A 56,747-nucleotide genomic window follows, 5' to 3' on the forward strand; every position below is an offset into this window, starting at 1 on the left:
GTCGTTGAAAATGCGTTCACCCAGAGAGTTCCGGCGGCATCAGGCCGCCCAGGCACGCCGCTCACCCGTCAAGGACGCGGCGTTACGTTGCGAATAGGACGGGTCCGGGAATACGGGGGCAAGATCACAGCCCTTGTGAAGTTCACTAGAAGTCGTGCTGAAGCCAAACCAGAACGTACCGGCGAACGGAGCGAAGGTCGGGAGGGGGTCCCCGGCAAACACAAAGGAGATAGGGAGGCTCCGCACTGTAGCTCGGTCTGAGACACCTCTCCGTTCTTAGAGCCCGCTCAACCCGTCAAGTCATCCACTGGGCTGCTGCCGGTTCCGTTGACACCGACCTAAGCTTCTTGAGCTCGCTCGAACTGTACGGGACTGAGATAGCCGAGCGTCGAATGCCGACGCGTCGGGTTGTAGAAGCACTCGATCAACCCCCAACACCATCGATTAACCTTCGCCCCGGACTTCCACTTCTGATTGGTACGTCTACAGGGGGCAGGTCAACTGACCTGGCGGCGCGAATTGCTCTCGCTGCATGGCCTCTGCCGATTGGTAGCAATCTCGGCATTGCGCCCGCTTCAGACTGATGGCGGAAGTTCGCCCTTCATGGCCCCGCCGGCAGCTTTCGACCCATTGCTGCTGGTCGGGTCAACATATTGACAGCTGCAAAGCTGACATCGCGCCACTCCACCCACCGCAACGGCCGTCGGCTTGCCCAGCCTCAGAGCTATTGGGGCTGGCGTGACCTGGACAGCCTGCTGCGCAGCAAGCCGCCGGTGGCGATGGTTTGAATAGCAGGTCTTCGATACGCGCCGGCGACACCTCGTCGGCCCACCACAGCTCGAGCACAAACTCCTAGGTGATCTTGCGCGTGGCCGGCGAGATGCGGACGCAGGATTGCGGAAAAAAGCCTGGGTGCCCCGAGAGCGCCAGCGAACGCTGCAGATCGGCCAGCCAGCCGGGCTCGATGTAGAGCGCCAGAACCAGCGTGCGCTGGCCCTGCGGGGCCGGGTACTCGTAGGCATGGTGTTCCCAGGCGTTGACGAGCACGGCCGAGTCGTCGGCCAATGGCGCTCGCTCGCCGCGCACGCTGACCGCACCGTCGGCCCCACCCGCCTAGATCAGGATGTGGCAGTGGTGATGGGCATGGCCGACCGGAGTGCGTCCATGTCCAGCAGCGCCACACGGCCGAAGCGCCCCTGGAATATCTTTACGGCGCAAGACACCGCGACGAAGCGTCGGGCTCTAGGTGAATGGTGTCTTGCGGCATAGCGTTCAAGCGGATTCGGCCAATAGGGTCAATACGTGCCGGCGATTCGACTGGCGCTGGCGGCAGTGGCCCGATGCGCGCGTGCGTTCAACTCGCCGCTGGCGCGTCCTGCAGTGTGTAGATGCCGGAGTACCCGGCCGAGAAGTCGGGCGGCAATTCGATGGAACCAGCTTCGACGCGGGCGAAGCGCGATGGCTCACCATGCACCATGCGGTTGCGATGGATGCTGTCGATCACCGGCGCGGTGTAGGCGAAGGCGTCGGCCGCGGCGTACTGGATGATCCACGTCGTTCGCATCGTCTCCGACCGGTTGGGCGCGGAGCCGTGCACCACGAGTCCGTGATGGGCCACGATGTCACCCGGATCGAGCTCGCTGTCGACGGCGCGGGAGACCTCCTCCGGAGTCGTCTGCGCGTTGCAGTTCAGCAGGTAGCGACCGCCGTCCCAGTGGCTGCGCGGGCCTTGCCGGTGCGTGCCGGGAATCGTGCGCAAGCAGCCGTTCAAGCGCCGCGACGGGTTCAACGGCAGGCTGATGGCCACCAGGTTGGTGTTGGTGTGCGGGAACACCGACCAGTCCTGATGCCAGCCGATCTCGGCCCCGCCGTGCGGAAGCTTGAAGTTGATCTTCGAGTGATAGAACTTCACCGGACCGCCGATCAAGGCAGCGGCAATGCCGCCAAGCACCTCGCCGAAGGCAAGCTCGACGTAGACCTCGTCGAGCTCGGTCGGGCTGGCGATGCGGCGGATGCGCGGCGCATCCGGGCTGTGCCCCGGCTCCAGGTCGTAGTGCCGGGTCCCGGCCACGAGCCCGCGCCCGGCCTCTCGCAGCCGATCGGTCGTCGCGATCAGGCGCTGCAGCGCCGTTGACTCGACGACGTTGCGCAGTTCGAGGTAGCCGGTCTCGCGATAGTGCGCGATGGCGTCGGACGACGGGATCGTCATGCCGTCTCCCGTGCAGGTTGAGTGGTGATCTTGTCGCTGCCCATCTGCAGGGGCGCTACGTTCGTCGAGCGCACGTAGTCGGGCCGCGGTGCAGGCACGGCCTCGGGCTTGTTCGCGACAGTGTTGTAGACGATATAGACCTGCCAACGGTCGTGCCGGCTGAGATTGTGGCCCGAGGCATGGAGGAGATTGGGATGGAAGAAGACCACCGTACCCGGCTTGCCGACGATCGGGACCGGCTCGGCGCTGCGCTGCATGATCTCGAGCAGCGTCGGCTTGGGCACGACGAAGAACTTGTAGCCGGTGCTTTCGTCGAACTCGGGTTCGAGGTTGCCGACCCGGTGCGAGCCCGGAATGAAATAGAGGCAGCCGCCGATCTCGGTAGGCTCGTCGAGCATGAGGAGCGCGGTCGTCAGGTTCGCCTCGGGCACGCCGTCGCGCCGCCACGTCCCGTAGTCCTGGTGCCAAGCCCACACCGAGCCATCGATGGCGGTCTTCAGGTTGCATTTGGTGTGGTAGACGTAGAGCGACTCGTCGCCGAGCAGTTGCCGGGCCGGGGCGAGCAGCCGAGGGGCGCGCGCGGCGGCGTGGAACGGCGGTGAGGCGGTTGGCCCGTCCGCCTCGTGGACGCGGTAGATCGTCTTGGCCACGCCGCCGACACGTTCGCGCACGAGGTGGTCGGTGTCGATGCCTTGCAGCCGCTGGAGTTCGGCCTTCATGGCCGCGACTTCCGCCGGCGCCAGCAGTTCGGGCAGGACGATGAAGCCGTCGCGGCGGTAGCGCGCGAGTTGGTCGGTTGAGAGTTGCATGGATGGTTGCCTTGAATGACGCCGGAACTATGGCACAGCACTGGCATGCCAGTCAAGTTCCAGAACAATCCTCCCCGCTCGTTACAGGGTCGATCGGCGTCACGGCGCGACCGTGCTGCGCGAGAAGCTGTCCAGGTCGTCGATCAGGGCGTCGCTGGCCGCTACCGCCGCAGCTTCGACGCCGGAGGCGAGCGCCTCGGCCAGGCTCACATGGAGCTGCATCGTGCGTTCCGTGCCGGGCCACACCGCCTGGTGGAAGAACCAGAAGCGCCGCGAGACCGCGTGCAGCGCGGCGACAGACTGGGCGGCGATCTCGTTGCGGGCCGCGTGCGCCGCCATCGCATTCATTTCGGCATCGCACTGCAGGAAATCGGCCACCGCGCCGGCCTTCACGGCCCTGGCCATTTGCCGGGCAATCGTCGCCATGCGCTGGCGCTCGGCGACCGTGGCCCGGCGCGCGGCAAGGCGGGCGATCAGTCGGTCCAGCTCGCGACGCGTCTCCAGCACCAGCAGCTGCCGGCGAAGATCGATCTGGGTGACCACGACCCCGCGACGCGGCAGAATCTGCACGAGGTGCTCGCGCGACAGGCGCTGTAACGCTTCCCGAATCGGTGTCGTGCCGATTCCGATGAGTGCGCTGAGGCTTGCCTCCGAGACCACGCTGCCCGGCGCCAGCTGCAGCGTGACGATGAGTTCCTCGAGGCGCTGGTAGGCCTTCTCGTTAAGCGTCAAGCCCCAATCGCCGGGCGCCGCCGCGCCTTCGTCGCTGAGCGATGCTGGCGCTGTATTCCTGGTGGGAGCGCCGGGGGTACGGCCACGATGGCTCGCTGGCAAGTTGGTTTTTCGCATGAGCAGGCGAAGTGTACGAGCCGCCGCCGGACCGTCGAAGATCTCACCTGCTTTTCTGCGCCGCGAGGGGCGCACATCTCCGTGTGTTCGCCTCGCGACGCTCCCGGCGTACGGTGCCTGTTTTGCCGCGAAACTGCGCGCCCACGTTCTTCAAAGTTCTCCGTTCGCGAACCTTGGCTGGTAGGCGTCTCGGTCGTGTGAATCGCAGCAATCATTACGGAAAGTGCGCGAAGATCTTTAGCCGTGATTCGTCGCTTGGCCACAGCGAGCCCTCGCCTAGCGCTGCTGGTGATCGTTCTGGGTGAGCGTGTTCTTGCCGGCCAGCCTGTGGGCGCCGAGCCTTGCGCCCGTTGAAGGGCACAAGTTGTTAATCGCACATTCCTGGGTGTGCTCGAAGTCAGGAGCTCACCTGACGGTATGACATCGGCTGCCCGAAAGCGGTCGTCGACGGGTGGCCGCATCTGGCCAAGTGCAGCCGCTCAGTTTTGGCGGCTGAGAGGCCGCTACCGCTGCAAAGCCGAATTCAGCTCTTCAAGGTCAGCTCACGACGGAACCGGGTCGATGGGGCTCATGGCCACGAAAGGCGGCTTCGCCAGCCCGACATGTGCTCGGCGAGCCACTGCCAACGACGCTCAACGGGTGCAGCCCATGGCCGAACGGGCCAACGCCCTCATCGCGTCGCCAGCTGCATCACCGGATGAGCAGCATCGACACCGAAGGCAGGTAGGTAACCAGCATCAGCACCACGAGCATCATCAGCACGAAAGGGAGGATGGCGCGCGCGAGGGGCCACAGCTTCACGCCGCCGATGGCCATGCCGACGAACAGGCAGTAGCCGATGGGCGGGGTCGCCATGCCGATGGCGACGTTGGTGACGATCATGGAGCCGAAGTGGATCGGGTCGACGCCGAACCGGTTGGCGATGCCGATGAGCATGGGCCCCAGGATCACCATGATCGCGATCTCGTCCATCACGGCCGCCATGGCAAAGAAACCGAGGTTCAACGCCAGCAGCATGCTCCAGCGGCTTTCGAACTGCGTGCCCAGCCACATGGCCAGCTTGGTGGCCAGCTGCTCCTGCGCCACCAGGAAGCCGAAGCCGCTTGAGACGGCCACCACGGCCATCACCACCGCGCTGATCGACATGGCGCGGGCGAAGATGCCGGGCAATTCGCGCCAGCGCAGGCGCCGCTCGATGAAGAGGCCGACCACCAGCGCATAGACGCACGCGGCCACCGCGGCCTCGGTGGGCGTGAAGGCGCCGCCATAGATGCCGCCCAGCACCACCACCGGCGCCAGCAGCGCCCAGATGCCTTCTCGCAGGGCCAGCAGGCGTTCGCGCCAAGTGGCCGGGCTTTCGCGGACGCGCCGATCGCGCAGCCCTTTCCAGACGATCAGGACCACCATGCCGCTGGCCATCAGGAGGCCGGGCACCACGCCTGAGAGGAACAGCTTGCTGATCGACTGTTCGGCAATCACGCCCCAGATGACGAAGGCGATCGATGGCGGCACCAGTGGCGCCAGCACGCCGGCACTCACCACCAGTGCGGTGGCATATGCACGGTCGTAACCACGCTCGACCATGGCGGGGATCATCACGGCGCCGATGGCTGCCGTAGTGGCGGGCGCCGATCCGCTGACCGCGGCAAACACCAGCGCTGCGAGCACCACCACCAGGCCCAACCCACCCGGCAGGTGCCGCACGAACACCTGGGCCACCTTCACGAGGCGTTGCGACAAACCGCCTGCAAGCATGATCTCGCCGGCCAGCATGAAGAAGGGAATGGCCAGCAGGCTGAAGCTCTGTGTACCGGCTATCAGCGTCTGGGGCAGCAGCATGGGCTCGATGCCGACCACCAGCAGCACCGCGATGACGCTCAGCGCGATGGCGAAGGCGAACGGCACCCCCAGCAGCACCAGGCTGGCAAAGCCGACAGTGAGTATCCAGGCGGTGGTTGACATCAGCGACCCGGGGCACCACCCGGGAGTGCCACGGAAGGCGGCGCCGGGGGGCCCATGAACAGGTGTTCCAGCGCAAACACCGCGATGAGCACACCGCCCACCGGCGCGCAGGCGTAGAGCCAGGCCGTGGGGTACCCAATGGCGGCCGACGTGGCACCGAAAGAATCGACCACGTAGGCCTTGCCGGCCCATGCAATGAAGCCGCCCGCGGCCGCGACCGCCAGCGCGACGAACTTGTCGAGGGCGTGCGCCAGCGGGCGCGGCAGGGCCGTGACCAGCAGGTCCAGCCGCACATGAACCGCTTCGCGCACGCCAAGCGCAATGGCCAGCAGTGTGGCCCAGCTGAAGCACAGCAAGGCCAGCTCTTCACTCCAGCCAAGGGCAATGCCGAAGGCGTACCGCAGGGCGACTTGCAAGGCCAGCACAGCCAGCATGACGCCGACCAGCAGCACGACCAGGCCACGCACGGCACCCGCCAGCAGGCCGAGCGCCCCGCGCAGCCCGCTCATGTGTTCGCGGCGCTCGCTCACTTCACCGCGGCGAGAGCCTTGTCCAGCAGCGGGCCTTGCCCGCTCTGGCGGAACTTGTCGTACACCGGCTTCACGCTGGCGCGAAAGGCGGCCACATCGGCAACGGGATTGATCTTCATCCCGTTGGCTTCAAGCGTGGTCAGCGTCTTGCGTGCGTCGGCGGCTGCCGCCTGGCGCTGCACGGCGATCGCCGAGGTGGCTGCGCTCTGCACGGTCTTGCGCAGATCGGCGGGCAGCTTCTCAAGGGTGCGTTTGCTGATGACCAGGCCGATGGCCGAGTAGGTGTGATTGGTCAAAGAGAGGAACTTCGTCACCTCGAAGTACTTGTTTGCCTCGATCACGGCCAGCGGGATTTCAAGGCCGTCGATGGTGCCTTGCTGCACGGCGGTGAAGGTCTCGCCCCAGGCCATGGGAATGGCCGAGCCGCCGAGGCTGGTGAACATGTCGATGAACACCGGGTTCTGCATGACGCGGTACTTGACGCCTTGCACATCGGCCGGGGTGCTCACCGGGCGCTTGTTGTTGATCATGTTGCGGAACCCGCCTTCCATGAAGCCGAGCAGCACGATGCCTTTGCCGGCCAGCCGCGTACCGAGCTCCTGGCCGATGTCGCCGTCGAGCGTCTTGTGAGCCTGTGCCTCGCTGGCGTACAGGAACGGCAGGTCGTTCACGCTGAAACCGGGCTCGAACTGGGCGATCACGGCATTGGTGATGATGCCGGCGTCCACGGTGCCGAAGCGCATGCCTTCCAGCATCTGGCGTTCGTCGCCGAGGGCGCGGTTCGGGAACAGCTGCACCTCGATGCGGCCACCGCTGTCACGCTCCACCGCGGCCTTGAAGGCGCGCGCTCCCACGGCATAAGGGTCTTGCGGGCCGTCCGATGTGGTCCAGCCGAGCTTGATGACGTTGGCGGGCTGCGCGTTGGCGCCAGTCGCGAACGTGAGGCACGCTCCTGCGACGAGCGCCATCAGGGCACGTAGTTTGTTGCGGTGGTTCATGCTTGTCTCCTGTCGTGGTGGGAACCTGGGAACGAAATCGAGTGACGGCGTGCGGCGGCGGCGGCCGCGTCAGTGCGACCAATAAAGGCGGGTGGGGTTGTCAACCAGAACCTGCTGCAGTTCGGTGGCACTGCACGCGTCGAGCAGTGCCTCGATCAGATCGCCGTCATCGACCATGGGCGGCGCAATGGCGGGGTGAGGCCAGTCGGTACCCCAGACCAGCCTGGATGGATTGGCGCGCAACAACGCTTCGACCACGGGCGCGGCATCGCCGAAGCCGGTGCGCTGGGGTGTGATGCGGTACAGCCCCGACAACTTGACCCAGGCGCGCTCTTCGCGCACGAGGGCCAGCAGGTTGCGAAACCCTTCGCTGGCCAGGGCGTCCCTGGCGGGCACATGGCCGCAGTGGTCCACCACCAGGGGTACGCCCAAGTCGGCGAAGGCGAGCACCCGCCGGGGGTCCTGGCTCACGTCCATGAGCACTTGCAGGTGCCAGCCGAAATCACGCACCCGATCCACGATTCGAGGCACGGCGTCCATTGGCACCCCACCATCGAACAGGGCGTTGCAGCGTGTGCCGCGTGCGCCGAGCGCATGCCAGCGCTCGATGTCGGCATGGGGTGTGTCGGGCTGGACCACGGCCACGCCGCGCATCCAGTCGCCACACAACGCGAGCCAGTGCTCGAAGCTGGTGTGGTCGGCCCCATACACGCTGGGATGGACCAGCACCGCGCGCTCCAGGCCCAGGGCGCTGGCCATGGCGCGGTAAGCGTCGATGCCCGCGGGGCTGGGGGTGTAACTGCGTGGCTCTGCGAAGGCAAAGGCCGCCACGCCGGCGGGAGTGGCTTCGAAGATGTGGAAGTGGCAGTCGCAGGCGCCTCGCGGCAGCGCCCGGCTGGGTGTTCGCACCTGGGGGTTGAAGGGCAGGTAGCCCGCCGACGCCGCGTTGGCGGCAACGACCTCAGACCGGACCGCCGCTTGGGCCGACGCTGGTGACGTGCCGGCAGCGGGGGTGGAAAGACGGTCATTCAACATGGTCGGGTCACTTCATGCGCCTGGAGGAGTCCCCATCTTGGGGCGATTGTGGATTGGCGGAAATGGCCAGAATGAAATATCGTCAGTGGCCAGAAAGCCCGACACCTTGATTCACCGAAGGAGCCGCCTTGGCCCGACAAACTTCAGGCGCCTTGCTGCCGGGACTCAATCTGCTGCGCGACAGCCGTGCCCCGATCAGCAAGCAGCTCTTCCAGGAATTGCGCGAGGTCGTGCTCTCGGGTCGGCTCAAGCCCGGCACGCGCATGCCAGCCACGCGCAATCTCGCCCACGAGCTGGGCGTGTCCCGCACAACCGTGGCGCAGGCCTACGAGCAGCTCAAGTCGGAGGGTTATCTCATCGGGCGCGAAAAGTCCGGCACTTTCATTCCGGAGGTATTGCCGAGCGAGCTGAGCCGGATCACGAAACCGGCCTCGCCGGATGACGGTGGAGCGCCGGCCGCAGCGCCCAGGCTATCGAGGCAGGTGGCCAGAACAGCACCGGCCAAGCCTGAGCGCGGCGTCGTGGCCCAACCGTTCCACCCGGGCATCCCGTCGATCGCCGAGTTTCCCGCGCAGCTGTATGTGCGCATCCAGCGGCGCGTGTCTCTGGGCCTGATCCGTGCGGGGGCTGCGCGCTGTCCGGCCGAGGGCGCTACCGAGTTGCGCGAGCAGGTGGCGGCGTACCTCGGTGCGAGCCGAGGCGTGGTCTGCGACGCTTCGCAGGTGTTCATCATCTCGGGTACCCACCAGGCGCTGCATCTCATCCTGCTGGGGCTGTCCAACCCGGGCGACGGGGCCTGGACCGAGAACCCCGGCTATCCGGGTGCTCGCAAGTCGTTCGGGCTGTTTCGCCTTCGCACCAGTGCTGTGCCGGTGGACGCCGAAGGGCTGGTGGTGGCCGAAGGTCGGCGCATGGACGACTCCGCACGCTTTGCCTACGTCACGCCGGCGAGACAGGCGCCGCTGGGGCACACGATGAGCCTGAGCCGGCGCCTTGAATTGCTCGGCTGGGCCCACGCGCGCGATGCGCTGGTGCTCGAGGACGACTACGACGGGGAATACCGCTTCGGCGGAACACCGGCACCCTCACTGCAAAGCCTCGATCCAGATGGCCGGGTCATCTACTTCGGCACTTTCAGCAAGACGCTGCTGCCCTCGCTGGGCGTCGGCTACCTGGTGGTGCCTCGACGCTATGTGGAGATCGTCTCGCGACTGATCGATCTGGTGGGGCGACCGCCCAACCTGTCCACGCAGCTGACGATCGCGCGCTTGATCGAGAGTGGCGCGTTCGAGTCGCATGTGCGCGCCATGCGCACCTACTACCGACGACGTCAGGACGCGCTGCAACGCCATCTGCGGGAGGCGTTGGGCGCAACCATGGATATCGAGGTGCTCAACGCGGGTCTGCACCTCATCGGCTGGCTGCCCCCGGAACTCGATGACCGCCGCGTAGCTGAGAGCGCCTGGCGGTTGGGGCTGCTGCCGCGTCCGCTGTCGGACTTCACGATGGAGGGTCGTTTCCGCCCTGCGTTGATGTTGGGGTTCTCGAACCTGCCGGATGAGCGGATGACCAGCGCAGTGGCTTCGCTGGGTGAGGCACTGCGCTCGCACTGAACCCACGCGCAAGCATGGATCTCCCAAGGAGTGACGAGCCGGTCGTTCGTCTTCACGCGACGAAGATCCGTCTGACCAACCTCATGCCGTAACGGCTACTTCCCACAATGCCTTGGTCCGCAGGTACTTGCGGGTCGTGCGGTGTTCGAGGGCGATCACCGTCCAGGGCTCAACGAACAACTCGCGCACCGCGGCCTCGGTAAAGAATCGCTTGGGCGAGCCATTCACCAGGTGGTAGTGCGGCTCGATCACAGGGTGGCCGCGCGCGCCGAAGTGGTGGTCTTCGGTTGAGTTCAAGCGGCACAACAAGAGGCCACCCGGCGCCAACACCCGGTGGATGCGGGCTGCGATGTCCAGCGTCTCGCTCCAGGGGAAGTAGTGCAGCGACAGGCTTGCAATGACCACCCCGAACCCGTTGCCGGTTTGCGGCAAGGGGTCGCGGATGTCTCGCTGCTCGATGCGCGCGGCCGGCGCCGCCTGCCTTGCGCGGCGGACGGCGGCATCGGACAGGTCGAACGCCATCACGTCGAACCCTGCGTTCACCAGGGTCCGTGTGTCGTCGCCATCGCCACAGCCGATTTCGAGCACGGGCCGACCGCTCGCGCGCGCGCCGATCGCGGGCAGCCAGCGGTCAAGCCAGGGGTCGTGAAGCATGTGGCCAGGCGAAGCGGGTGACTTCAAGACGCGACAGCGTGTCTGACCACGCCATCGCCGGCGCGGTCGCCTGCCTCCTGCAGCATCAGCGGTCTGGCCACCTCGATGCGAAAGCGGCCTCGACCGGTGCGCTGGATCTGCAGAGCAGTCTGGCGCTCCACCAGGCGGCGCTGCAACAGGAGCAAACGAACGCCGAGGTTGTCCTGCACCTCAGGAAGGCGCAGCTCATGTCCCGCCAGCCGAAGCTCGCGTGTGCTGAACTCGGACCGGCGCTCACGGACGTGTTCGCACGCGAGCTTCCAGAACAGTGCGCCGGCCACGCCCTTGATGAGGTATTGCGCGTCCAGGAAAACGCTGCCGTCGCTGGGGTAGTAGCGCACCTTCACGGGCTCGGCATCGGCATGGGTCAAGGTCGACATGGCAACACGCCTCTCAGGCTGCAGCGCCGGGCTTGCGGGCCGCATCGATGAGCGCACGGATCGCCCAGCGCCGCACGCGTCGCGCTTCGGTCTCGTCCAGCTGCAGAACGTCCTTGAGCGCCAGCATGGCTTCGGTGCCGACCACCATGGCCAGCGCACGCGAGAGCGTCTTCAAGGCGGCGGGCCGGAACTGGCGACGCGTGGGCGCCAAGGCCGCTTCGATCAGTGGCGAGCGCCGGTTCTGGCGTATCGGCACGGCCGCGTCTGCGGGGGGCTTCACGCTGCGCTCGAGCGCGTGCTTCATCATCAGGCGCAGCGCCACCTCGTTGTCCCGGATCATGGTCTCCAGCGCGGCGTCCACCCGCTCCATGCGTGTCAACGGGTCTTCGGCGCCGTCCGCGAACAGCTGCTCGGCCTGTGGGGTGTCGATGTCCAGCGACGCCTCGACGATCAAGGCGTTGACATCGGGGAAGTGACGGTAGGCGGTGGCGCGCGAAACCATCGCCTCCTCGGCCACCTCTTCCAGGCTCGGGTTGCGCCCCTGGCGGGTCAGGCGCGCGGCTGCCTGCAGCAGGTCCTTTCGGGTGCGGCGCAGCTGATTGGAACGTCCGCCGGTTTCGCTCATGGGGCCTTCAACATGGGTTATGAATGAGACGATTGTCTCGTAAAGATCGTTCTTCTTCAACACGGCATACCGTTAGCAAACATTTAACGTTCGCTTAGGCAGCTCTTCAGATCGCTCGCACTGGCGCGCGCCGAGACTTTCCGGACCTTCACAAACCCCGGAAAGGACGCACCCCATGCCTCTGAATATGCCTTTGGCCGCCCTCGCCTGCGCGCTGGCCGCACTCGCGCCAGCCGGCCCCGCCTCCGCCCTGAATGTGGACCGCGTGCTCGTGGAGCGCGGCCGCTACCTCACGCACGTGGCGGGCTGCAACGACTGCCACACGCCCGGCTACGCCGCGGCCGACGGTCGGGTCCCCGAGTCGCTCTGGCTCACCGGCGATTCGCTCGGCTGGAACGGGCCGTGGGGCACCACCTACGCCACCAACCTGCGGCTGTACATGCGCGGGCACACCGAAGAGTCCTGGCTGCGCACCGCGCGCCAGTTCAAGCCACGCCCGCCCATGCCCTGGTTCAACGTGCACGCGATGAGCGAGCGCGACCTGCGCGCGCTCTACCGCTACATCCGCCACCTCGGCCCGGCGGGCGCGCCGGCACCGGCCTATGTGCCGCCAGGCCAGGTGCCTGCGGGCCCTGTCGTTCGATTTCCGGGCTGACGCTCTTCCTGCAACCCCCGTCCCACCCACACCGAAAGGACCCTTCACCATGAACCCACCCACCCTGCTGCCGGTGCGCAGCGTCGGCCCCGACACCGACCTCTTCAGCACCCACGCGACCCTGCCCGGCCTGGGCGTGCTGCCCATCAACGCCTACCTGATCCACGCCCGTGAGCCGGTGCTGGTGGACACGGGCATCGGCGCGTTGCAGGACGACTTCGTGGCGGCTCTGGCCGAGCGCATCGACCCGGCCGACCTGCGCTGGATATGGCTCACCCACGCCGACCCGGACCACCTGGGCGCGCTGCGCGCGGTGCTGGAGATGGCGCCCAAGGCGCGCATCGTCACCAACTACCTGGGGGTGGGCAAGCTGGGTCTGCTGCAGGTGCCACCGGAACGCACCTGGATGATCAACCCCGGCCAGACACTGAACGTGGGTGACCGTGGCCTGCAGGCATTGCGCCCACCGGTCTACGACGCGCCCGAGACCATGGCCCTGTTCGATACCCGCACGCGCCACCTGTTCAGCTCGGACTGCTTCGGCGCGGTGCTGGCCGAACCGGCGCTCGAGGCGGCCGACGTCGCATCGGCCGACTTGCGCGAGGGCATGGGGTTGTGGGCGAGCATCGATTCGCCGTGGCTCGCACAAATCGAACGCGAGAAGCTGGCGGCGGCGTGCCGGCCCTTGCAGGACCTGCGTCCGTCGCGCGTGCTCGGCAGCCATCTGCCACCGGCCATGAACCTGGACCCTTTCCTCTACGCGGCCATCGATTCGGCGCGCCTGAGGTCACCCTTCATGGGCCCGGACCAACAGGCGTTCGAGCAGGCGATGGGGTTGGGCCAGCCGGCAACGGTCTGAGCCGAGCGGCGCTTCGCCCGACAGCCGAACGCGCCGTCAATGCGCCGTCAACGCGCCGTCAACGCGCCGTCAGACCGGATAGATCAGCGAGTTGAGCACCATCTCGCTGTCGTACACACACCGCCGCTCCAGCAGCTTCCACCCGCCTTCGGTGATCACGAAGGCGTCGATGTAGCGGCCCACCTGGTAGACCTCGCTGGTGGTGCCGGGCTTGGTGCGAAAGACGGCGTAGTTGGCTTCGGCGCGCACCGGGTCGTCGGGCGTGCCTTCGCCGTCGTGCGTGATGCGCGCGGGAGCGATCACGTGGCGGGTGTAGTACGGCGCGTGGTAGATGGTCTGGGTGGCGCCGACGATGCGGTCGCGCATCATGCCCTGGCTCTCGAAGTTGAGCAGGCACAGCGGCAGGCCGCGTTCGGCGTTCTCGCGCGCCTGCACGCGGTAGCGCGCTTCGGGCACGAAGCACTCGGGCCATTCGGCAAAGCGGCGCTGGTCGAGCACGTCGGCGTAATCCGCGTTGAAGCGGTCGATGGCGTGGTGGCGCAGTGCGCTGCGCAGGGTGGTGTCGATCACGTCGCTCATCACAACCCCATGGTCTTTCGCCAGTAGGCGTACATCGATCGGATCAAGGTCTCGGTGACCATGTGCTCGGTGGGCGGCTGGCCCACGTCGTCGGTCTTGCCGCCGAGTTCCACCAGGGTGCGGCCGCCCTCGCCCCATTGGCGAAAGCCGTCCTGGCTGAACTCGATCACCTCGCCGTCGTCGGCGCTCACGAAGCCAGCGGGCCCGAACAGGTTGGCCTGGCGCAGGCGGCGCGTGGTCATCTCCTCGGTGTCGTCGGCAAAGCCGAAGTGCGTCCAGACGAAGTCGAATTCGTTGGGCCCGCGCGGCACGATGTGGCGCGTGGACAGCGAATTCACCTGCTGCTGGATGATCACGCTCGGGAACAGCGTGATCATGGTCACCGTGGGGGTGATGGTGGCGCCCGGGTTCTGTGGGTCGGCGATGGTCCACCACGGCTCGGGCACCACGTCGAGCAGGCGCGGGTCGTTGAGCTTCATGTCGGCCTTGAAGCTGGTCACGCCCTGCGTCACGGTCTTGTTCTCGCCGCCGTCGTTGCGGCGGCTGATCATCACGGCGTGGCGGCCATGCGCGTCCATCACCATGCGGCTTTTCTGGTCGGCGCGCCACAGGCCGAAGGTGACGAACCAGGTGTGCAGCAGCCCCGGGTGGTACGGGTCCTTGATGTTTTCCATCATGAGCTTCCAGTTGCCTGGAATGCGCTGGCGGTTGTAGCCCAGCAGCTTGAGCTCACGGCCCTGGAAGATGCGGTCAAGCCAGGGCTTGAGGTCGGCGCCGAGGTAGTCCTCCAGCGGCTCGGTCTCGTCGCTGAAGGTGGCGAACACCAGGCCGTGCAGCACGGCCACGCGCAGTTTGGTGAGGCCGTTCTTGCTCAGGTCGAAGTCCGCGGGCATGCCGCCGTTGACGCACTCACCGTCCTTCACACCGTCCTTGAACGGCAGACCAGCCAGGTCGCCGTTGAGCTTGTAGGTCCACTGGTGGTAAGGGCAGACGAAGCTGCGCGCGTTGCCCACCTGCCCGTCCATGGGCGGCTGGCAAAAGCGCACGCCGCGGTGGGCACAGCGGTTCTCCACCACACGGATGCCATGATCCACGCTGCGGTCTTTCGGCGCCACGCGGTCCCTGACCATGATCACCTGCCGCTCCCCCACCCAGCTGAGCTTGTAGTCGCCGGTGTTGGGGATCTCCACCGCGAGGCCCACGTAGCACCAATGCGGTCCGTAGAACAAGCGGTCGAGCTCGCGTTGGTAGAGGTCCGGGTCGGTGTAGGCCCAGAAGGGAATGCGGCTGGTGCCGCGGTCGTGCCATCGCACGAGGGCTTGCGGTGCGTTCATGTCTCCTCACGCGTGGGTGCGGTGAGGAAATGATAAGCCTACTGACTATCTTCGGCCAGCGCCGGCCGTCTGCAGCCGGCGGCGGGCCGCTTCAGCGCACGTCTGCCGCCGCGTTGCGCCGCGCCTTCCACGCACCAAAAATCGCGATCAGCCCCGGGATGATGATCAGCGCCCAGATGATCTTGCTCAGGTTGGCCTGCACCCAGGGCAGGTTGCCGAACAGGTAGCCCGCGCCCACCAGGCCCACCACCCAGATCAGCGCGCCGATCACGTTGTAGGCGGTGAACTTGCTGCGCGTCATCTCGGCCACACCGGCCACAAAGGGCGCGAAGGTGCGGATGAAGGGCATGAAGCGCGCCAGGATGATGGTGATGCCGCCGTAACGCTCGTAGAAGGCGTGCGCCTGATTGAAGGCGTTCTTGTTGAACAGGCGCGAGTTCTCCCACTGGAACACCTTGGGGCCAAAGTAGCGCCCGACGCTGTAGTTCACCTGGTCGCCCAGAATGGCCGCGATGGTGAGCAGCACCATCGCCAGCGGCAGGCTCATCAGCCCCGCGCCGCACAGCGTGCCCACCACGAACAACAGCGAATCGCCGGGCAGGAAGGGCATCACCACCACACCGGTCTCGGTGAAGATGATCAGGAACAGCAGCGCGTACACCCAGGGGCCGTAGGCCTGCACGAAGGCCTGCAGGTGCTGGTCCACGTTGAGGATGAAGTCGATGAGGAAGGCGATGATTTCCATGGCGGCGGATTATCCCTGCCGGTTCCTACAATCCCGCGCATGACCGACCTGCCCACGCGCCGCCCGATCCGCGAACTGCCCGACGAGCTGATCAGCCAGATCGCGGCCGGCGAAGTCGTGGAACGCCCCGCCTCGGTGGTGCGCGAGCTGGTGGACAACGCGCTGGACGCCGGCGCCACCCAGGTCACTGTGCGTCTGTCGGGCGGCGGCGTGCGCCTGATCGCGGTGGAAGACGACGGCATCGGCATTCCGCAAGGTGAACTCGCGCAAGCGCTCAAGCGCCACGCCACCAGCAAGATCGGCAACCTGGCCGAGCTGGAGGCGGTGAGCACCATGGGTTTTCGCGGCGAAGCGCTCGCGGCCATCGCCTCGGTGGCCGAGGTATCGCTGCTCTCGCGCACCGACGACGCGCCCCACGCCTGGCTGCTGGAAGCACGCAGTGGTGAACTCTCGCCCGGCGCGCGCCAGCGCGGCACCACGGTGGAGGTGCGCGAGCTGTTCTACGCCACGCCCGCGCGGCGCAAGTTCCTAAAGACTGACAGCACCGAGCTGGCGCACTGCATCGAGGCCGTGCGCCGCCACGCGCTGGCACGGCCCGGCGTGGGCTTTGCCATCTGGCACGAGGGCAAGCTGGTGGCCCAGTGGCGCGCCGCGCTGTTCGACGGCATCGAGGCCACGCGCACGCGCCTGGCCGATGTGCTGGGCGAGGACTTCATCACCGAGGCCCTGCCGCTGCAGTGGCCGGCCGACGGTTCGATGGCGCGCGGCCTGCGCGTGTGGGGCTTTGCCGGCGTGCCCGACGCCGCGCGCTCGCGCGCCGACCAGCAGTTCGCCTACGTGAACGGCCGCTTCGTGCGCGACAAGGTCATCGGCCACGCCGCGCGCGCCGCCTATGAAGACGTGCTGCACGGCCAGCGCCAGCCGGTGTACGCGCTGTTCATCGACATCGACCCGGCGCGGGTGGACGTGAACGTGCACCCGACCAAGATCGAGGTGCGGTTTCGCGACAGCCGCGAGGTACACCACGCGGTGCAGCAGGCGGTGCAGGGCGCGCTGGCGGTGCCGCGCGCGGGGCAGTTGGCCGCGCCGGCTGCCGTTGCGCCCGAGCCCGCCTGGGCGCCGCCCGCGCGGCAGGTGGGGTTCGGCTTCGTGCCACGAGAGCCCGAGATCGGCCAGCGCGTGAGCGATGAGTCGGCGCTGTGGGACCCGGCGCCCGGGGTGGCGGCCGATGCGGTGGCTGCCGAACGGCCCGCCGTGGCCGCCCCTGCCCCGCTGCCCGAAGGCGACTGGCCGCTCGGCCGCGCCATCGCGCAGCTCCAGGGCATCTACGTGCTGGCCGAAAACGCGCACGGCCTGGTGGTGGTGGACATGCACGCTGCGCACGAGCGCATCGTCTACGAACGCCTGAAGCGCCAGCTCGACGCGCGCGCGGTGCAAAGCCAGCCGCTGCTCATTCCCGCCACCTTCAGCGCCACGCCCGAAGAAGTGGCCACCGCCGAGACCGCCGCCGCCACGCTGGCCGCGCTGGGGCTGGAAGTGACACCCTTGTCGCCGCGCACCCTGGCGGTGCGCGCCGTGCCCACCACCCTGGCGCAGGGCGACCCGGTGGCCCTGGCGCGCAGCGTGCTGGGCGAACTGGCCCAGCACGAGGCCACGCAGGTGCTGCAGCGCGCCGAGCACGAGCTGCTGGCCACCATGGCCTGCCACGGCGCGGTGCGCGCCAACCGCCGCCTCACCATCGACGAGATGAACGCCCTGCTGCGCCAGATGGAAGTGACCGAACGCAGCGACCAGTGCAACCACGGCCGCCCCACGTGGCGCCAGCTGGGCCTGCGCGAGCTGGACGCGCTCTTCCTGCGGGGTAGGTAACACCCCCGCCGCGCTCCGCGCGACTCCCTCAAGGGGGGCGACACCGATGGCCCGGCAAAGCCGGTTCCATGGTGTCCCCGGGCAACGCACGCCGGCGTTGGGGGGCTTTCGTGGGTTGCCGTGAACTTCTGGCGCGTTGCTTGCATCATTTTCGGGACATGACGCGCCTGATCGTTGCCCTCTTCGCCGCCCTGGCCCTGCTGGCCGGCTGCGCCACGCTGGACGAGAAGCAGCGGGTGTGGATCTTCCAGCCGTCCGACCGCAGCTGGAGCGGCGGCACCTACGCCGCCGAATCCATGGACGACGTGTGGATCGATTTCACATCCCGGGAGACCGGCGAGCCCGTGCGGCTGCACGGCCTGTGGGCGCCGCACGAGAACTTCACCCAGCGCGCCGACGCCCCGGTGCTGCTCTACCTGCATGGCGCGCGCTGGAACGTCACCGGCTCGGCGTTTCGCATGCGGCGCATGCAGGAGCTGGGTTTCTCGGTGCTGGGCATCGACTACCGCGGCTTCGGCAAGAGCACCAACGATCTGCCCTCCGAAACACTGGCCACCGAGGACGCGCGCGCGGCCTGGGAATGGCTGGCGCAGAAGTACCCCGACAGGCCACGCTACATCTTCGGCCACTCGCTGGGCGGCGCCATCGCCATCAACCTCGCGGCCGACGTCGCCGACGAGCGCGGCACGCTGGTCGAAGGCACGTTCACCTCCATTCCCGACGTGGTGCGCACGTTCAAGTGGGGCTGGCTGCCCATCTCGCCGTTGATCACGCAACGCTTCGAAGCGCGCAAGCGCGTGGCCGACATCGGCTCGCCGCTGCTGGTGGTGCATGGCAGTGAGGACCGGCTGATCCGCCCCGACCTCGGGCGCCGCCTGTACGAAGCCGCCAAGGGGCCCAAGCAGTTCGTGCTGGTGGAAGGCGGCTCGCACCACAACACCAACTCGATCGGCCAGAGTCAGTACCGTGAGGCGCTGGATGCGCTGTTCGGGCTGGACGACTCCATCCGCGTCGTCGCGCGCTGAGGCGCGACGGCGTTGACGTCGCGCTGGCTCATGCAGAGTCTTTCTTCTGGGGTTGCACACGCACCACTTGCCCAGCCCGCACCACGATCAGGTCGGTACCCGTCTGTTGCGCCACCAGGCGCGCCCGCTGCGCAGCCCGACGCATGGCAAGCAAGGAGCCTTTGATATCGGCGTTGGCGCTTGCAGGCAGCACGCGGTAGTCAGCCGCCGGTTCGTTCACTTTTTTGGGCGTGGTCATGGTTTTTCACTCCAGTCCATCAAGACGGGCTCGTCGCCCGCGTTGTCGTACAGAACCCATTGATCCACCAGCGGTTGATAGACCTCGGTCAACAGACGTTGCCCGGCTTCATAGCGGCGGCGGATGGTGTTCTCCGGAATGTTGTGTCCGCCCTGTCGCACCCGCTCGGCCACACGTTGTACGGCCATGTCCGCCGAAGGCAGGCTCAAAAAGAACAGCTCCACCCGGTAGCCGAGCGCTCGCCAGTGCGGAATCTGCCGCGCGTACGCTCGACCTGACAAGGTTGTTTCGAACGCGAAGCTCTCCCGGCGTTCGACATGTTGAGCGATGGCCTCCAGCGTCAGGCGTCCGGCTGAATGGCCGCACGCTCGGGTTCAAAAGGCGATAGTCCTGCCGCGATCAGGTCAGCATTCACGAACACCGGACACCCAGCCTCTTGCGGCAGGAACTCCCGGGCAAAGGTGGTCTTGCCCGCCCCATTGGGGCCGGCAATGATGATGATCCTGGGTTTGGTCACGTCAGGCTCCGTCCCCGCCAAACAGGCCGTCTTGCGCTGCCGCGTCAACCTGAGGTGGGTTCAGGTTGACGTGTGCATCCACAAGCGCGCGAGCCAGCAAATCGGCAGGGTCGGCGCCCATGGGGCGCGACAGCGGTCCAGCGACGCATTGGGATTGGTAAGCAGTCAGGCGTGACAAGGTTCGTATGACTCCAAGGCCCTTGTTTGGGCTGCGGATTGATTATGCGATCGCTTCTGATCGCTTCTGCTACCCTCGAACGGATGTCCGCTTCTCCCCCCGCCATGTCGTCGGCCCTGGTGGTGCTGGTGCTCACGCTGCTGCTGGGCATGCAACCCGTCACCACCGACCTGTACCTGCCCGCACTGCCCGCCATCACCCAGGGTTTCGGCGCCTCGATGGCGCAGGCGCAACTCACCCTTACCTCGCTGCTGCTGGCCTTTGGCGTCTCACAACTGGCCTGGGGCCCGTTGTCCGACCGCTTTGGCCGCCGGCCGATCCTGATCTGGGGCATGGCGCTGTTCGTGGTGGCCGCCATCGGTGGAGCCTTCGCGGGGTCGATGGAATCGCTCATCGTGTGGCGCACGCTGCAGGGCGTGGCCATGGGCTCGGCCGTGATGTGTGCGCGCGCCGTGGTGCGCGACCTGTACGCACCCACCGAGGGCGCCAGCATGATGAGCAAGGGCCTCACCGGCCTGGGGATCATCGCGTGCCTGTCGGCACCGGTCGGTGGCTTGTTGTCGGACCTGTTCGGCTGGCGCATCGCGCTGCTCTCGCTCGCCGTGTTCGCCGCCGTCACGCTGGTGGTGCTGGTGTGGCGCTTCGACGAAACCCTGCCGGAACGCAACCCGCGCGCGCTGCAACCGGCCGCGCTGCTGCACAACTGGGTGGCCATTGCACGGCATCCCACATTCTGGGCCTGGGCCCTGCTGGCCACCGCCACCTACGCGGGCCTGTTCACCTACCTGGCCTCGTCGTCGTTCGTGCTGATCGGCGTGCTCGGCTTGAGCAAGACGCAGTACGGCCTGGTGATGTTCACCATGTCGCTGAGCTACATCGTGGGCACCTTCATCTGCCGCCGCCTGCTGCTGCACCTGGGCGTGCGCCGCACCGTGGGCATGGCGGCCGGGGTGACGCTGGTGGGTGGCACGCTCATGGGTGTGCTGCCGCTGCTGGGCGTGCAGAACCTGTGGTCGGTGATGCTGCCGTTCTACCTTTACATGATGGGTCACGGCGTGCACCAGCCCTGCGGCCAGAGCGGCGCGGTCAGCCCCTTCCCGCAGGCCGCGGGCGCGGCCTCGGCGCTGGCCGGTTTCGTGATGATGGTGGTGGCCTTCGGCATCGGCGGCTGGCTCGGCCTGGCGCTGGCCGAACCGGCGCTGGGTGCCGGCACCGTGCGCCCGCTCACCGACGGCATCTGGCTCTGGAGCACGGTGATTGCCGTGATCGCCTGGACGCTGGTGCGCCGTCACGGCGATGTGCAAGCGCCGCCGCAACGCCTGGGCTCCACATGACACCCCATGCTTCAGCGCAGCGCTGCATTGCGCTGGCCGGCCCCACCGCCAGCGGAAAGACCACCGCAGCGCTGGCGATTGCCGCGCGCTGGCCGGTGGAGATCATCAGCGTCGACTCTGCGCTGGTGTACCGCGGCATGGACATCGGTACCGCCAAGCCCAGCGCCGCCGAGCGCGCGGCGGTGCCGCACCACCTGATCGATATCCGCGACCCGGCGCAGGCCTACAGCGCCGCCGACTTCGTGCGCGACGCCACACGCCTGGTGAGCGAGATCGCGGCGCGCGGGCGCACCGCGCTGCTGGTGGGCGGCACCATGCTGTACTTCAAGGCCCTGCTCGGCGGCCTGGACGACTTGCCCGCGGCCGACCCCGCGGTGCGTGCACAGCTTGATGCGCGCGCGCGCACCGAGGGCTGGCCTGCGCTGCACGCCGAGCTGCAGCGCGTGGACCCGGTCACCGCCGCGCGCCTGTTTCCCAACGACGCGCAGCGCATCCAGCGCGCACTCGAGGTACACGCCATCTCGGGCCGACCGCTTTCCAGCTTTCACTCGGGCCGCGAACACAACCCCGACAGCCCGTTGCGCGAGGAACACCTGCTCTCGCTCGAACCCGCGGATCGCGGTTGGCTGCACGCGCGCATCGCCGCCCGTTTCGACGCCATGCTCGGTGAGGGTCTGCTGGACGAGGTGCGCAAGCTGCGCGCGCGTGGCGATCTGCATGCCGACCTGCCGTCGATGCGCTGCGTGGGCTACCGCCAGGCCTGGGCCACGCTGGACGAACACCCGGTGCCCGATACCGCCGCGCTGGCAGAACTGCGCGAGCGCGGCATCTTCGCCACGCGCCAGCTCGCCAAGCGCCAGCTCACCTGGCTGCGCTCGCTGCCCGCGCGCCGCGTGGTGGCGGCCGACGCGCCCGATGCGCTGGCCCAGGTGATGGCCGTGGTCGAGAACTGGCTTGGGAGGCCCGCATGACACTCGTCGTCGAAGGCCTGGCCAAACGCTACGGCGACACGCCCGTGTTCAGCGGCGTCGACCTGCAACTCGCCCCCGGTGAGTTCGTGGCCATCGTGGGCGAATCCGGCGTGGGCAAATCGAGCCTGCTCAACTGCCTGGCCGCACTCGACCGCTGGAGCGAAGGCCGCATCACGCACGACGGCACCGATCTCGGCGCACTCGACGAGGCACAACGCGCGCATTGGCGGCGCGCCCACCTGGGCTTCGTGTTCCAGGCCTTTCACGTGCTGCCCCACCTGGACGTGGCGCAGAACGTGGGCTTGCCCTTGCTGCTGCTCAACCGCCCCGACGACGCGCGCGTGAAGGCCATGATCGACGCCGTGGGCCTGCAAGGCCTGGGGCAGCGTCTGCCGGCCGAACTCTCGGGCGGGCAGTTGCAACGCGTGGCCATTGCACGCGCGCTGGTGCACCGCCCCGCCATCGTGCTGGCCGACGAGCCCACCGGCAATCTCGACCCCGCCACCGCCGCGCGCGTGATGGACCTGTTGCAGGCGCAGACGCGCGAGCACGGCAGCGCGCTGCTGCTGGTCACCCATTCGGACGCTGCAGCCGCGCGCGCTGACCGCGTGCTGCGCCTCACCGCCAACGGCCTGCAGGCCGCCACGGCCAGCCACTGAGGGAACCCGCGCGGCCTCAGGTGGTCGCATGGGTACGCAAGAGGTAACCCGCTGGTAACTTAATTACATTACCATCGAACGGTCATGTAACGCCGGACGCCATGGAGACAAACCCCGAACCCCAAGCCACGCTCGACCTCGTCATCTTCGGCGGCGCGGGCGATCTCTCGGTGCGCAAGCTGCTGCCGGCCCTCTACATGGCGCACCTGCACAAGACACTGCCCGAGGACACGCGCATCGTGGCCCTGGGGCGCCACGCCTGGGACCGCGCCGCCTTCACTGCCTTCGTCGACGACAAGGTGCGCGCCTTCATCGCCCCGGCCGAGCTGGACGCCGGCGCCTGGGGCCGCTTCATCGAACGCCTGGTGTACGTGAGCCTGGACGCCACGCGCGCCGAGGACTACGCCGGCCTGGCCGCCGCGCTGCGTGCGGGCGCCGACCGCGTGTACTACCTGGCCACCGCGCCCACCCTGTTCACCGCCATCTGCGCCCACCTGCACGGCGCGGGCCTGGTGGATGCGAAGTCGCGCGTGGTGCTGGAAAAGCCACTCGGGCACGACCTCGCCTCAGCCCGCGCCATCAACGATGAGGTGGCCAGGTACTTCAGCGAATCGCAGACCTTCCGCATCGACCACTACCTGGGCAAGGAGACGGTGCAGAACCTGATGGTGCTGCGCTTCGGCAACGCCATCTTCGAGCCGCTGTGGCGCAGCCCGAGCATCAAGAGCGTGCAGATCACGGTGGCCGAATCGGTGGGCGTGGGCAGCCGCGCCGGCTTCTACGACGGCACCGGCGCACTGCGCGACATGGTGCAGAACCACCTGCTGCAGCTGCTGTGCATCGTGGCCATGGAGCCCCCGGTCTCGCTCGACCCCGACGCCGTGCGTGACGAGAAGCTCAAGGTGCTGCGCTCGCTGCGGCCCATGACGGTGGCCGACGTGGCGCGCGACACGGTGCGCGGCCAGTACACCGCCGGCAACGTGGACGGCGAGCGCGCCGCGGGCTACCTGCAGGAAGCGAACGTGCCCGCGAACAGCGAGACCGAAACCTTCGTCGCGCTGCGCGCGCACATCAACAACTGGCGCTGGGCCAACGTGCCGTTCTTCCTGCGCACCGGCAAGCGCATGGCCGAGCGCCGCAGCGAGATCGTCATCGAGTTCGCGCCGCTGCCCTACTCGCTGTTCCCCGACACGCCTCGCCAGTCTGTCAATCGTCTGCTGATCCGCCTGCAGCCCGAAGAACACGTGCAACTGCAGATGATGGCCAAGCAACCCGGCAGCGGCATGAAGCTGCGCCCGGTCTCGCTCGACCTCGACCTGCAATCGGCCATGACCGGCCGTCGCGCCGAGGCCTACGAGCGCTTGCTGATCGACGTCATCAAGGGCAGGCTGACCCACTTCATGCGCCGGGATGAACTGGAAGCCGCGTGGGCATGGGCCGAGCCCGTGCTCGACGGCTGGAAGTCACTCGGCGACAAACCCCGGCCCTACGCGGCCGGCAGCTGGGGCCCGGCAGCCTCCTCGGCGCTGATGGCGCGCGAGGACAGCACCTGGTCCGAGGAAACCTGACACCACCCGTTCGGGCTGAGCTTGTCGAAGCCCCCGCCATGACCGAACAGATCTGCAACACACCCGTCGAACTCGCGCAGCGGCTGGCTGCGTGGATCGGCCTGCGCCTGCATGGCGCCATCGAGGCGCGTGGCCACGCGGTGCTCGCCGTCTCGGGCGGCAAGTCGCCGCTGCCGCTGTTCCAGGCGCTGCGCTCGCAGCCGCTGGCCTGGTCGCGCGTGACCATCACCCTGGTGGACGAGCGCTGCGTGCCGCACGACCACCTGGACAGCAACACCGCGCTGGTGCGTACCCACCTGATGCAGGGCGCCGCGGCAGCGGCCACCTTCGTGCCCTGGTTCGACAGCCTGCCCGATGCGCTCGACGATGCCGCGCTGCAAGACCTGGCCGAGGCCGCCAACGCGCGCCTGGCCACCCAGCCCTGGCCCTGGGACCTGGCCGTGCTCGGCATGGGCGAGGACGGCCACACCGCCTCGTTGTTCCCGGGTGCACCCGGCCTGGCGCAGGCATTGCGCGGCAGCGGCCCGGTGGCCTGGACGCGCCCGCTCAACGCCCCCCACCCGCGCCTGACCCTCACCCTGCCCGCGCTGCTGGCCACGCGCGAGCTCGTGTTGCCTCTCATCGGCCCGGCCAAGCTGCGCGTGTACCAGCAGGCGCGACTGTCCGAGGACGACGACCTGCCCATCTCGCTCGTCCTGCACCAACACCAGACGCCCGTGCGCGTCTGGCTCGCCTGATTCCATGACCATGAACAGCCTGAACCCCATCCTCGAGCGCGTCACACAGCGCATCACCGAACGCAGCGCACCCACCCGCCGCGCCTACCTGGACCACATGGCCGCGCAGCGCACGCACGGCACGCAGCGCGCCGGCCTGGGCTGCGCGAACATGGCCCACACCACGGCCGCGCTGCCGCACGAAGACAAGTTGCGCATCCATGCCGAGCGCGCGCCGCACCTCGGCATCGTCACCGCCTACAACGACATGCTCTCGGCGCACCAGCCGTTCGAGGGCTACCCCGCGCTGATCCGCTGGCACGCGCAGCAGATCGGCGCCAGCGCGCAGGTGGCCGGCGGTGTGCCGGCCATGTGCGACGGCATCACCCAGGGCGAGGCCGGCATGGAGCTCTCGCTGTTCTCGCGCGACACCATCGCACTGGCCACCGCGGTGGCGCTCTCGCACAACGTGTTCGACGCCGCGCTCATGCTCGGCGTGTGCGACAAGATCGTGCCCGGCCTGTTCATGGGCGCACTGCAGTTCGGCCACCTGTCCACCGTGTTCGTGCCCGCCGGGCCCATGACGTCCGGTCTGTCGAACGACGAGAAAGCCAAGGTGCGCCAGCAGTACGCGCAAGGCCTGGTGGGGCGCGAGGCGCTGCTCGAATCGGAAGCGCGGGCCTACCACAGCCCTGGTACCTGCACCTTCTACGGCACCGCCAACAGCAACCAGATGCTGATGGAGATCATGGGCCTGCACCTGCCCGGCAGCTCCTTCGTGAACCCGGGCACGCCGCTGCGCGAAGCGCTCACCAAGGCCGCGGTGGAGCGCGCCGTGGCCAACAGCGGGCGCACCGGCCAGCCCTACGTGCCGATGTCGCACATCGTGGACGAGAAGACGATCGTCAACGGCATCGTGGGCTTGCTCGCCACCGGCGGCTCCACCAACCACACGCTGCACCTGGTGGCCATGGCGCGCGCCGCGGGCATCGTGATCGACTGGGATGATTTCTCCGAACTCTCGGCTGTGGTGCCGCTGCTGGCCCGGGTGTACCCCAACGGCAGCGCCGACATGAACCACTTCCACGCCGCGGGCGGGCTGGGTTTTCTGATGCGGGAGCTGCGCGCGGCCGGCTTGCTGCACGCGGACGTGCACACCGTGATGGGCGCGGGCCTGGATGCCTATGCGCTCGAACCCTGGCTCGACGGCGAGCGCCTGGCCTGGCGCCCGGTGCCGGCGGCGAGCGGCGACACCGACGTGCTGCGCCCGGTGAGCGACCCCTTCAGCGCCGACGGCGGCCTGCGCCTGCTCACCGGCAACCTGGGCCGCAGCGTCATCAAGGTGTCGGCCGTGAAGCCGCAGCACCGCGTGGTCAAGGCCCCTGCGGTGGTGGTGCACGACCAGCAGGAACTGCTCGCGAAGTTCAAGGCCGGCGAGCTGGAGAAGGACTTCGTGGCCGTGGTGCGCTACCAGGGCCCGCGCGCCAACGGCATGCCCGAGTTGCACAAGCTCACACCACCGCTGGCGGTGCTGCAGGACAAGGGCTTCAAGGTGGCACTGGTCACCGACGGCCGCATGTCCGGTGCCTCGGGCAAGGTGCCCGCGGCCATCCACGTCACACCCGAGGCACTGGCCGGCGGCGCTCTGGCGCGCGTGATGGACGGCGACATCATCACGCTGGACGCCGAGCGCGGCCTGCTCAAGGTGGACGTGGACGAGACCACGCTGGCCGCGCGCACCGTGCGCGACCCGGACCTTTCGCACCACCAGCACGGCACCGGCCGCGAACTCTTCGGTCTGTTCCGCACGCACGTGAGCGGCGCCGAACAAGGTGCCTCACCGCTGCTCGCCTGAACCCACCCGAACCCAGAAGAACATGCAAGACCAACACCTGCAACGCCCCCGCTTCACCTCGCGCGTGGTCCCCGTGATCGTGCTGACCGACGCGAAGCAGGCCGTGCCGCTGGCGCACGCGCTGCTCGAAGGCGGCATCGACGTCATGGAGATCACGCTGCGCTCGGACGTGGCGCTCGACGCCATCGAGGCCGTGGCGAAAGCCGTGCCGCAGATGCACCTGGGTGCGGGCACCGTCACGCGCGCCAGTGATGTGCCGCGCGTGATCGACGCCGGCGCGCGCTTTGCGCTTTCCCCCGGCTGCACCGACGCGCTGGTGGACGCCATGCGCGCCACCGGCCTGCCCTTCATCCCAGGCGTGATGACCCCCGGCGAGGTGATGCACGCGCGCGACCAGGGCTTCACGCTCATGAAGCTGTTCCCGGCGCAACAGGCGGGCGGTATCGGCATGCTCAAGGCATTGGGCGCGCCGATCCCGGATGTGAGCTTCTGCCCCACCGGTGGTGTGAGCCCCGACAACCTGCGCGACTTCATGGCGCTGCCCAACGTGGCCATGGCCGGCGGCTCCTGGCTCACGCCGGCCGACGCACTGCGCGACGGCGACTGGGCGCGCATCACGAAGCTGGCGCGCGAGGCGACGGCCCTGGCGCAGGGACAATGAACGCATGACGACACAGACGACCTTCCCGCTCCCCGTCACCCTGCCCGCGTGGCAGCACCTGGTCGCGCTGGCGGCCGAGGAACAGGTTTCGCTGCGCGACCGGCTGGCCGAACCCGAGCGCGCGCAGCGCCTCACGTGGTCAAGCTGCGGCATCACACTCGACGCCAGCCGCCAGGGCATCGGTACCGAGATCGAACACGCCCTGCTCGAGCTGGCCGCGCAGAGCGACGTGGCCGGCCAGCGCGAGGCCATGTTCCGCGGCGACCCGATCAACACCACCGAAGGCCGCCCGGTGCTGCACGTGGCCCTGCGCGGGGACGCCGCCGGCGGCCCCTGGGGCAGCGACGTGCAGGCGCTGGTGCACCGCGAGCTCGACCGCGTCTGCCGCTTCGCCGACGAGGTGCGCGGCGGCATCGTGCGCGGCCACAGCGGCGAGGCTTTCACCGACGTGGTCAACATCGGCATCGGTGGCTCCGACCTCGGCCCGCGCATGGCCGCCGATGCGCTGGCCCACCTGGCCAGCCCCACACTGCGCGTGCACTACGTCTCCAACCCCGACGCATGGGCACTGTGGAGCGTGCTGCGAGGACTCGACGCGAAGCGCACGCTGGTGGTCGTCTCGAGCAAAACCTTCACCACCCAGGAAACCCTGACCAACGCAGCAAGCGCGCAACGCTGGCTCACGGACCAGGGCGTGCCGGCCGACGCGATTTCGCAGCACCTGGTCGCCATCACCGCCTCGCCTGCGAAGTCGGCCGGGATGGGCTACGACCCGCAACGCACCTTCCTGTTCTGGGACTGGGTGGGCGGGCGCTACTCGCTGTGGTCTGCGCTGGGGCTGCCGCTGGCGCTGGGCATCGGCTCGGCGGCCTTTCGCGAACTGCTCGCTGGCGGCCGCGCCATGGACGAGCACTTCCGCCACGCCCCGATGGCGGAGAACCTGCCGGTGCGCCTGGCGCTGCACGGCATCTGGAACCGCAGCTTCCTGCAACGGCCCACGCAACTGATGGTGAGCTACGCCTCACGGCTGGTGCGCTTCGTACCGTTCGTGCAGCAGATGGACATGGAATCCAACGGCAAGGGCGTACACATCGACGGCCACGAGGCCACGGTGGAAACCGGCCCCATCGTCTGGGGTGGCCTGGGCATCGACGGCCAGCACGCCTACTTCCAACTGGTGCACCAGGGCCGCCACGCCATCCCGGTCGATTTCATCGGCCTGCAGACCGAAGACACCCCGCTGCCCCTGGCGGCCACGCACCACGCGGTGGTGAACCTGAACCTGCGTGCACAGGCACAGGCCATGGCGCTCGGCCGTACCCCCGCCGAGACCGAAGCGCTGCTGCTCGCCGAAGGCGCCGACGCCGCCACCGCGCGTGCCATGGCACCGCACCGCAGCTTCCCCGGCAACATCCCGAGCCACATCCTCTGGCTCGACCGGCTCGATCCCGAGCGCCTGGGCGCATTGATCGCGCTGCACGAGCACAAGGTGTTCACCCAGGCGGCCATCTGGCGCATCAACGCTTTCGACCAATGGGGTGTCGAACTGGGGAAGACGATGGCCAAAGCCATGGAGCGTTAGCGCACCAACACAGGGACAATCGCGCCCACAGTCGGTGCATCATTGCCCCTTTTCAGGGTATGTCAGGATGACCGCCGCGACCCGCGAATCGACAATGTGTATACAGATTTCGTGTGCAACTGTCGGCCCACGGGCACACCGCGTCGCGCCTCTGGCACCGATGTTGCTATCCATGTGCATGCCGCGCAGACGGCACGTTCCGCCGACGACCCCTTGCCCAGCCTTGGAGAAACCATGAACAAACGCCGATTCCTGCAGACCACCGCCGCCCTGGCCGCAGCCACCGCCTTCATGGGCACCGCGCACGCCCAGACCGCCATCAAGTTCCAGCTCGACTGGCGCTTCGAGGGCCCCGCCGCCCTGTTCCTGCAGTCCGCCGCCAAGGGCTACTACAAGCAGGCCGGGCTCGACGTGACCATCGACGCCGGCAACGGCTCGGGTGGCACCGTCACGCGCGTGGCATCGGGTACCTACGACATGGGCTTTGCCGATCTGGCCGCGCTGATGGAGTTCCATGCCAACAACCCCGACGCGCCGAACAAGCCGGTGGCGGTGATGATGGGCTACAACAACACGCCGGCCGCGGTGCTCGCGCTCAAGAAGAGCGGCATCACCAAGCCCGCCGACCTGGAAGGCAAGAAACTCGGCGCGCCCGTGTTCGACGCCGGTCGCAAGGGCTTCCCGATCTTCCAGAAGGCCAACGGCATCAACAACGTGAGCTGGACCTCGATGGACCCGCCGCTGCGCGAGACCATGCTGGTGCGCGGCGACATCGACGCCATCACCGGCTTCTCGTTCACCTCGCTGCTCAACCTCGAGGCGCGCGGCGTCAAGCCCGAGGACGTGGTCATCCTCCCCTACGCCGACCACGGCGTGAAGCTCTACGGCAACGTCATCATCGCCTCGCCCAAGCTGATCGCCGAGAACCCGGCCGCGGTGAAAGCCTTCCTGAGCGCCTTCGCCAAGGGCGCCAAGGAAGTGATGGCCAACCCGGCCGCCGCCATCGAGACGGTGAAAGCACGCGACGGCATCATCAACGTGCCGCTGGAAACCCGCCGCCTCCAACTCGCCATTGACGCCGTGGTGGCCAGCCCCGACGCGCGCAAGGAAGGTTTCGGTCAGATCGTGCCGGGCCGCCTGGCGCTGATGGCCTCGCAGGTGTCGGACGCCTACGGCACCAAGACGCGTGTCGATCCGGCCAAGATCTGGAACGGCTCCATGCTGCCCAGCAAGGCCGAGCTCGACATCCTGCCGCCGGCCAAGAAGTAATCGCCGCGGCATCGACCGAGGTCAGCCCCCACCGGGTGGCTGGCCTTTTTTTCGGGAGCAGCTCCATGAACGACACAACCCAGGCGCCCTTCGTCGACTTCGACCAGGTCTGGCTGGCCTACAACGACGACCTGCTCGCCAAGAACATCTTCGCGGTGGAAGACATCAACCTGCAGGTGCAGCGTGGCGAGTTCATCGCCATCGTCGGCCCCTCGGGTTGCGGCAAGTCCACCTTCATGAAGCTCACCACGGGCCTGAAGATGCCCAGCATGGGCAGCATCCGCATCGACGGCCAGCCCGTGACCGGCCCGCTCAAGATCTCGGGCATGGCCTTTCAGGCGCCCTCGTTGCTGCCCTGGCGCACCACGCTCGACAACGTGCTGCTGCCGCTGGAGATCGTGGAGCCCTACCGTCACCAGTTCAAGGACCGCCGCAAGGAGTTCGAGGAACGCGCGCTCAAGCTGCTCGAGAGCGTGGGCCTGGGCGGCATGGGCAAGAAGTTTCCGTGGGAGCTCTCGGGCGGCATGCAGCAGCGGGCCAGCATCTGCCGCGCACTCATTCACGAGCCCAAGATGCTGTTGCTCGACGAGCCCTTCGGCGCGCTCGACGCGTTCACGCGCGAGGAGTTGTGGTGCACGCTGCGCGACCTGTGGGAGGCGCAGCGCTTCAACGTCATCCTCGTCACGCACGACCTGCGCGAATCGGTGTTCCTGGCCGACACCGTGTACTGCATGAGCAAAAGCCCGGGCCGCTTCGTCGTCAAGCGCGAGATTCCGATCCCGCGCACGCGCGAACTCGACGTGACCTACACCAAGGAATTCACCGACGTCGTGCACGAATTGCGCGGCCACATCGGAGCGCTGCGCAAACCCGGCGCAACCATCAACCAGTGAGCGAGCCCGTCATGAACGCCAAACGACGCAAGAACATCGAGCGCTTCTCGCCCCTGCTGCTGTTGATCGCCATCGTCGTGATCTGGGAAGTCATCACCAGCGGGTTCGGTGTGTCCGAGTTCATCTTCCCCAGCCCCTCGCGGATCTGGGAGCAGACGCTGGAGCACAAGGTCACCATCCTCGGCCACGCCTGGCGCACCTACTGGGTCACCATGGCCGGCTTCGGCATTGCCATCGTGGTGGGTGTGCTGCTGGGTTTTCTCATCGGCAGCTCGCGTCTGGCCTATGCCGCGGTCTACCCGCTCATGACGGCCTTCAACGCGTTGCCCAAGGCGGCCTTCGTGCCCATCCTGGTGGTGTGGTTCGGCATCGGCGCCGGCCCGGCCATCCTCACGGCCTTCCTGATCAGCTTCTTCCCGATCATGGTGAACATCGCCACCGGGCTTGCCACGCTCGAACCCGAGCTGGAGGACGTGCTGCGCGTGCTCGGCGCCCGGCGCTGGGACGTGCTCACCAAGGTCGGCCTGCCGCGCTCCATGCCCTACTTCTTCGGCTCGCTCAAGGTCGCCATCACGCTGGCCTTCGTGGGCACCACGGTGTCCGAGATGACCGCGGCCAACGAGGGCATCGGCTACCTGCTGATCTCCGCCGGTTCGTCGATGCAGATGGGTCTGGCCTTCAGCGGCCTGCTGGTGGTGGGCGTGATGGCCATGGCGATGTACGAGCTGTTCAGCTTCGTGGAGAAGCACACCACCGCCTGGGCTCATCGCGGGACGCAGAGTTGACCCTGGAGCAGATCGCACGGCACCTGCGCCACGCCAATGCCGTGGCGCGCCGTGCCGCCGGCATGGGACGTCATCCCTTCGGCGCGCTGCTGGTGGCGCCCGATGGCGAGACGGTGCTGGCCGAGCAGGGCAACATCGACACGGTGAACCACGCCGAGTCCACGCTGGCCCGCCACGCAGCCGGTACCTACCCCGGCGCCTACCTGCGCGAGTGCACGCTGGTGACCACCTTCGAGCCCTGTGCGATGTGCGCCGGCACCATCTACTGGGCCGGCATCGGGCGGGTGGTGTACGGCGCGAGCGAAGAAGCGCTGCTCGCGCTCACCGGCTCACACGAAGAAAACCCCACGCTGTCGCTGCCCTGCCGCGAGGTGTTTGCGCGCGGGCAGAGAAGTGTCGAGGTGATCGGCCCCGTGCCGCCACTGGAAGGCGAGATGGTGGAAACCCACAAGGGCTTCTGGGCCACCCGCTGACGCCACCGCAGGCAAGCGATCTCAGCGATGCACCTCGACCTCACCTGAAGAAGCCAACATCGCCATTAACCGGCGCCGGATCAGGATGCCCGGCCGGTCCGAGTCCATCGAGTACTCCACGCCGCGGCGCCGCAGGTCCACCACCGCGTCCGGGTCGGTCGACTCGAGAATCTCCTTGTCCTCGCGCGTGATCTCGGCATCGAAGTCGATCAGCAACTGCGCCGGGCAATCTTCCTCCGTGTCGTTGCGGAACAGCCATTGGCACAGCTGGATGCGACCGTCGTCAATCGGCGTGAAGCAGTTGATGATCACGTGCCGCACGCCGCTCGGGTACTCGATATCGAGCCGGCGCGAGAACGGCTGCATGTAGGCGTTGCGCATGTGGCGCTGGGTGATCGCGTCCTTCACACCGCTGATGCGCTGAAAGCGTTCCGGGTTGGCGGCGGCGATCACCGTCTCGGCGTAAAAACCCTGTTCGTTCTCGATCAGTTCGTACTTGCTCGGCTTTGGCTGCGCCGCCACGCCGAAGGTGGCCCGGTGCACGAAGCTGAAGTGCGAGTTGTCGAACGAGTTCTCCAGCGCACGCACCGGGCTGGTGTGCCAGACCTCGTGAAACTGGAAGATGGTGCGCCAGCCCGGTGCACCGAACTCCGGCATCGCCGGGATGTCGGCCTCGGGCTCCTCCAACGCCACCCAGGCGTAGCCGTAACGCGCCTCACATCGGTAGACCGGCGTGCCGTAATCCTTGGGAATCTCGCGATCGGCGTCGTACTGGGGAATCTCGATCACGCGGCCGTGCCGGTTGTAGACCCAGCCGTGGTAGCCGCACTGCAGGTTGCCGTTCTTGCACCAGCCCTTGCTGAGCCTGGCGGTGCGGTGGCAGCACCGGTCCTTCAAGGCGGCGGGTTCGCCGTGCTCGTCGAGAAAGAGCACGATGTTTTCGCCCAGCAGCGTGAACGGCCTGGGGCCATCGTGCAGGTCCGTCAGCGGCATGACGGCGTGCCAGTGGCGGCGGAAGACGGCTTGTTGGGTGACGAGCATGGAAGCACTCCAGGGGAAATGGCTTGAACGGTTGGGCTCAAGAGCAATTTCCTGCTCGCCGCGCGAGGGGCCTCGGGGCGCGCTGAACGCTTCTACTCTCTGCTTGAACTTTAGCAAAACACGGACCATCTGCATCGCACCGCAGCGGTGCAAGCAGGCTGGCACGCCTCATGCATGAAACCGCCCAGGAGTAGAAGCGTTCAGCGGTGCCACCCTCGCACCGCCCGGAAATTGCTCTGTAGCCCCGGTTGCGCCCGCAACCGGGATGCCCACAGCCTTGCCGGAGATCTGCCATGCAGCGCCGCCGCTTCCTCGTCCAGTCGCTCGCCGCCACCGCCGCCCTTGCCGCCCCCACCGTGCGGGCCCAGAGCCGGACCGTTCCCATCAAGTTCACACTCGACTTCCGCATCACCGGCCAGACCGCACCATTCTTCCTCGCGCAGCAACGCGGGTACTACGCGGCCGAGGGCCTGGATGTGTCGATCGACGTCGGTGCGGGCTCGGTCGCCTCGATCACGCGCATCGTCAGCGGTGCCTACCAGATGGGCCTGGGCGACATCAGTTCGTTGATCGAATTCCAGGCCGCCAACGGTGGGACGCCTGCGGTGCAGGCCGTGTACCAGTACTACAACCGCGCACCGTTCGCCATCATCGGCCGCAAGGACCGCGGCGTCACCGGCGACTTCAAGAGCCTGCAGGGCAAGAAGGTGGCAGCCGCTGCGGTGGAGTCAACCCGCCGCGCCTGGCCCATGGTGGCGCGCAAGCTGCGCGTGGGCGACGACCTCTTCCAGTGGACGACCACCGACTTCTCGCAGCGCGACAACGTGATGGTGCGCGGTGACGTGGACGCCGCCACCTACTTCCACGATTCGGCCGTCTCGCTGTTCGCGCGCATGAAGCTCGACGAGCTGTCCGTGCTCAAGTACACCGACGCCGGCGTGAACCTCTACGGCAACGCGATCCTCGCGGGCAACGCGCTCATCACGCAGAACCCCGGGGCTGTGGCTGGCTTCCTGCGCGCCACCAACCGCGCGATCCAGGAATCCTTTGCCGACCCGGCCGCTGCCGTGGCCGCCGCCAAGGCGCGCGAGCCCATCCTCAACGAAGCGATGGAACTGGAGCGCTGGCGCATCACACGCGAATACGTGGCCGCGCCCGACACGCGCAGCCACGGCCTGGGCGACGTGCTCAAGCGCACGCTGGAGCAGCAGGTCGACGAGGTCAGCGAGGTCTTCAAGCTCAAGACGCGCCCAAGCGTGGAAGGCATCTTCCACCGGGGTTTCCTGCCTTCGCTGAACGAAAGAAGCCTGCGGGCATGAGCACGCTGCTGCTCGATGAAGTCGTCATTGACGAGCGCGACGGCCGCTACCTGCGTCAGGCAATCGCCTGGTCGCGGGTGGCGCGCGACCGCGGCAACCGCCCCTTTGGGGCGGTGGTGATCGCCGAAGACGGCGCCGTGCTTGCCGAGGCCTGGTGCAACACCACCGAAAGCGGCGACTGCACGGGACATGCCGAGACCAACGCGGTGCGCCAGCTCGGCAACCGCTTCGCACGCGATGTGCTCGCGCGCGCCACGCTGTATTCGTCGGCCGAGCCTTGCGTGATGTGCGCGGGTGCCATCTTCTGGAGCGCGATCGGCCGCGTGGTCTACGGCATCGACGCGGTGCGCCTTCGCGAGTTCCGCGGCGAACGCGCCGAGCAGCGCGACGCCGAACTCTCGTGCCGCGATGTGTTCGCCGCCTCACCACACGACATCGAATGTGTCGGCCCCGCGCTGATCGACGAATCCAGCGAAGCCCACCGGGGCTTCTGGAAGACCTGAGCGCGCCGGGGCATGCCCGGCGCCCCTCTACACTCGCCGCATGCCCTGGCACGCCTCCCTCGACCTGACCTACCAACGCGCCGACGGGCGTACCACGCTGCAGCATCGCCACAGCGGGCCACTTCGCATTCTCAAGAGTCTGTACCCCGAGGGCGATGCGGTCTGCCACAACGTGATCGTGCATCCACCGGGCGGCCTGGTGGGGGGCGATGCGCTGGACATTTCGGTGCGCGTGGATGGTGGCGCGCACGGGCTGCTTTCCACACCCGGTGCCACGCGCTTCTACCGCAGCGACGGCGCCGACGCCGCGCAGCGCGTGCAGCTGGAACTGGCGGCGGAGGCACGCCTGGAATGGCTGCCGCTGGAAACCATTGCCTACCCCGACTGCGTGGCGCGCAACGAGCTGACCATGGAGATCGAACCCGGTGCCGAATGCCTGGGCTGGGACGTGTGCGCGCTCGGCCTGCCCGCCGCGGGGGAGCCCTTCACTCGCGGCGTGCTGCATCAGCAGGTGCAATGGCCCGGCGTGTGGCTCGAGCGCGCGCGCATCGACGCCAACGACGCCCGATTGCTCGACGGCCCGGTGGGCCTGGCAGGCCAGCGCGCGCTGGGTACGCTGTGGCTGGCCAGCGGAACGGCGCGCGAACTCGCCGCGCGCGAGGCCTTGCTCGACGCCGCGCGCGAGGTGCTGGCCGACGCCGACCCCACGGTGTGGGCGGGCGCCACCAGCCCCGATGCCCGGCTGATCGTGCTGCGCGCGCTGGCGCCACAGGTGGAGCCGTTGATGGCCGTGTTCCAGCGCGCCTGGGCCCGGTTGCGTGCCCTGGCCTGGGGCCTGAACACCCCTGCGCCGCGCATCTGGCGCGTCTGAACGAACACCCCGCGCGGCGGAACTGACCTGTCAACACCCGCCTTTTCCCGGCACCGCCCCACAACGTCCCGCCCAGAATCGGTGCGCGGCCCATCCGGGTCCAGGTTTCCCCATGCTGGTGATCGAAAACCCCCTGCACGAATCGCAGGCCCTCGTGATCGAGGGCAACGCACAGTCGCGCGCCATCATCGTGGCGCAGCTGCGCGAGCTCGGTGTGGGCGCGGTGGCCCAGTGCGCGCGCGTGCATGACGCGCGGCGCAAGCTCGAATCCCAGCGCTTTGACGTGGTGATCTGCGAGCAGCGGTTCGACAAGGAAAGCTATTCGGGACAGGAGTTGCTCAACGATCTGCGGCGCCACCAGATCCTGCCGTTCTACACGGTGTTCGTGATGCTGACGGCCGAGGCCAGCTACAGCAGGGTCGCTGAAGCGGCCGAGTCCGCGCTGGATGCCTACCTGCTCAAGCCCCACACCGCGGCGCGGTTGTCCGAGCGGATCCTGCTCGCGCGCGCCCGCAAGCGCGCGCTGCACGAGATCTTCGCTGCCATCGACGCGCAGGAATTCGACCGCGCCACAGCACTGTGCCTGGCACGTTTCGAGTCGCGTCAGGACTACTGGCTGTATGCCGCGCGCATCGGCGCCGAGCTGCTGCTGCGCAGTGCGCGCATTGACGAGGCGCGCGAGGTCTATGAAGCCGTGATCGAGGCCAAGACACTTCCCTGGGCCCGCCTGGGTGTGGCTCGGGCACAGCTCGAAGGTGGCCAGCCCACCAAAGCCGTTACCACGCTGGAAGCCTTGCTGGCCGACGATGACGGCTATGCCGATGCTTACGACGTGATGGGCCGCGCCCACTTCGAACTCGGACAGTTCGATCAGGCGCTGTCCACCTATGCCATGGCAACAAAGCTCACCCCGTCAGCGGTGAGCCGACTACTCAAGCACGGCATGCTTGCCTTCTATGGCGGCGACCGCGCCCAGGGCGTCGAACTGCTCGATCGCGCCGCACGCCTGGGCGTGGACTCCAAGCTGTTCGACCCGCAGGCGCTGGTGCTGCTGGCACTGGCCCGGCTGGACAACAAGGACTCGCGCGGGTTGCAACGCTGCGTGGACCAGCTCGCGCGCATCGCCGAGCGCAGCTTCGAGCCCGAGCGGCCACGCCGCCTGCATCAGATCGCCAGCGCACTCAACGCACTGTACAACCGCGCGAACGCCGAAGCGCATGCGACCGCGGGTCAGTTCATCGCACAGGTTCGCGAGCCCGGCTTCGACGTCGAGACCGCCTGCAACCTGATCACGCTCATGACACGCATGGTCGCGCACGGGCAGACTCCACCGGACGCCGAGGCCGCCATGCAGTCCATTGCCTTGCGCTTCGGCACAAGCCGCGCCATGAGTGAACTGCTGGGCTGTGCAGCGCGCGAACAGGAGGCCTGGTCGCAGACCTTGCGCAGCGGCCATGCACAGGTGCTGCGCGTATCCGAAGAGGCCATGCGCCTGAGCCTCAAGGGTGACCCCGCTGGCACCGTGAAGCAGTTGCTGGCCGACGCCGAGCGCCTGTGCAACGCCAAGTTGGCGGAATCGGCCCATCAGGTGCTGCAGCGCCACGGCGAACGCATCGCCGAGCGCGAGGCACTGCAGCAGCGCGTAGACCTGCTGCGCAACACCTGGCGCCTGCAACCTTTGCGCCTGGGTGATCAGACCGGCCTGGGCGCGGGTGCCGTGCCGTTACCGGGCCACCGCGGCTCACTCACGGAACAACCGGACAACCTCTTCGCGGAACCAGCGGTGAGCGGGGTTGGCCTCGAATCGGTGGCTCCAGTGCAATGACACGGTGAAGTCGGCCCCTTCAAAGGGCGGCTCCACCACCGCACAGCCACCGGCCTGCACGAAGCCCTGCGCAATGTTGCGCGGCATCACGCCGCACAGGTCGGTGGCCTGCACGATCGATGGCAGCACCATGAAGTGCTCGGTGGTCAGCCGCAGCCGCTCCTGCAGGCCCGTGCGCTGCAGGATGCGCAGCGTGTCCACGTGCGTGCGCACGGCCACGAAGTCGAGTTGCTGCAACGCGCGCAACTGCGCCGCACCGCGCAACTTCTGGAGCCGCTGTCGCATCGGGTGGCCGCTGCGCAGCAACACCACGTAGCGGTCGCGCAGCAGCTCGGCACGGCGGGTATCTCTTACCTGCGGCAGGAAGCCGAAGGCGAAATCGATCGCGCCAGCATCCAGCGATTCGGCCAGCACCGCATGGGGAATCGGCTGCGTGGCTACCCGCACACCCGGCGCCTGCGCGTGCAGCCAGGCCATCAGTTCGGGCAGAAAGCGCCCCTCGCCGATATCGCTCATGTGGATGCGGAACAGGTGGCGAGAGGTGGCCGGATCGAAAACGCTGGTGCGTCCGAGCGCACCCTCCAGCGTATCGAGCGCATCCTGCACCGCGTCGGCAAGCGCCACAGCCCGCGGCGTGGGACGCACGCCGCCGCTGGCGCGCATGAACAGCGGGTCCTTCACCAACAGGCGCAGGCGCGTGAGGCCGTGGCTCACCGCGGGCTGCGTCAGACCCAGGCGTTCCGCCGCCCGGCTCACGCTGCCTGCGCGGTACACCTCGGCAAACAGCCGCAACAGGTTCAGGTCGATGTCTCTGACATGCATGGCACTAATGTCACTTAGTGGTCTCATTGTATGGATCGATCAAGGTCGAACACCCATACTCCCGCCGTTCGCCCTTTCCCCACGGAGACAGTCGCTTGGAAGTTTCATTCAGCGAGGAGATCAAGTCCCTGCAGCTCGGTGCCGGCCAGACCTTCCACGGCGAGGGCATCCTGGCCATCACCAAGGGACTGCTGCAGTCTGGCGTGTCCTACGTGGGCGGCTACCAGGGCGCGCCGGTGTCGCACCTGCTCGACGTGATGGTGCAGGCCAGGCCCTACCTCGACACCCTGGGCGTGCATGTGGAGGCCTGCTCCAACGAGGCATCGGCAGCCGCCATGCTGGGTGCGTCCATCCACTACCCGGTGCGCGGCGCCGTCACCTGGAAATCCATCGTCGGCACCAACGTCGCGGCCGATGCGCTGTCCAACCTGGCCTCGCCGGGCGTGACCGGCGGCGTGCTGATCGTGGTGGGCGAGGACTACGGCGAAGGCGCGAGCGTCATCCAGGAGCGCACCCATGCCTATGCGCTCAAGAGCGGCATGCTGCTGCTCGACCCGCGCCCCGATCTGGCGCAGATGGTGCACATGGTCGAGCACGGATTCCGCTTGTCCGAAGCGTCGAACATGCCGGCCCTCATGGAACTTCGTATCCGCGCGTGCCATGTTCGTGGCAGCTTCGAGGCCAAGGACAACATCGCGCCTGCCATCTCCACGCACCAGTTGATCCAGGAGCCCGCGGGTTTCGATTACATGCGCCTGGCACACCCGCCCGTGACGTTCCGCCACGAGAAGCTCAAGGGCGAGCAGCGCGTTCCCGCGGCCCGGCGCTACATCGTCGAGCACGGCCTCAACGAGCTGTTCACCGGTGACCACAAGGACCTCGGCCTTATCGTGCAGGGCGGGCTCTACAACACGCTGATCCGCGCGCTGCAGCAGTTCGGCCTGGCCGATGCCTTCGGCGAAACGAAGATCCCGATGCTGGTGCTCAACGTGACCAGCCCGCTGGTGCCCGAGCAGCTCGAACGCTTCTGCGACGACAAGCGCGCTGTGTTGCTGCTGGAGGAGGGCCAGCCCGAGTACATCGAGCAGGAACTCGCCACGCTGCTGCGACGCGCCGGTATCAGCACGCCGCTGCATGGCAAGGACTTGCTGCCCAGCGCCGGCGAGTACACCGCCGAGGTGATGTCGCAGGGCCTGGCATCCTTCGTCGAGCGCTACCTGGGCAGTGATGACGCCGCGCTCGCCTCCGCCCGCACCTGGCTGCAAGGCAATGCGCAGCGTCGCGCCGACGTGGCCAAGGCGGTCGGCGGTGCCCTGCCCGCGCGCCCACCGGGCATGTGCATCGGCTGCCCCGAGCGGCCTGTGTTCTCGGCCCTCAAACTCGCGCAGCAGGACGTGGGTCCGGTGCACATCGCCGGCGACATCGGCTGCCACGCACTGGCCACCTTCGAGCCCTTCTCTTTCGGCCATTCCATCCTGGGCTACGGCATGAGCCTGGCCAGCCGCGCGGGCGTGTCGCCGCTGATGCGCCGGCGCGTGCTGTCGGTGATGGGCGATGGCGGCTTCTGGCACAACGGCCTGCTCACCGGCGTGCAGAGCGCGCTCTTCAACGGCGACGACGCGGTGCTGCTGATCTTCAAGAACGGCTACACCTCGGCCACCGGCACGCAGGACATCATTTCCACCCCCGGCGAAGAGGCCAAGGAGGTGGCGGCCGACAAGGCGCAGAGCCTGGCGCACACCAACCAGACCATCGAGAGCACCCTCAAGGGCCTGGGCGTGCAATGGCTGCGCACGGTGCACACCTATGAAGTGGACACGGTGCGCGCCACGCTCACCGAGGCCTTCACCACCGACTTCCAGGGATTGAAGGTCATCGTGGCCGAGGGCGAGTGCCAGCTCGAACGCCAGCGCCGCATCAAGCCCTGGATCGCCAGCCTGCTGCAGCGCGGTGAGCGCGTGGTGCGGGTGAAGTACGGTGTGGACGAAGACGTGTGCAACGGCGACCACGCCTGCATCCGTCTCTCGGGCTGCCCCACGCTCACGCTGAAGGACAACCCCGACCCGCTCAAGGTCGACCCGGTGGCCACCGTGATCGACGGCTGCGTCGGTTGCGGTCTGTGCGGTGCCAACGCGCACGCGGCCACGCTGTGCCCCTCCTTCTACCGCGCCGAGGTGGTGCAGAACCCGCGCTGGCACGAGCGGCTGCTCGAAGCCGTCCGCGCGCCCTTCGTGCGCCTGCTGCAATTTGCATAAGTCACTGAAGATGTCTCACCAACCCATTTCCCTCCTGCTCTGCGCCCTTGGAGGCGAAGGCGGCGGCACGCTGACCGACTGGCTCGTGGACACCGCACGCCACGCCGGTTACGCGGCCCAGGCCACCAGCATTCCGGGTGTGGCGCAGCGCACCGGCGCCACCACCTACTACCTCGAGGTCTTTCCCGTGCCGCTGGCCGAGCTGGGCGCCCGCCGCCCGGTGTTCGGCCTGAACCCGCTGCCGGGCCGGCTCGACGCGCTGGTGTCGTCCGAGCTGTTGGAGACCGGCCGCCAGATCGGCAACGGCGTGGCCTCGGCCGACCATACGCTGGTGATCACCTCCTCCTCACGCGCCCTCACCACCGCCGAGAAGATGGCGCTGGGTGACGGCCGCCGCGACGACGCGCAGCTGCTGCAGCTGGTGCGCGAACACAGCCGCGCGCACCACGTGCTCGACATGGCCAAGCTCACGCGCGAGGCCGGCACCGTGGTGAGCGCGGTGATGCTGGGCGCCATCGCGGCCAGCGGCTTGCTGCCGTTCGCACGCGCTGACTACGAGGCCGTGGTGGGTGCCGGTGGCCACGCCAAGGCCAGCCTGCGCGGCTTCGGCCTGGCCTATGACGCCGTGAGCAACCAGCGCCAGCAGGCCCGCTGGGTGGAACAGGTGCTGCACGGCGATGACGAGCCGGCCGCCGCCCCCGTGGCCACTCCCGCCGCGCTGCTGACACCCTTCCCGACAGCACTGCACGACATCGTGGCCCTGGGCCATGCGCGCGTGGCCGAGTACCAGGACGCTGCCTACGGCCAGCGCTATCTCGATCGCCTGCAGCGCGTGCTGGCGGCCGAGCGCGCTGGCGACCCGGCCGCCAGCCAGGCCCACGCCACCACCCGCGAAACTGCGCGCTGGCTTGCGCTGTGGATGGCTTTCGATGACATCGTGCGCGTCGCCGAGCTCAAGGCGCGCGCCAGCCGCGCCGAGCGCGTGCGCCGCGAGGTGAAGGCAAAGGACGGCGAGCTGTTGCGCACCTTCGACCACTTCAAGCCCGGTGCACCCGAGTTCGCGGCCATGCTGCCGCTGGCGCTTGCGCAACGCGTGCTGGCCTGGGACCGGCGCCGCACGCAAAAAGGCCAGGCCCCGTGGGCGCTGCCGCTCAAGGTGGCCAGCCACGGCGTACTGGGCTTGCTGGCGCTGCGCGCGCTGGCCGCCACCAAACGGTGGCGCCCCATGGGCAGCCGCTTCGCCACGGAACAGGCGCTGATCGAGCGCTGGCTCGCCGCGGTGGAGCGCGGGGCGCGCGCCGATGCGCGCCTGGGCCACGAGATTGCACAGTGCGGCCGCCTGATCAAGGGTTACGGCAGCACCAACGAGCGCGGCAAGGACAACCTGCTGCACATCGTGGACCACCTGGCCGACCCCGCGCGCGCCGATGCCGCCACCGCCGTGGCGCAGGCCCGCCAGGCCGCCCTGGCCGACGAAGCCGGCACCGCGCTGGACCGTACGCTGCAGCAGCACGGCGCTGCGGCACGCCCGCTCAAGCCGCAGCCAATCCGCTGGCATCACAATCCGCGACTGAAGAAGGCGCGGACCTGATTTCCCTCGCGCACAACACAACGACCTGGAGACAAGCCATGAGATTCACCCTGACCCGTTCTGTTCTTGCCGCCGCCGTCACGGTGGCCACACTGGCGGCAGCGCCCGCTGCCCTGGCGCAGGCCTGGCCCGACAAGCCGGTCAAGGTGGTGGTGGGTTTCCCGCCCGGCGGCGCGGCCGACCAGATCGCGCGGCTGATCGCCACCCCGCTGGGCGAGGCGCTGGGCCAGAGCGTGGTGGTGGAGAACCGCGCCGGTGCCAACGGCAACGTGGCCGGGGATGCGGTGGCCAAGTCGCCGGCCGATGGCTACACGCTGCTGCTGTCCTCGGGCGGCATGGTGTCGGTGAACCCGCACATCTATGCGCGCATGGCCTTCGATCCGGTGAAGGACCTCACGCCCGTGGCCTCGGCCGCGCGGGTTGCGGTGTACCTGATGGCGCGTGGCACCCTCGAGGTGAACAACGTGAACGACTTCATCGCCTACGTGAAGGCGCGCCCGGGCCGCCTGAGCTATGGCTCGGCGGGCAACGGCAGCTCGCCGCACCTGGCCGGCGAAATGTTCAAGAGCCAGGCCGGCCTGTTCGCGGTGCACGTGCCCTACCGTGGCGCCGCGCCCGCACTCAACGACCTGCTGGGCAACCAGATCGATTTCTACTTCGACCCCGGCATCGGCCTGCAGCATGCCCGGGCCGGGCGTCTGAAGCTGCTCGCGGTGGGCAGCAGCAAGCGATCGCCGCTGTTCCCCGATGTGCCCACGCTGGATGAAGCCGGCCTCAAGGGCTTTGACGCCGACACCGTGTTCGGCTTCTACGCGCCAGCGGCCACACCACCCGCGGTGATCACGCGTCTGAACAGCGAGATCAACAAGATCCTGGCCACGCCGGCCGTGCGCGAGCGCATGATCGCTCTTGGCGGAGAGGCATTGCCGCTGACCCCGGCCGAATTCGGCAAGCGCGGCATGGACGACTCCAGGCGCTTCGGCGCGATCATCAAGGAACGCAAGATCACGGCCGACTGAGCCATGCTGCAGTTCCAGGTCCGTAAGGACGCACTCGCCACCACCCGCTTGATCACCCTGACCGACGCGCCGCTCGCCCCCGGCGAGGTGCGCGTGCGCGTGGATCACTTTGCCTACACCGCCAACAACATCACCTACGCGGCCTTCGGCGAGGCCATGAACTACTGGCAGTTCTTCCCGGTATCCGATGACGCCGTGACCTGGGGCGTGGTACCGGTGTGGGGCTTCGGGGTGGTGGTGCAGTCGCTGCATCCGGGCGTGGCGGTGGGCGAACGGCTCTATGGCTACTGGCCCATGGCCACGCACGCGGTGCTGCAGCCCGCGCGCGTGGCACCTGAACATTTCTTCGATGGGGCGCCGCACCGATCTGCGCTGCATGCGGTCTACAACCAGTACCTGCGCTGCAATGCCGATCCGTTGTACCGCGGCGACCGCGAGGGCCTGCAGGCGCTGCTGCGTCCGCTGTTCCTCACCGCCTGGCTGATCGACGATTTCCTGGCCGACAACGCCTTCTTCGGCATCAACGCCGAAGGCCGGCGCGGCGCGCTGCTGCTCTCCTCGGCCAGCAGCAAGACGGCCTACGCCACCGCTGCGCAACTGGCGCAGCGAACCGGGGTCGAGGTGATCGGCCTCACCTCGGCCGCCAACGTGGCCTTCTGCGAAAGCCTGGGCGTGTACCACCGCGTGCTGCGCTACGACCAGCTCGATCTACTGCCGGCCGACACGCCCTGCATCTACGTCGATTTTGCAGGCAGCGCCAGCCTGCGCCGCGCCATCCACGAGCGCTTCACCGCGCTCGCGCACAGCAGCGCCATCGGCGGCACGCACGTCACCGATCTGGGCGGTGGCCAGGGCCTGCCCGGGCCGCGCCCGGTGTTGTTCTTTGCGCCGGCACAAGCGAAGAAGCGCCACGGCGACTGGGGCGCTGCCGAATTCAACGCGCGCCTCGCACGCGCCTGGCACGTATTCATCGAACGGGTAAATCAGCCAGCAGCGCCCTGGCTGGTGGTGCGGGAACACCGGGGTGGTGATGCCGTGCAGGCCGCGCATGCGCTCGTGCTGGGCGGTCAGGGCGACCCGCGGCTGGGGCACATGCTCTCGCTGCACGGTTGAGGCCACCGCGCGGGCCCGACCCCTGGCCGGCGACGCAAAATGACCGGCTTTCACAAGGAGCATGGGATGTCAGCAGAAAAGGTCGCCATCGTCACCGCCGGTGGCAGCGGCATGGGCGCCGCGGTGGCACACCGCCTCGCGGCGGACGGGTTCCGGGTGGCGATCCTGTCGTCCTCCGGCAAGGGCGAGGCGCTTGCGAAGGACCTCGGTGGCCTCGGTGTCACCGGCTCCAACCAGTCGAGCCACGACCTGCAGCGTCTGGTGGACGAGACCCTGCAACGCTGGGGCCGCATCGACGCGCTGGTGAACAGCGCCGGCCACGGGCCCAAGGGCCCGCTGCTGGAGATCACCGACGAGCAGTGGCACCAGGGGCTGGACGTCTACTTCCTCAACGCGGTCCGGCCCACGCGGCTGGTCACGCCGCACATGGTCAAGCAGGGCGGCGGGGCCATCGTCAACATCTCCACCGCCTGGGCCTTCGAGCCTAGCCCGATGTTCCCCACCTCGGCCGTGGCACGCACGGGCCTGGCGGCCTTCACCAAGCTCTTCGCCGACCAGTACGCGCCGCACAACGTGCGCATGAACAACGTGCTGCCAGGCTGGATCGACAGCTTGCCCCAGACCGACGCACGCCGCGACAGCGTGCCCATGCAGCGCTACGGCACCGCGGAGGAAATTGCCGCCACGGTGGCTTTCCTGGTCTCGGAAGGCGCGGGCTACATCACGGGGCAGAACCTTCGGGTGGACGGCGGGCTGATGCGCTCGATCTGAACCGGTCAGATCGCCACCAGTTGGCGGACGCCCTTCTCCGCCATCTCGCTGCCCGGCCCGCTGGCGATCACCTCGCCACGCTCCATCACCAGATACCGGTCGGCCAAGGCCTCGGCAAAGTCGTAGTACTGCTCCACCAGCAGGATGGCCATGGGCTCACCGTCCAGACCGCGGTCAGCCAGTTGGCGCAGCACGCGGCCGATGTCCTTGATGATGTTGGGCTGGATGCCCTCCGTGGGCTCATCAAGGATCAGCAGACGAGGCTTGCTGGCCAGTGCGCGCGCGATCGCCAGCTGTTGCTGCTGCCCGCCCGACAGGTCGCCGCCGCGGCGGCCCAGCATCTGCTGCAGCACCGGGAACAGCTCGAACAATTGCGGTGGCACCGGTGTACCGGCGGGCCGCGTCGCCAGGCCCATCTGCAGGTTCTCCTGCACCGTGAGGCGCGCAAAGATCTCGCGCCCCTGCGGCACATAGCCCATGCCCAGATGCGCACGCACGTAAGGCGCCGCACCCTGCACCGCCTGGCCGTTGAAGACGATATCGCCACTCTTGATGGGCACCATGCCCATGAGCGACTTCAGCAGCGTGGTTTTGCCCACGCCGTTGCGGCCCAGCACCACCGTGATCTGGCCCACCTGCGCCTGCAGGCTGACCCCGCGCAGGATGTGGCTGCCGCCGTAGTACTGGTGAACGTCTTTCACTTCGAGCATGTCAGCGTCCCAGGTAAACCTCGATGACACGCTCGTCGGCCTGCACTTCGTCGAGCGTTCCTTCGGCCAGCACCGATCCATCGCACAGCACCGTCACCTTCTCGGCGATGGTGCGGATGAAGGCCATGTCGTGCTCGACCACCATGAGCGAATGCCGGCCCTTGAGCGAGAGGAACAGTTGCGCGGTGCGCTCGGTCTCCTCATCCGTCATGCCGGCCACCGGTTCGTCGAGCAGCAGCAGCTTCGGGTCCTGCATGAGCAGCATGCCGATCTCCAGCCACTGCTTCTGCCCGTGACTCAACTCACCGGCGAGGCGCGTGACCTGCTCGGCCAGGTGGATGGTGAGCAGCACTTCGGCCAGGCGGTCGCGCTGCTCGCCCGTCGGCGCGAAGTGCATCGACGGCCATACCCGCTTGTTGGTGGCCAGCGCGAGCTCCAGGTTCTCAAAGACCGTGAGCTGCTCGAACACCGTGGGCTTCTGGAACTTGCGGCCGATGCCCAGGCTGGCGATCTCTGCCTCGCGGTGGCGCAGCAGGTCGATGGTGGAACCGAAGAACACCGTGCCTTGGTCGGGCCGCGTCTTGCCGGTGATGATGTCCATCATCGTGGTCTTGCCCGCGCCGTTGGGGCCGATGATGCAGCGCAACTCGCCTGGAGCGATGTCCAGCGACAGTCCGTTGATGGCCTTGAAACCGTCGAAGGCGACGTGCACGTCTTCCAGGTAGAGGATGCGCCCGTGCGCGACGTCGACCTCGCCCGGCACCACCGGGCGCGAGAAGCCCGCGCGCCGGCCACCGGATTCCGTGTTGCCCGATGGCAGCACACCCGCAAAGCGCTGCATGCGCTCGGCACCAGCCTGCATGAGGTCCGGCGTCATCGTGCTTGGCCTCCCCGCAGCTTCTTCAACAACCCCACCACCCCCTGCGGCATGAAGAGCGTGACGGCGATGAACAGGCCACCCAGCACGTAGAGCCAGAACTCGGGGAAGGTCACGGTGAGCCAGCTCTTGGCGCCGTTGACGAGAAAGGCGCCCACGATCGGGCCGACGAGCGTGCCGCGCCCCCCCACCGCGGCCCAGATCGCGATCTCGATGCTGTTGGCCGGACTCATCTCGCTCGGGTTGATGATGCCCACCTGCGGCACGTAGAGCGCGCCGGCCACGCCGCACATCACGGCCGAGATGGTCCAGATGGCGAGCTTGTAGGGCAGCGGGTCGTAGCCGCAAAACATGGTGCGGTTCTCGGCGTCGCGGATGGCCTGCAGCACGCGGCCGAACTTGCTGCGCACCAGCCAGCGGGCGAGCAGGAAGAAGCCCAGCAGCGTGAGGCCGGTCAGCACGAACAACGTCATGCGCATCTGCGGCGTGGCAATGGCGATGCCCAGGATGCGCTTGAAATCGGTGAAACCGTTGTTGCCGCCGAAGCCGGTCTCGTTGCGAAAGAACAGCAGCAGCGCCGCGTAGGTGAGCGCCTGCGTGATGATGGAGAAGTACACGCCCTTGATGCGCGAGCGAAAGGCAAAGTAGCCGAACACGAAGGCCACGCCGCCCGGGACGAGCACGACGAGCGCGAGCGTGGCGATGAAGCTGTCGGACAAGGCCCAGTGCCAGGGCAGTTCCTTCCAGTCGAGGAACACCATGAAGTCCGGCAGGTCGCTCTGGTACTGGCCGTCACGGCCGATCTGGCGCATGAGGTACATGCCCATCATGTAGCCGCCGAGCGCAAAGAACAGACCATGGCCGAGCGAGAGGATGCCGCTGTAGCCCCAGATCAGATCCATGGCCAGCGCACAGATCGCGTAGCACATGATCTTGCCGATCAGGCCCACGGCGTAGTCGCTCAGATGCAGCGGGCTCGATTCGGGCAGCATCAGGTTGAGCACCGGCGCCAGCGCACACACCGCGAGCAGCGCGATCAGGAAGGCGCTCCAGCCGGCGCGCGTGAGCAGGGGTGCGCGCGCGGGCAGCACCACGGCTTGGACGTTCGGCATACCACTCATGCTTCCACGCTCCGGCCCTTGAGGGCGAAGATGCCTTGCGGGCGCTTCTGGATGAACACGATGATGAAGACCAGCACCGCGATCTTGGCCAGCACCGCACCGGCCCAGCCTTCGATGAACTTGTTGAGCAGGCCCAGGCCGAGCGCGGCGTACACCGTGCCCGCGAGTTGGCCCACACCGCCCAGCACCACCACCATGAACGAATCCACGATGTAGGCTTGGCCGAGGTCGGGGCCGACGTTGCCGATCTGCGAAAGCGCGCAGCCCGCCAGGCCCGCGATGCCCGAGCCCAGTGCGAAGGCCCAGGTGTCGATGCGCGCGGTGTTCACGCCCATGCAGGCAGCGATCGGCCGGTTCTGGGTGACGCCGCGCACGAACAGGCCGAGCCGGGTGCGCGCGATCAGCAGCGCCACGCCGATGAGCACCGCCGCGGCAAAGGCCAGGATGACCAGGCGGTTGAAGGGCAGGTTCAGGCTGCCAAGCAAGGTGATGTTGCCGCTCATCCAGCTCGGGTTTTCCACCGCCACGTTCTGCGCGCCGAACAGGCTGCGCACCGCCTGCATGAGCACGAGCGAGATGCCCCAGGTGGCCAGCAGCGTCTCCAGCGGGCGACCATAGAGGAAGCGGATCACCGTGCGCTCCATCACCGCGCCCACCAAAGCCGAGGCAGCGAACGCCACGGGCAGTGCGAGCAGCAGGTAGGCGTCGAACCAGCCAGGCAAGTGGGTTCGGAACAGCCCCTGCACCAGCCACGTGGCATAAGCGCCGATCATGATGAGCTCACCATGGGCCATGTTGATGACGCCCATGAGCCCGTACGTGATGGCCAGCCCGAGTGCGGCCAGCAACAGGATGCTGCCCAGGCTGATGCCCGTGAACGCCTGGCCCAGACCGCTGGCCAAGGCCACGCGGCGGTCGATGGCGGCGAGCGATTTCGCCAGCGCGGCCTTGACCGCGGGGCTCGATTCCTGCTGCTGACGCTCCTCGATCAGCGGGCGCACGATGGGCTGGCGCGCCTCGCCCAGCTTCACCGCCGCGGCCAGGCGCTGGGCCTCGTCGTCGCTGGCCAATTGCATGGCCGCCTGCGCGAGCTCGAGCGATTGGCGCGCCTGCGCATCGAGCTCACCTGCGAGCGCCTTCTCGATCAAGGGCAGGCCGGCCGGGTCGGGATCGTTGAACGCGTTGCGCTGCAGGCTGCGCGCGGCCTCGCGCTGGCGCTCGGGGCCAGCGGTGAAGAGTTCGATGCCGGCCAGCGCCGTGTCGAGGACGCCGCGCAGGCGGTTGTTGACCATGGCGTCCTCGGCCAGCTCGGGCAGGGTCGCCGCCTGCCCGCTCACCGCATCGCGCGCGGTGTCACCGTCGACGATGAAGACCTGCGTTTCGCTGAACCTGAGCGACTCGGCAGCGAGCGCGCGCAGCACGTCGGCGGCGCGCGCATCGCCCGAAGCGGCCAGGCGGTTGATGGCGGCGATGCGTTCGTCCGTGTCACCGCGCGCCACCGCCAGCGCGTCGGCGGCGCTCAGCGCATGCGCGGGGCCTGCAAGCGCAAGACAGGCTGCCAGCAGCACACAACATCGAACGAACACACCCCGCATCACACCCCCGCCTTACTTGGACGCGACCTTGGCGGCCTTGGTGGGCACGTTCTTCTTGCCCGCGTTCTCGGTGATGTAGTCGCTCCACGGATCGGCCACGACCGGGCCCGGGGTCTTCCACACCACGTTGAACTGGCCGTCGGCGCGCACTTCGCCGATGAACACCGGCTTGTGCAGGTGGTGGTTCTCCTTGTCCATGGTGGAGATGAAGCCACCCGGGGCCTGGAAGGTCTGGCCGTACATGGCCTGGCGCACCTTGTCGACATCGGTGCTCTTGGCCTTGGTGACCGCCTGTGCCCACATGTTGAAGCCGATGTAGGTGGCCTCCATCGGATCGTTGGTGATAGGCTTGTCCTTGTGGCCGGCGATGTTCTTGGCCTTGGCGTAGTCACTCCACTTCTTCACGAACGCGGTGTTGGCCGGGTTCTTGATGCTCATGAAGTAGTTCCAGGCGGCCAGGTGACCCACCAGCGGCTTGGTGTCCACGCCACGCAGCTCTTCCTCACCCACCGAGAAGGCCACCACCGGCACGTCCTTGGCCGACAGGCCGGCGTTGCCGAGTTCCTTGTAGAACGGCACGTTGGAGTCGCCGTTGATGGTGGAGACCACCGCCGTCTTCTTGCCTTCGGCCGAGAACTTCTTGATCTTCGCGATGATGGTCTGGTAGTCGCTGTGACCGAAGGGCGTGTACTCCTCCATGATGTCGGCGTCGGCCACGCCCTTGCTCTTCAAGAAGGCGCGCAGGATCTTGTTGGTGGTGCGCGGGTACACGTAGTCGGTGCCCAGCAGCACGAAGCGCTTGGCCGAGCCGCCGTCCTTGCTCATGAGGTACTCCACCGCGGGAATGGCCTGCTGGTTGGGCGCGGCGCCGGTGTAGAACACGTTGGGGCTGAGCTCTTCGCCTTCGTACTGCACGGGGTAGAACAGCAGACCGTTGTTCTCTTCCACCACCGGCAGCACCGACTTGCGGCTCACCGAGGTCCAGCAACCGAAGATCACGGCCACCTTGTCCTGCGTCAGCAACTGCTTGGTCTTCTCGGCAAACAGCGGCCAGTTGGAGGCCGGATCCACCACCACCGCCTCGAGCTTCTTGCCCAGCAGACCGCCCTTGGCGTTGATCTCGTCGATCGCCATCAGCACCGTGTCCTTGAGCACGGTCTCCGAGATGGCCATGGTGCCCGAGAGGCTGTGCAGCACGCCGACCTTGATGGTCTCCTGCGCGTGGGCACTCAGGCCGGTGAAGCCGAGCGAGGCCACCGTGGCCGCAGCGGCCAGGGTCTTGAGCGTCAGACGACGCGGTTGGGAAATGTTCGACATGGCGCTTCTCCTGTGATCCGTTGATGAAATGACGCGGTCTCTGTCCACCGGCTTCGTGGCCGCGAGGGCAGGCGTGACGGATGCTAGGGAGAAGGTTCGGTGACGTATGTACGCCGGGTGGCGTACACGAGGCAGGCATGACGAATTCATGAGCACCGGAACCCGGGAGCACGGCAGCCCACGTAAACGCGGGCCTGAACACGAACGGCCCACCCGCCGCACGGAGACACCCGTGCCTCGCGAACCTCACCCGCCGCCCATCTGGCGGCCTTCCCATGAGATCACGCAGCCTGTCGACACCCGACCTCCCCCGTCCTGTTCTTGCGCAACGCCGCCATTCCGATCCGCCCAAGGCCACGCCGCGACACAGCACGCTGGCGAACAGACTTCTCGACGACCCACGCAAAGCCCGCCTGGTCATCGTTTCCCCGGCCGAATCACAGCTGGACACCGAAGACGAGGAACAGTTGTCGGCCTGGGAGGCCGGTCTGCAAGAACAGGGGCTTCGCGTCATCCACCTCGCGATGGACGATGACGCAGGCGCCATCGACCTCCTGTGCGACATGCTGGATCCGGTCGTGGATGAGCGCACGCAGATCGTGGTGCTCCATGACCCAACAATCCGCACGAAAAGCGAATCCAGGGCGATATCCGGGGACATCGGTCATCGGCTCAGTCAATCGGGCAGCCACTGCCCGGCGCCCATCGTCATCGACAGCGGCCACCTGGCGGCTGACGAACTGGAGCCTCGCCTGAAGGCATTGGTCTGCGTCGAGCACGAACCCACCGGCGCGCGCAACGCCCATGCGGTGCCCTTTGCTCGACTGATTGCCATGGGCGATCTGCTCGACCCAATGCCGCCGGCGCTGCTGATCGTCAAAGTCGGATCGTTCACCGCCGGGGAGCAGGCCTTCCTGATGCAACTGTCAGATTCCCTGGGATCGGCACCGCTGCTGTGCCTTTCAGTGACCGACCCCGCCGGGGATCTGACCCAGATCAAACCGCTGCTGCTGGCCAGGCTCACACTCATGACCCCGACCCTGGTGCTCTGTTCCAGCAGCAACGATCGCATGGCCTTCATGCTCTGCCATGAACTGAGCATGCTCGCTGGCGAGCTGCCGGACGCTGCCCTGGCCTTCAAGCCGGGGGCCGTGGGCAAGGCCGAGATGGCGACCATCGACCACAGCACACCCATGGAAGCACTTCAGCGCCTTTCCTCCACCGCTCCAGAGCAATGGAAGGCATCGATGGCCTGGCTCGACGCCCAATACATCGACCAACTGACCGCGTGGACGAAGCGACCCGGGCACTGCGATGGTCAATATCCCCATGCGGGAATGGCCATCGTTCGCTACCTCACGCGGCTGCTGGCTGCCACGCAAAAGGCACCGCACGCGCCCATCAAAGCCATCATTTCCGTGCAGGGCCTGTTGTGCCTGCCGCCCCTGCCACCCCATCGGCGCTTCGAGGCCATCACACTGACCGGATGCGCGTTCTCTGACCTCAAGCCCCTGCCGGGCGGCATGCGCAGCCTGCGTGTCATTCTGAGCGGTACACAAGATATCGATCTGGACACGGCGACGGTATCTTGTTGCGAACAAATCCACCTGGAGGACAACAAGCTCACGTCGGTTCCTGCCTGCTTGTGGCAACTGCCCCGGACCGTGACCGTCTTCCTCGGCGGTGCCGCTCTCGCCAACGACTGCAGGCGCATTCTTCAAGCGACCCACCACACACCGGGCTACGCGGGACCGACTTTCGTTCTGGTCGGTGTCGTCGAGCCAGCCTCGCCAACCGCCGAACCGGCACTGGCGATTGCTCTGCGCAGACTGTCCGGATTGCGCCCCGCAGCCAGCCTTCCGCTGGTCTGGCGCAGGGCCCTGCGGCTCATGGGAACCGATGAATTCGTCGAATGGGTCGACCGCCTCGCGCAGCTGCCAGCGGCGCTGCGCGAGAAGATCGGCCCCAAGCTGCACACACTGATGTCGCAATGCGCGATCAGCAAGTCATTGCGACTGCTGGTGCTCCAGACGGTCCACGACGCCAGCATCAGCTGCGACGACCGCATTCTGCTCAGCTGGGAACGCGTGCAGATCGCTGTCAAATGCCACAACGCCGCGCGGCAGAAGTGGTCGCCGGCGCAACTGATTCACCTCGGTCGGCAGGTGTATCGGTTCGAGCGGTTGATGAAGATCGCGCAGGATCGGATACGGCAGTTGCGCGAGTTCCTGGCGGCCACCGGCGAGGACATGGGCGCACTGGATGAGCTGCAGACCATGCTCGCTTACCTCTCGATGTCCTACGGCCCGCTGGAATGCGACAACGACACCGGTTTCGGTCAGTTCATCGATGAGGACATTTCCCACGTCTCGCTCAAGGATGTTTCGCGGGCAATCAAGCAGGTCAAGCGCGAGGAAAACACACACTTCGCCCAGTTCCTGGTCACGTGGGACCCCTGGCTCAAGCTGTTGCAGACACATAAACCGCAACAGCTGAGCGCCATCCGCGACGACAGCAACAACGAGCAGCTGCGCCAACGCTGGACGCGCCGCGTCAAGCGCAACGCACAGGCCATTGGCCTGGACGGCAGGGAACTGGCGGACGCCGTCACCAAGGGGGTGGTGGCCATTGCCAACGAGAGACAGGTGAGAAAGTTGCTCAAGCTCACGCGCGCGATGCTGCAGGAGAAAGACAGGCTGGATCTGCTGGACCCACCGTGGCCCGCAGACCACTCATGAACCTTGGCCCTGGCCCGCAGCCACCTGCCACCAGCCTCCTCACAGGGAGGCCAGCACCTCGGTCGTGAGCTTCTTCCACGCATCGAGCTGCATCGCGCGAACGATGCGGTTTTCCTCCGTGATGCGGGACTCGTTTCGCAGCGACTCGGGCAAGTTGCCCTGGGCAATCAAGCTGCCCACCGCGTCGCTCGCCTGCTGACGCACGCGATCGAGCATCTGATCGTCCAGCAGCGCATCGTTCAAGGCCTCGACCTGCTGCGGATGCGAGACGGCCAGACTCTCCTGCCAGGCCGGCCACATGGCCAGAAAGTCGACGAACCCGCTGCCCTCATTCGCGCGGATAGTGTCCACCGCCTGCCAGATGTCGTCTTCCGAGACATGGGAGAGCGACTCACCGATGAACTTCGCATCCGGCACCAGCCCACCCAGATCGAGAAGACCATTCGTCTGAATCAGGTGGGCATACGCGAGATGGGTCTCGATCTCATCCAGCCGCGGGCGATCATCCGCGGCTTCATCGTCATCTTCATGACCGGCGTATTGAGCGTAATCGAGCTGTTGCTGCTGCAGCAGGCGTTTGAACTTTTCGTCGGCTACCTGCAGCAATTGCTCGCGCCGAAACACCTGGCGTGCCGCGTCGACTACAGCCTGCAAGTGGCCCATCGACCCACTCTCCCGGGCCTCGGCAACGATCAGCAAGGTCTGCATCTGGTGCAACGCCAACGACACCCGGTCGTCGCAACTGGCGGTGGCATCCACAAGCATGGCCTGGAACGGATCCAGGAACGACGGATCCAACACCAGTCTTTCGACGATGTCGACCAGCAGGTCACTGATGTTGGCGTTCTCGTCGGGATACATGCTGTCGAGGCGCTGCAACAAGGCGATGAACGCGGGCGCTTGCTCCATGTCCTCCAGGCGCTGCCAGGCTGGCAGCTCGCAAGCGTCCACGCCCAACGAGATCCATCGATACAGCGCATGGGCCACCGGATTGCTGGCCAACTGTTTGCGCTCGTATTCATCGAAGTCAGCGTCGACACTGTTCGCATAAGGATCGCTGACGTATCGAGGCGGCAACAGCGGCACGGCACCCTTGGTCTGGGCGTTGAAATGGCGATAGAGCGCGAGTGCATCGCGCTCCCGCGGGAACACGGAAGGGGATTTCAGCAGCGTGCGATAGCGCTGGATGTCTTGCTGGCTCGCATAGAACCGCGGGCTCTGCGGCATGTCGGACGACTCGTCATCGGACGCCTCATCGCTTGATGGGTTGGGATCGGACACCTCGCGACTGGACGAGGAACCCGAAGACGACGTGCTCGGGCTGCCGGGCCGATAGAGGGTGGCCGAAGGATTGCCGGCATGGCCGAGGTAGCGCCCGAACGCACCGAGGGACTGCCATCCCACGCTGGATTCCCTCACCGCGTCGGCGCAGCTCCAGGCCTGCGCAGACTCCGCTGGCAAGAGCTTGGCGTGGGTATCGATCGCGAGGTGATCGTCGCGCAATGCCTTGACGATCCAATCAGGGGCCGACGCAACGCCCTCGTCGGTCTCCGACACCAGCACCACGGTGCCATCAGGAATGCCCTGTGTCCGAAGCAGCGATCGGAGGTCGGCCTCCGATGTCCCGGCGGTCAAGGCGCAAAAGCCAAGACCCTTGTTCTCAGACTGCTGCGACAGATGCCCGATGAGCTGGTTCGTCTGATACCCGCAGGGCCCCACCACCACGACCGTCAGGCAAGGCCTGAAATCCTGGTAGCTGGCCGGGTTGCGGCTCAGAAGGCTTGCGGCCACCGGCTGTGCGGCACCAGCACGGGGTGACGCGGCGCCTGAGCGAAGCTGGGCGTTGGGCGAGGTGCTGCCCGGTGAGCGCGTGTGGGGAACCATGGTGTGCAACCGATCATGACGTTGAGGTTCGACGTCAGTAACCGCGCCGTTGCAAGGGTTCCCCGGGGTGGCTGCGGGCAGCCGGTGCCCGACCGCATCTGCAGCCCTTTCTGCCGCTCGTCAGGCGCCCGGCGTATCAAGCTGGCGCACGCGGCCGATCGCCATCGCGGCCGCCGCGGTGCGTGTCTCCACGCCCATCTTCATGTGCACACGTTCCAGGTGCTTCTTCACCGTGGCCGGGCTGGCACCCAGGATATCGGCGATGTCGCGGTTGATCTTGCCCTTGACGACCCAGTAGAGCACCTCGGCTTCCCGCGCGGTCAGGCCGAAGGCCGCGGCAAGTGCTGCGTACACCGATTCGTTGGAGGTTTCCTGCATCACGATCAACCAGTCGCCCTGCCCGCGCGGGTCGCTGTCTTCGTCGCCCACACGCTGGTGCAGTCGAAAGGTCAGGCGACGCGGGCCGTTCTCGAGGGTGAGGCGCGGCGGCTCGCGCTGGGCCTGCGCCTCGCCCAGGTGACGACGCAACCAGTGCAGCACCGCGGGCGGTGTGGTGGGCGCTTCGGTGCCACAGTGCTGGCGCAGCAGGTCGCGCGCCAGCGCGGTCTGCCAAAGCAGGCGGCCGTCGCTCGCGCGCACGGTGATGGTGGCGTAGCCGAAGGCGTCGAGCGCGTGGCGAGCCTGGCTGCGTTCGATCGCGCCCTCGCGGCGTTCTCGCGCCTGCCTCAGGTGCAAACCCATGCGTGCCATCACCTCGCGCGGCTTGATGGGCTTGGTCACATAGTCCACGCCGCCGGCCGCAAACGCGGCCTCCAGGTGCTCGGTGTCGGTGAGTCCGGTCATGAAGATGACCGGAATGCCCGCGGTGGCGGCATCGGCCTTGAGGCGGCGCGCGACCTCGAAGCCG

The 56,747-nt window shown here is 67.5% G+C and carries 53 protein-coding genes and 1 pseudogene (1 of these 54 running past the window's edge); 27 read left to right on the forward strand and 27 right to left on the reverse strand.

Annotated features, from left to right (window positions below; all coding sequences use genetic code 11):
- Positions 1-338: 338 nt before the first annotated feature.
- The 9 genes and pseudogenes from M3149_RS23195 to M3149_RS15550 all read right to left on the reverse strand — a co-directional run.
- Positions 339-425, reverse strand: a pseudogene (locus M3149_RS23195) (IS3 family transposase); the annotation flags it as partial.
- Between the two features lie 427 nt (positions 426-852).
- On the reverse strand, positions 853-1,065 hold the full coding sequence (locus M3149_RS15515; protein ID WP_251710453.1) for a hypothetical protein: 213 nt from the start codon (positions 1,063-1,065) through the stop codon (positions 853-855).
- Between the two features lie 289 nt (positions 1,066-1,354).
- Positions 1,355-2,209 carry a phytanoyl-CoA dioxygenase family protein gene (locus M3149_RS15520; RefSeq protein WP_193781571.1) on the reverse strand — a complete coding sequence of 285 codons (855 nt, stop codon included), beginning with the start codon at positions 2,207-2,209 and terminating at the stop codon, positions 1,355-1,357.
- Positions 2,206-3,018, reverse strand: a complete 813-nt coding sequence (locus M3149_RS15525) for a phytanoyl-CoA dioxygenase family protein (protein WP_193781570.1) — start codon at positions 3,016-3,018, stop codon at positions 2,206-2,208. Before M3149_RS15525 ends, M3149_RS15520 begins: the two co-directional genes overlap by 4 nt.
- Positions 3,019-3,117: 99 nt before the next feature.
- Positions 3,118-3,750, reverse strand: coding sequence for a GntR family transcriptional regulator (locus M3149_RS15530; protein WP_051511947.1), 633 nt, complete (start codon positions 3,748-3,750; stop codon positions 3,118-3,120).
- A gap of 807 nt (positions 3,751-4,557) precedes the next feature.
- Positions 4,558-5,829, reverse strand: a complete 1,272-nt coding sequence (locus M3149_RS15535) for a TRAP transporter large permease (protein WP_251710454.1) — start codon at positions 5,827-5,829, stop codon at positions 4,558-4,560.
- Positions 5,829-6,338: a TRAP transporter small permease gene (locus tag M3149_RS15540; protein ID WP_251710455.1), complete on the reverse strand. Its 510-nt coding sequence runs from the start codon at positions 6,336-6,338 to the stop codon at positions 5,829-5,831. The genes M3149_RS15535 and M3149_RS15540 overlap by 1 nt, the downstream gene beginning before the upstream one ends.
- 17 nt (positions 6,339-6,355) lie before the next feature.
- Positions 6,356-7,357 (reverse strand): TRAP transporter substrate-binding protein, encoded by a 1,002-nt coding sequence (locus M3149_RS15545; protein ID WP_251710456.1) that lies wholly within the window; start codon positions 7,355-7,357, stop codon positions 6,356-6,358.
- Positions 7,358-7,426: 69 nt separating this feature from the next.
- Complete coding sequence (locus M3149_RS15550; RefSeq protein WP_251710457.1) at positions 7,427-8,392, reverse strand: amidohydrolase family protein; 966 nt, start codon at positions 8,390-8,392, stop codon at positions 7,427-7,429.
- A gap of 128 nt (positions 8,393-8,520) precedes the next feature.
- On the opposite strand from M3149_RS15550, the gene M3149_RS15555 reads away from it, so the two are divergent.
- Entirely contained in the window at positions 8,521-10,005 is a 1,485-nt protein-coding gene (locus tag M3149_RS15555) for a PLP-dependent aminotransferase family protein (protein WP_251710458.1), read from the forward strand.
- 81 nt (positions 10,006-10,086) lie between these two features.
- Here the strand turns inward: M3149_RS15555 and M3149_RS15560 are convergent, their stop codons facing one another.
- The 3 genes from M3149_RS15560 to M3149_RS15570 are packed head-to-tail and all read right to left on the reverse strand — an operon-like array spanning position 10,087 to position 11,703.
- Positions 10,087-10,659: a class I SAM-dependent methyltransferase gene (locus M3149_RS15560; RefSeq protein ID WP_251710459.1), complete on the reverse strand. Its 573-nt coding sequence runs from the start codon at positions 10,657-10,659 to the stop codon at positions 10,087-10,089.
- A 23-nt stretch (positions 10,660-10,682) separates the two neighbouring features.
- Positions 10,683-11,078 (reverse strand): hypothetical protein, encoded by a 396-nt coding sequence (locus M3149_RS15565; RefSeq protein ID WP_251710460.1) that lies wholly within the window; start codon positions 11,076-11,078, stop codon positions 10,683-10,685.
- A 13-nt stretch (positions 11,079-11,091) separates the two neighbouring features.
- Positions 11,092-11,703, reverse strand: coding sequence for a TetR/AcrR family transcriptional regulator (locus tag M3149_RS15570; RefSeq protein WP_251710461.1), 612 nt, complete (start codon positions 11,701-11,703; stop codon positions 11,092-11,094).
- Between the two features lie 175 nt (positions 11,704-11,878).
- Between M3149_RS15570 and M3149_RS15575 the strand changes: the two genes are divergently transcribed.
- Both M3149_RS15575 and M3149_RS15580 read left to right on the forward strand, forming a co-directional pair.
- Positions 11,879-12,358, forward strand: a complete 480-nt coding sequence (locus M3149_RS15575) for a c-type cytochrome (protein WP_251710462.1) — start codon at positions 11,879-11,881, stop codon at positions 12,356-12,358.
- A gap of 49 nt (positions 12,359-12,407) precedes the next feature.
- Positions 12,408-13,217, forward strand: a complete 810-nt coding sequence (locus tag M3149_RS15580; RefSeq protein ID WP_251710463.1) for an MBL fold metallo-hydrolase — start codon at positions 12,408-12,410, stop codon at positions 13,215-13,217.
- A 69-nt stretch (positions 13,218-13,286) separates the two neighbouring features.
- Here the strand turns inward: M3149_RS15580 and M3149_RS15585 are convergent, their stop codons facing one another.
- The 3 genes from M3149_RS15585 to M3149_RS15595 all read right to left on the reverse strand — a co-directional run bounded on the left by M3149_RS15585 (position 13,287) and on the right by M3149_RS15595 (position 15,875).
- Positions 13,287-13,796, reverse strand: a complete 510-nt coding sequence (locus tag M3149_RS15585) for an aromatic-ring-hydroxylating dioxygenase subunit beta (protein WP_251710464.1) — start codon at positions 13,794-13,796, stop codon at positions 13,287-13,289.
- On the reverse strand, positions 13,796-15,130 hold the full coding sequence (locus M3149_RS15590) for an aromatic ring-hydroxylating dioxygenase subunit alpha (RefSeq protein ID WP_251710465.1): 1,335 nt from the start codon (positions 15,128-15,130) through the stop codon (positions 13,796-13,798). The genes M3149_RS15585 and M3149_RS15590 overlap by 1 nt, the downstream gene beginning before the upstream one ends.
- Positions 15,131-15,221: 91 nt before the next feature.
- Entirely contained in the window at positions 15,222-15,875 is a 654-nt protein-coding gene (locus M3149_RS15595; protein ID WP_251710466.1) for a DedA family protein, read from the reverse strand.
- A gap of 39 nt (positions 15,876-15,914) precedes the next feature.
- Here M3149_RS15595 and mutL point away from each other — a divergent pair, with 39 nt between their 5' ends.
- A complete protein-coding gene (gene mutL / locus M3149_RS15600; RefSeq protein ID WP_251710467.1) occupies positions 15,915-17,744 on the forward strand; it encodes a DNA mismatch repair endonuclease MutL in 1,830 nt (609 codons plus the stop codon).
- A 158-nt stretch (positions 17,745-17,902) separates the two neighbouring features.
- The gene (locus tag M3149_RS15605) at positions 17,903-18,769 is read left to right on the forward strand and encodes an alpha/beta hydrolase (protein ID WP_251710468.1); all 867 of its coding nucleotides are present in this window, start codon (positions 17,903-17,905) and stop codon (positions 18,767-18,769) included.
- A 28-nt stretch (positions 18,770-18,797) separates the two neighbouring features.
- Here the strand turns inward: M3149_RS15605 and M3149_RS15610 are convergent, their stop codons facing one another.
- The 3 genes from M3149_RS15610 to M3149_RS23205 are packed head-to-tail and all read right to left on the reverse strand — an operon-like array spanning position 18,798 to position 19,524.
- Positions 18,798-19,007, reverse strand: coding sequence for a hypothetical protein (locus M3149_RS15610; protein WP_251710469.1), 210 nt, complete (start codon positions 19,005-19,007; stop codon positions 18,798-18,800).
- Entirely contained in the window at positions 19,004-19,351 is a 348-nt protein-coding gene (locus M3149_RS23200) for a zeta toxin family protein (RefSeq protein WP_353056819.1), read from the reverse strand. The genes M3149_RS15610 and M3149_RS23200 overlap by 4 nt, the downstream gene beginning before the upstream one ends.
- Positions 19,348-19,524, reverse strand: a complete 177-nt coding sequence (locus M3149_RS23205) for a hypothetical protein (protein ID WP_353056818.1) — start codon at positions 19,522-19,524, stop codon at positions 19,348-19,350. The genes M3149_RS23200 and M3149_RS23205 overlap by 4 nt, the downstream gene beginning before the upstream one ends.
- 261 nt (positions 19,525-19,785) lie before the next feature.
- Between M3149_RS23205 and M3149_RS15620 the strand changes: the two genes are divergently transcribed.
- From M3149_RS15620 to M3149_RS15675, 12 genes are all read left to right on the forward strand, one after another.
- Positions 19,786-21,036, forward strand: coding sequence for a multidrug effflux MFS transporter (locus tag M3149_RS15620; protein WP_251710470.1), 1,251 nt, complete (start codon positions 19,786-19,788; stop codon positions 21,034-21,036).
- The gene (gene miaA, locus M3149_RS15625; protein WP_251710471.1) at positions 21,033-22,007 is read left to right on the forward strand and encodes a tRNA (adenosine(37)-N6)-dimethylallyltransferase MiaA; all 975 of its coding nucleotides are present in this window, start codon (positions 21,033-21,035) and stop codon (positions 22,005-22,007) included. Before M3149_RS15620 ends, miaA begins: the two co-directional genes overlap by 4 nt.
- Complete coding sequence (locus tag M3149_RS15630) at positions 22,004-22,666, forward strand: ABC transporter ATP-binding protein (protein ID WP_251710472.1); 663 nt, start codon at positions 22,004-22,006, stop codon at positions 22,664-22,666. The genes miaA and M3149_RS15630 overlap by 4 nt, the downstream gene beginning before the upstream one ends.
- Before the next feature lie 101 nt (positions 22,667-22,767).
- Positions 22,768-24,234, forward strand: a complete 1,467-nt coding sequence (gene zwf, locus M3149_RS15635; RefSeq protein WP_251710473.1) for a glucose-6-phosphate dehydrogenase — start codon at positions 22,768-22,770, stop codon at positions 24,232-24,234.
- 38 nt (positions 24,235-24,272) lie between these two features.
- On the forward strand, positions 24,273-24,971 hold the full coding sequence (gene pgl, locus M3149_RS15640; protein ID WP_251710474.1) for a 6-phosphogluconolactonase: 699 nt from the start codon (positions 24,273-24,275) through the stop codon (positions 24,969-24,971).
- Between the two features lie 10 nt (positions 24,972-24,981).
- Complete coding sequence (gene edd, locus M3149_RS15645; protein ID WP_251710475.1) at positions 24,982-26,805, forward strand: phosphogluconate dehydratase; 1,824 nt, start codon at positions 24,982-24,984, stop codon at positions 26,803-26,805.
- A gap of 22 nt (positions 26,806-26,827) precedes the next feature.
- Positions 26,828-27,466, forward strand: a complete 639-nt coding sequence (eda, locus tag M3149_RS15650) for a bifunctional 4-hydroxy-2-oxoglutarate aldolase/2-dehydro-3-deoxy-phosphogluconate aldolase (RefSeq protein WP_251710476.1) — start codon at positions 26,828-26,830, stop codon at positions 27,464-27,466.
- A 4-nt stretch (positions 27,467-27,470) separates the two neighbouring features.
- A complete protein-coding gene (gene pgi, locus M3149_RS15655) occupies positions 27,471-29,048 on the forward strand; it encodes a glucose-6-phosphate isomerase (RefSeq protein WP_251710477.1) in 1,578 nt (525 codons plus the stop codon).
- Positions 29,049-29,282: 234 nt separating this feature from the next.
- Positions 29,283-30,317 (forward strand): ABC transporter substrate-binding protein, encoded by a 1,035-nt coding sequence (locus tag M3149_RS15660; RefSeq protein WP_251710478.1) that lies wholly within the window; start codon positions 29,283-29,285, stop codon positions 30,315-30,317.
- Between the two features lie 65 nt (positions 30,318-30,382).
- Complete coding sequence (locus M3149_RS15665; RefSeq protein ID WP_251710479.1) at positions 30,383-31,210, forward strand: ABC transporter ATP-binding protein; 828 nt, start codon at positions 30,383-30,385, stop codon at positions 31,208-31,210.
- A gap of 11 nt (positions 31,211-31,221) precedes the next feature.
- Complete coding sequence (locus M3149_RS15670; protein WP_251710480.1) at positions 31,222-31,995, forward strand: ABC transporter permease; 774 nt, start codon at positions 31,222-31,224, stop codon at positions 31,993-31,995.
- Positions 31,992-32,468 (forward strand): nucleoside deaminase, encoded by a 477-nt coding sequence (locus tag M3149_RS15675; protein WP_251710481.1) that lies wholly within the window; start codon positions 31,992-31,994, stop codon positions 32,466-32,468. Before M3149_RS15670 ends, M3149_RS15675 begins: the two co-directional genes overlap by 4 nt.
- Before the next feature lie 21 nt (positions 32,469-32,489).
- Here the strand turns inward: M3149_RS15675 and M3149_RS15680 are convergent, their stop codons facing one another.
- Positions 32,490-33,509 (reverse strand): aromatic ring-hydroxylating dioxygenase subunit alpha, encoded by a 1,020-nt coding sequence (locus M3149_RS15680; RefSeq protein WP_251710482.1) that lies wholly within the window; start codon positions 33,507-33,509, stop codon positions 32,490-32,492.
- 293 nt (positions 33,510-33,802) lie between these two features.
- Between M3149_RS15680 and M3149_RS15685 the strand changes: the two genes are divergently transcribed.
- From M3149_RS15685 to M3149_RS15700, 4 genes are all read left to right on the forward strand, one after another.
- Positions 33,803-34,828, forward strand: a complete 1,026-nt coding sequence (locus M3149_RS15685) for an ABC transporter substrate-binding protein (RefSeq protein ID WP_251710483.1) — start codon at positions 33,803-33,805, stop codon at positions 34,826-34,828.
- Positions 34,825-35,331, forward strand: a complete 507-nt coding sequence (locus M3149_RS15690) for a nucleoside deaminase (RefSeq protein ID WP_251710484.1) — start codon at positions 34,825-34,827, stop codon at positions 35,329-35,331. Before M3149_RS15685 ends, M3149_RS15690 begins: the two co-directional genes overlap by 4 nt.
- Before the next feature lie 40 nt (positions 35,332-35,371).
- Positions 35,372-36,202 carry an urease accessory protein UreD gene (locus M3149_RS15695; RefSeq protein ID WP_251710485.1) on the forward strand — a complete coding sequence of 277 codons (831 nt, stop codon included), beginning with the start codon at positions 35,372-35,374 and terminating at the stop codon, positions 36,200-36,202.
- Between the two features lie 112 nt (positions 36,203-36,314).
- Positions 36,315-38,027: a response regulator gene (locus M3149_RS15700; protein ID WP_251710486.1), complete on the forward strand. Its 1,713-nt coding sequence runs from the start codon at positions 36,315-36,317 to the stop codon at positions 38,025-38,027.
- On the opposite strand, the gene M3149_RS15705 is transcribed toward M3149_RS15700, so the two are convergent.
- Complete coding sequence (locus M3149_RS15705) at positions 37,944-38,849, reverse strand: LysR family transcriptional regulator (RefSeq protein WP_251710487.1); 906 nt, start codon at positions 38,847-38,849, stop codon at positions 37,944-37,946. The genes M3149_RS15700 and M3149_RS15705 overlap by 84 nt on opposite strands.
- A gap of 95 nt (positions 38,850-38,944) precedes the next feature.
- Between M3149_RS15705 and M3149_RS15710 the strand changes: the two genes are divergently transcribed.
- The 5 genes from M3149_RS15710 (at position 38,945) to M3149_RS15730 (ending at position 45,598) form a co-directional block, all read left to right on the forward strand.
- On the forward strand, positions 38,945-41,104 hold the full coding sequence (locus M3149_RS15710; protein ID WP_251710488.1) for an indolepyruvate ferredoxin oxidoreductase subunit alpha: 2,160 nt from the start codon (positions 38,945-38,947) through the stop codon (positions 41,102-41,104).
- 10 nt (positions 41,105-41,114) lie between these two features.
- Positions 41,115-42,695 carry an indolepyruvate oxidoreductase subunit beta family protein gene (locus M3149_RS15715; RefSeq protein ID WP_251710489.1) on the forward strand — a complete coding sequence of 527 codons (1,581 nt, stop codon included), beginning with the start codon at positions 41,115-41,117 and terminating at the stop codon, positions 42,693-42,695.
- A 38-nt stretch (positions 42,696-42,733) separates the two neighbouring features.
- On the forward strand, positions 42,734-43,714 hold the full coding sequence (locus M3149_RS15720; RefSeq protein ID WP_251710490.1) for a tripartite tricarboxylate transporter substrate binding protein: 981 nt from the start codon (positions 42,734-42,736) through the stop codon (positions 43,712-43,714).
- Positions 43,715-43,717: 3 nt separating this feature from the next.
- The gene (locus M3149_RS15725; protein WP_251710491.1) at positions 43,718-44,827 is read left to right on the forward strand and encodes a DUF2855 family protein; all 1,110 of its coding nucleotides are present in this window, start codon (positions 43,718-43,720) and stop codon (positions 44,825-44,827) included.
- 66 nt (positions 44,828-44,893) lie between these two features.
- A complete protein-coding gene (locus M3149_RS15730; protein WP_251710492.1) occupies positions 44,894-45,598 on the forward strand; it encodes an SDR family oxidoreductase in 705 nt (234 codons plus the stop codon).
- A gap of 5 nt (positions 45,599-45,603) precedes the next feature.
- On the opposite strand, the gene urtE is transcribed toward M3149_RS15730, so the two are convergent.
- The 5 genes from urtE to urtA are packed head-to-tail and all read right to left on the reverse strand — an operon-like array spanning position 45,604 to position 51,218.
- Entirely contained in the window at positions 45,604-46,308 is a 705-nt protein-coding gene (gene urtE, locus M3149_RS15735) for an urea ABC transporter ATP-binding subunit UrtE (RefSeq protein ID WP_251710493.1), read from the reverse strand.
- A 1-nt stretch (position 46,309) separates the two neighbouring features.
- A complete protein-coding gene (gene urtD, locus M3149_RS15740; protein ID WP_251710494.1) occupies positions 46,310-47,185 on the reverse strand; it encodes an urea ABC transporter ATP-binding protein UrtD in 876 nt (291 codons plus the stop codon).
- Positions 47,182-48,306, reverse strand: a complete 1,125-nt coding sequence (gene urtC, locus M3149_RS15745; RefSeq protein ID WP_251710495.1) for an urea ABC transporter permease subunit UrtC — start codon at positions 48,304-48,306, stop codon at positions 47,182-47,184. The genes urtD and urtC overlap by 4 nt, the downstream gene beginning before the upstream one ends.
- Positions 48,303-49,901 (reverse strand): urea ABC transporter permease subunit UrtB, encoded by a 1,599-nt coding sequence (urtB, locus tag M3149_RS15750; protein ID WP_251710496.1) that lies wholly within the window; start codon positions 49,899-49,901, stop codon positions 48,303-48,305. The genes urtC and urtB overlap by 4 nt, the downstream gene beginning before the upstream one ends.
- A 12-nt stretch (positions 49,902-49,913) precedes the next feature.
- Complete coding sequence (urtA, locus tag M3149_RS15755; protein WP_251710497.1) at positions 49,914-51,218, reverse strand: urea ABC transporter substrate-binding protein; 1,305 nt, start codon at positions 51,216-51,218, stop codon at positions 49,914-49,916.
- A 275-nt stretch (positions 51,219-51,493) separates the two neighbouring features.
- Here urtA and M3149_RS15760 point away from each other — a divergent pair, with 275 nt between their 5' ends.
- Complete coding sequence (locus tag M3149_RS15760) at positions 51,494-53,956, forward strand: NEL-type E3 ubiquitin ligase domain-containing protein (protein WP_251710498.1); 2,463 nt, start codon at positions 51,494-51,496, stop codon at positions 53,954-53,956.
- A 39-nt stretch (positions 53,957-53,995) separates the two neighbouring features.
- Here M3149_RS15760 and M3149_RS15765 read toward each other — a convergent pair whose 3' ends face one another.
- Complete coding sequence (locus M3149_RS15765; protein WP_251710499.1) at positions 53,996-55,840, reverse strand: NEL domain-containing protein; 1,845 nt, start codon at positions 55,838-55,840, stop codon at positions 53,996-53,998.
- A gap of 120 nt (positions 55,841-55,960) precedes the next feature.
- Positions 55,961-56,747, reverse strand: the 3' portion of a protein-coding gene (locus tag M3149_RS15770; protein WP_251710572.1) for a response regulator transcription factor. The gene runs 227 nt beyond the window's last position; 787 of the gene's 1,014 nt are visible here — the last part of the coding sequence; the start codon falls outside the window, past its right edge; its stop codon occupies positions 55,961-55,963.

It is taken from the genome of Hydrogenophaga intermedia, from assembly GCF_023715105.1.
Lineage (GTDB): Bacteria > Pseudomonadota > Gammaproteobacteria > Burkholderiales > Burkholderiaceae_C > Hydrogenophaga > Hydrogenophaga intermedia_A.

Coding starts and splice junctions, on each gene's coding strand:
- pgl (WP_251710474.1), top strand. CDS start 24,273: ATGACCGAACAGATCTGCAACACACCCGTCGAACTCGCGCAGCGGCTG.
- M3149_RS15685 (WP_251710483.1), top strand. CDS start 33,803: ATGCAGCGCCGCCGCTTCCTCGTCCAGTCGCTCGCCGCCACCGCCGCC.
- urtB (WP_251710496.1), bottom strand. CDS start 49,901: ATGCGGGGTGTGTTCGTTCGATGTTGTGTGCTGCTGGCAGCCTGTCTT.
- M3149_RS15605 (WP_251710468.1), top strand. CDS start 17,903: ATGACGCGCCTGATCGTTGCCCTCTTCGCCGCCCTGGCCCTGCTGGCC.
- M3149_RS15525 (WP_193781570.1), bottom strand. CDS start 3,018: ATGCAACTCTCAACCGACCAACTCGCGCGCTACCGCCGCGACGGCTTC.
- M3149_RS15575 (WP_251710462.1), top strand. CDS start 11,879: ATGCCTCTGAATATGCCTTTGGCCGCCCTCGCCTGCGCGCTGGCCGCA.
- M3149_RS15540 (WP_251710455.1), bottom strand. CDS start 6,338: ATGAGCGGGCTGCGCGGGGCGCTCGGCCTGCTGGCGGGTGCCGTGCGT.
- edd (WP_251710475.1), top strand. CDS start 24,982: ATGAACAGCCTGAACCCCATCCTCGAGCGCGTCACACAGCGCATCACC.
- M3149_RS15765 (WP_251710499.1), bottom strand. CDS start 55,840: ATGGTTCCCCACACGCGCTCACCGGGCAGCACCTCGCCCAACGCCCAG.
- M3149_RS15570 (WP_251710461.1), bottom strand. CDS start 11,703: ATGAGCGAAACCGGCGGACGTTCCAATCAGCTGCGCCGCACCCGAAAG.
- M3149_RS15730 (WP_251710492.1), top strand. CDS start 44,894: ATGTCAGCAGAAAAGGTCGCCATCGTCACCGCCGGTGGCAGCGGCATG.
- M3149_RS15725 (WP_251710491.1), top strand. CDS start 43,718: ATGCTGCAGTTCCAGGTCCGTAAGGACGCACTCGCCACCACCCGCTTG.
- M3149_RS15715 (WP_251710489.1), top strand. CDS start 41,115: ATGTCTCACCAACCCATTTCCCTCCTGCTCTGCGCCCTTGGAGGCGAA.
- M3149_RS15580 (WP_251710463.1), top strand. CDS start 12,408: ATGAACCCACCCACCCTGCTGCCGGTGCGCAGCGTCGGCCCCGACACC.
- M3149_RS15670 (WP_251710480.1), top strand. CDS start 31,222: ATGAACGCCAAACGACGCAAGAACATCGAGCGCTTCTCGCCCCTGCTG.
- M3149_RS15720 (WP_251710490.1), top strand. CDS start 42,734: ATGAGATTCACCCTGACCCGTTCTGTTCTTGCCGCCGCCGTCACGGTG.
- M3149_RS15545 (WP_251710456.1), bottom strand. CDS start 7,357: ATGAACCACCGCAACAAACTACGTGCCCTGATGGCGCTCGTCGCAGGA.
- M3149_RS15520 (WP_193781571.1), bottom strand. CDS start 2,209: ATGACGATCCCGTCGTCCGACGCCATCGCGCACTATCGCGAGACCGGC.
- eda (WP_251710476.1), top strand. CDS start 26,828: ATGCAAGACCAACACCTGCAACGCCCCCGCTTCACCTCGCGCGTGGTC.
- mutL (WP_251710467.1), top strand. CDS start 15,915: ATGACCGACCTGCCCACGCGCCGCCCGATCCGCGAACTGCCCGACGAG.
- M3149_RS15705 (WP_251710487.1), bottom strand. CDS start 38,849: ATGCATGTCAGAGACATCGACCTGAACCTGTTGCGGCTGTTTGCCGAG.
- urtE (WP_251710493.1), bottom strand. CDS start 46,308: ATGCTCGAAGTGAAAGACGTTCACCAGTACTACGGCGGCAGCCACATC.
- M3149_RS15690 (WP_251710484.1), top strand. CDS start 34,825: ATGAGCACGCTGCTGCTCGATGAAGTCGTCATTGACGAGCGCGACGGC.
- M3149_RS15630 (WP_251710472.1), top strand. CDS start 22,004: ATGACACTCGTCGTCGAAGGCCTGGCCAAACGCTACGGCGACACGCCC.
- M3149_RS15610 (WP_251710469.1), bottom strand. CDS start 19,007: ATGACCACGCCCAAAAAAGTGAACGAACCGGCGGCTGACTACCGCGTG.
- M3149_RS15595 (WP_251710466.1), bottom strand. CDS start 15,875: ATGGAAATCATCGCCTTCCTCATCGACTTCATCCTCAACGTGGACCAG.
- M3149_RS15700 (WP_251710486.1), top strand. CDS start 36,315: ATGCTGGTGATCGAAAACCCCCTGCACGAATCGCAGGCCCTCGTGATC.
- M3149_RS15560 (WP_251710459.1), bottom strand. CDS start 10,659: ATGCTTCACGACCCCTGGCTTGACCGCTGGCTGCCCGCGATCGGCGCG.
- pgi (WP_251710477.1), top strand. CDS start 27,471: ATGACGACACAGACGACCTTCCCGCTCCCCGTCACCCTGCCCGCGTGG.
- M3149_RS15585 (WP_251710464.1), bottom strand. CDS start 13,796: ATGAGCGACGTGATCGACACCACCCTGCGCAGCGCACTGCGCCACCAC.
- M3149_RS15535 (WP_251710454.1), bottom strand. CDS start 5,829: ATGTCAACCACCGCCTGGATACTCACTGTCGGCTTTGCCAGCCTGGTG.
- M3149_RS15565 (WP_251710460.1), bottom strand. CDS start 11,078: ATGTCGACCTTGACCCATGCCGATGCCGAGCCCGTGAAGGTGCGCTAC.
- urtC (WP_251710495.1), bottom strand. CDS start 48,306: ATGAGTGGTATGCCGAACGTCCAAGCCGTGGTGCTGCCCGCGCGCGCA.
- M3149_RS15680 (WP_251710482.1), bottom strand. CDS start 33,509: ATGCTCGTCACCCAACAAGCCGTCTTCCGCCGCCACTGGCACGCCGTC.
- zwf (WP_251710473.1), top strand. CDS start 22,768: ATGGAGACAAACCCCGAACCCCAAGCCACGCTCGACCTCGTCATCTTC.
- M3149_RS15550 (WP_251710457.1), bottom strand. CDS start 8,392: ATGTTGAATGACCGTCTTTCCACCCCCGCTGCCGGCACGTCACCAGCG.
- urtA (WP_251710497.1), bottom strand. CDS start 51,218: ATGTCGAACATTTCCCAACCGCGTCGTCTGACGCTCAAGACCCTGGCC.
- M3149_RS15760 (WP_251710498.1), top strand. CDS start 51,494: ATGAGATCACGCAGCCTGTCGACACCCGACCTCCCCCGTCCTGTTCTT.
- miaA (WP_251710471.1), top strand. CDS start 21,033: ATGACACCCCATGCTTCAGCGCAGCGCTGCATTGCGCTGGCCGGCCCC.
- M3149_RS15695 (WP_251710485.1), top strand. CDS start 35,372: ATGCCCTGGCACGCCTCCCTCGACCTGACCTACCAACGCGCCGACGGG.
- M3149_RS15590 (WP_251710465.1), bottom strand. CDS start 15,130: ATGAACGCACCGCAAGCCCTCGTGCGATGGCACGACCGCGGCACCAGC.
- M3149_RS15665 (WP_251710479.1), top strand. CDS start 30,383: ATGAACGACACAACCCAGGCGCCCTTCGTCGACTTCGACCAGGTCTGG.
- urtD (WP_251710494.1), bottom strand. CDS start 47,185: ATGACGCCGGACCTCATGCAGGCTGGTGCCGAGCGCATGCAGCGCTTT.
- M3149_RS15620 (WP_251710470.1), top strand. CDS start 19,786: ATGTCCGCTTCTCCCCCCGCCATGTCGTCGGCCCTGGTGGTGCTGGTG.
- M3149_RS15660 (WP_251710478.1), top strand. CDS start 29,283: ATGAACAAACGCCGATTCCTGCAGACCACCGCCGCCCTGGCCGCAGCC.